The sequence below is a fragment of the Lysinibacillus sp. NPDC086135 genome (assembly GCF_044746345.1).
Lineage (GTDB): Bacteria > Bacillota > Bacilli > Bacillales_A > Planococcaceae > Lysinibacillus.
This window is the reverse complement of sequence record NZ_JBIVCA010000012.1, coordinates 74889-132559: the sequence shown is the minus strand read 5'-3', so window position 1 is coordinate 132559 and position 57671 is coordinate 74889. Positions and strand designations below refer to the sequence as shown.

Genomic DNA, 57671 nt, shown 5'->3' with positions numbered 1-57671 from the left:
CAATTGTTATTTATGAGGCATTACGGCAACAAGGATATCCAGGTTTACATTAAAAAAGAAGTTCTCTCATAGCGGAGAACTTCTTTTGTTTTTTCGATAGAGGTGAAGGGATTCTGCAAAAGAAGGGAAGCACCCGTTAAGCGACGGATACAATCCTCACCCCGACGGATAGTACGTCACATCACTCTTAAAATTTCAATAAAACAACGATACCTGATGGATCCTCTGTTTGGAAACCACCATCTATATCAATAACAGGAGCACCAATGGAACGGAGATTTTCTTTCATTGTAGCTGCTTGCTCTTCATTATCTAGACGCAGTGAAAATGTTTGTAAGCCAACCTGATTTTTACCAAGCTTTGGTGCGTTTTCAGAGTGCCAAGTATTTAAACCGATATGATGGTGATAGCGGCCAGTTGAGATGAATAAAGCTTGTGCTCCATAGCGAGTGACAATCTCAAATCCTAATCCTTTTGTATAAAATTCTTCTGCGGCAGCTAAATTAGATACTGATAAATGAATATGCCCCATAACCGTATCAGCTGGTAGGCCATCCCATCTACCATCGCCTTCCTCTAATATAGAATGGATTTTAAGAGGTTCAGTCACCATATGCACTTGGTCGAAATGCCAAGTCCATTCATTTTCAGGGCGATCTGCGTAAACCTCAATACCATTATTATCAGGATCATTTAAATAAAGTGCCTCACTTACATCATGGTCAGATGCTCCGAAGTACACGCCATTGTTATGGAAATGAGTAATAATATTCGCTAAATCACGACGAGTAGGCAATAAAATTGCAAAGTGATAAAGGCCAGTTGTTAAGCTCGTTTTTTCTTCTACTGTTTCAGGTTGGACGATTGTTAGTAAGGCTGTTTTGCCATCAGCAGTTAGAGTTGCTCTATGAGATTCCTGCTGTAAAACTTTAAAGCCAATGACCTCCTGATAATAAGTTAATGAACGTTGTAAATCGCTCACTTTAATTTCAACATTTGTGACATATGTGTTAGGTTTTTCATGAAAATGCATAGTAAATTACCTCCAAATTTAAGTTATAATTAATCATCAACTTACTTTATGTAAGTAAGTGTATTTTATAAAGTACATATTGTCAAGTAATTATATTGTTCCAAAAAATAAGAGAAGTAACCGAAGTGGCTCATCGGACGCCCTCAGGAAAGCACTCGGTCGTAACAGAAATCAATTCCTCACTTTGCCGAAGAGCCAACTTTATTTAAGAGGGCACCTTATTTCATCACAATAGTTTAGCAACAACAAAAAAATCACTAAGCATATATTCATGCTTAGTGATTTTCTTGAGGTATTATTTGTCTGCTCTGTAGTCGCCTTCATAACCAGCAGTGAAAATTGCAGTTAAGAACGCAACAGTTACACCAATAATTAATAGTAAACTCATGGAAGAACCCTCCTCAGTTTATAAAGACATCTCTTTTTAGTATAGACTATCTACTATAAAAATGAAACGACATAGCGGAATAAAATATGTCAGAAATGGTTCAGAAATAACTATTTCGGGAAAACTATAAGAGAGGTGATAATAATGGAAAAAAAGGTTCCAAATATTGAAAACGGTACAATGGCTAGAAATTTTAAAGATTTAAAGGATTTAGGAAAGCAAATGGAGCATTTGCGTGATGGCCTAGAGCTTGTAGAAGACAATCGAATTCCAGATCCTATTCAAGTAGATGATTATGAAGAGGAAGCGAAGGATCAATAAGATATTACCCCTGAAATTTTCCTTATATTTCTTAAAACCAATTTTTTGTATAATGGAACTAGGAAAAGAAAGGGGTTGTTATTCTTGAATTTACAATCAACAAAAACATTAGCAAACGGTGTGGAGATGCCTCGTTTTGGCTTAGGTGTTTATAAAATGACAGAGCGTGATGAGACTTTGCAGGCTATTGATAAAGCTCTTAAATTTGGCTACCGAGCTATTGATACGGCTTCTCTTTATGGTAACGAGGTCGAGGTGGGCGAAGCTATTCGTCATTCAGGCGTTAAACGTGAGAATATTTTTGTGACGACAAAGGTTTGGAATAATGACCAAGGCTATGATGAAACATTACGAGCTTTTGAAGTTTCATTGAAAAAGTTAAATATGGATTATTTAGATTTATATTTAACGCATTGGGCAGTACCAGAAACATTTGAAGAAACGTATCGAGCAATTGAACGTTTATATGATGAAAAATTAATTCGTGCAACAGGTGTCTCAAATCACCATGAGCATCATCTACAAAAGCTATTAGCTAAAGCAAATATAGCACCAATGGTCAATCAAGTAGAGGTGCATCCATATTTACAGCAAGACGCATTACGAGCATTTTGTAGTGAGCATGGAATTGCTGTTACCGCATGGTCTCCATTAGGCCGTGGCGGAGTACTTGATAATCCAATGATTATGGAAATTGGTCGTGAAATAGGGAAGACGGCTGCTCAAGTAGTGCTGCGTTGGCATTTACAAAATGATACGTTCATTATTCCTAAGTCTGTGACACCTAGTCGTATTGAGGAAAACGCCCAGATTTTTGATTTTGAATTAACACTAGCTCAAATGGATAAAATAGCGACGTTAAATCGTAATGAACGATTTGGGCAAGACCCGGATAACTTTAAATTTAATTTTTAGTGCAATAGAAATCCCGCTCTCTAATTTGAGGAGCGGGATTTTGTAGTGTTGAAAAACAAAATAGTCAGGGAAATCTTTGTGGACATTCTGGCGAGTGATTTCCGTTCCAGGCTACTCGCTTTCCTGCGGGCGAGCGTCGAGCCGCTTCCTTCGCTCCGCTTCGTGCAGGGTCTCGTCTGTCTCGCTTTCCCGCGGGAGTCGAGTAGCCTTCCACTTCAATCAATGGTAGCGTAGACTTTTATAAATTAAATGCATGTCAAAAGTGAACACTATGATTACTCACCATAATTGAGCAAAATAGTCCTAAATAGTGACGCGATTGTATAGATGTTGTTACTATTGCGATGTTTTAGCAATTTATCGCTGGCGCTACGTTAACACTGCGCTTTCGCACTAAAATATCTGGTGCTGCCGCGTTGCTTTTGCACAGAAAATAATTGTTGCTAAAACTTCAGTTTTTATCACTCTAGATTAGAGCTATATGCAGAAGATACACACAAAGTGAAATGGTTGATTGGAGTGGAGGTTGGGCGACTCCTCGGGGATCAGCGTCACAGATGAGACCCTGGAGCGAGCAAAGCGAGTGAAGCGGCTCATCGGACGCCCCCAGGAAAGCGCCCAGCTGGAACGGAAATCAACCTCTCGTTTTGCCGAGGACCATACATTATTTAATTTGGTCTTAATTTCTTTGACACGATAGTTTTTCGATAACAGGAAATCCCGCTCTCTACCTAGAGAAGCGGGATTTTAAAATTATTTAGATTCTTTTACAAATGGAATGTAGTTAGAAAGCATTTTTGCCATATGCGCACGTGTCGCGTTGTTACCAGGCATAAATTTGCCGTTTACGCCGCTAACAATCTTTAAATCTTTCATAAGTGCAATAGCATTTTGAGCTTCAGCGTTATATTGAGAAATATCACTGAAATCAGCTTTTAAACCAGTTTTTGCATCGTGTTGTAGGTTGTATGCACGAGCAAACATTAAGGCAAGTTGAGCACGAGTTACATTTGTATTAGGATTGAATTTGCCATTCACACCTTGTACAATTCCTGCTTCAGCAAGTGCTGTAATTTCTTTTTGTGTTGCAGGATTTACATTCGCAAGATCAGAGAATGTTGCTTGACCTTTTGCTTCAAGCTTTAAGGCACGCGCGATAAATGATGCAGCTTGTGCACGAGTTAAGTTTGCGTTTGGTGAGTATGTTGTTGCAGAAGTACCTTTTGTTAAATCACGGTAATAAAGATCACGAACAAAGCCTTCTGTTTCTGAGCCTTTTGCGATATCTTTAAATGGAATTGTGGCGATAATACGTCCTTCTACTTTTGAATCAACTTTTTTCAGTGTATCTAAGTGTTCGATAAACATTTCATAGTCAATCGTACCAGGTTCACTTACACGGCCGTCCTCATAAACTTTCTTCAGTGTATCGTAGCCGTCGCCACCTTTAGCAGTAAATGTATTTGTTGCCGCTTTATAATAGGCTGCTTTATCTAGCTCTTTACCATTTAATTTAATAGACTTTACACGTTTACCAGCTGGTGCTTTACCGTCAAATTCTACTTGTAAACCAGAGAAGTGTAAGAAGCCACCGAATTCTTGCGGGAATTCTTTCACACTATGTTCAGCAATTTCATAGATTTCAGCACCTTTTAATTTTACGATGCCAAGAGCATTACCGAATGGCATAACTGTCATAACTTCGCCTACAGTGATATCTCCTGCATCAATGCTTGCGCGGATACCCCCACCATTTTGGAATGCAAATTGTACTTCTGGGTCAATTTTCTTTGCGCCAGCAAGCATACCATCAGTAATTAAGTTACCAAGGTTTGTTTCTCCAGCACGTACACCCCAAAGATTACGACCACCATTTAGAGGTGACACAGCTGTATTACCTGTTGATTGATTTAATATTTTAGAAATTTTTTCTTTATATGGAGCTAAAAGTGCTGTAGCTTCAGGATCTGCTGCTACAGGCTTTTCTTTATCATTTAAAGCATGTAACTGACCGAAGTAGTCAACAACAGCACCGTTATCGTCGAATGTTAAATCTAATTCACCTAAATTTTCGCTATATTGGCCTGTTTGAACGATAATTGTAGGGTTCTTAAATGGTGTTTCAGCTTTCACAGGCTTGTCTAATTTTGTATGTGTATGACCACCTACGATTACATCAATGCCTTCTACAGCTTTCGCTAGTAATTGGTCATTATCCCAATCAGCGGAGTCATCGTAGCCTATGTGTGTTAATGCGATAATTTTGTTAACACCTTGCTTTTCAAGTTCTGCTACTGCTTTTTTCGCGGAATCGATATAGTTTGCAAATTGAACGTTAGCAACGCTTGAAATCGTAGGTGTTTCTTCTGTTGTTAAGCTGAAAATACCTACTTGTTGTCCATCGATTTCTTTAATGATGCCATCATAAATTTTACCATTTTTAAAGTCTTTTGTGACTGTTTTAAATTGTAAGCCATTGAATAAAGAATCTTTCGAAAAATCTAGGTTGGATCCTAGTAATGGGAACTCTGCGCCCTTAACGAATTTAGCAAGTGCAGCATGACCTTCTGGGCTTGATCCTAAATCGAACTCATGGTTACCAAAAGTCATGGCATCATAACCCATTAAGTTCATTAACTTCATATCAGTTTCCCCAGCAAATTCGTTAAAGTATAAAGTACCAGAGAAAACATCACCAGCATCTAAAAGAAGTGAGTTTGTATTTGCAGCACGAAGTTCTTTTACTTTTGTTGCACGCTTTGGAGCATCCTCAACGTGTGCATGCGTGTCATTTGAGTGTAGAATTGTTAATTTGAAATCATCTTTCTTAGCTGTTGGTGTTGCTTCCGCTGCATGTGCGGCAAAACCAGGTGTAGCTAGTAAACTAGCAGCTAGAGTTGTTGCTGCAATACTTTTAACCCATTTCATCAATAAATTCCTCCTCATAGTAAGTCAGGTGACTGGACAATTTAATCTAATTCTATCATGAAAGAAATCCACCGTCATTACCAATAATGGAAATGTATAATAAATTTACTGTAAAAAATAGATGAAAGAAATGTTAAATATTATATTTATACTTTTTTAGAATTATAAGAAGTATCACAAAAAATTGGGTATGGGATTTATTGAAACGTATACTATGTATATAAAGTGATTGAAGTGGAGGCTGGGCGACTTCTTGGGGATTAGCGTCACAAATGAGACCCTACAGCGAAGCGGATGTTTTCTGTGGAAAACGAAGTGATAGCAACAACGATACGGCTCATCGGACGCCCCCAGGAAGGCGGGCAGCCGGGACGAAAATCAACACCACGTTATGGCGATACGCTAATTTTAAGTAAAGGAATATTACTTTTCTCAAAGATACAATGTCTTGTAAATTTGAGTATACAAAAACTGCACCTCGAATTGTTAGCTTATGTGCAACAATTCGAAGTGCAGTACGATAATTACTGCTGATCCTTTACAACGATCGCCTTATTTAAAAATGGATGCTCGAATTCTAATTGAATTGCATGGAGCTCATAGTCGCCACTTGCCGTTTCTCTTGCTCCATACATTGTATCTCCAATAATCGGATGACCGATATGTGCTAAATGTACGCGAATTTGATGTGTTCTTCCAGTTTCAAGAATTAGATGGACAACACAAGAGCTTTTATAACGTGCTACAACTTCATAATGTGTAACTGCATGCTGTCCTGTTTTTGAAACGACACGTCTTGTTGCGTGATGTCGGTCTTTTCCGATTCCTTCAGAAATCGTGCCAGATGTAGAGCGTAAATTCCCTTGCACTTCTGCAGCGTATGTTCGAATAATGGTTTTTTCCTCAATCATACGGTCAAAAATTGATTTTGCTAAAGGATGCTTGGCTACAAGTAACAAACCTTGTGTCCCTTTATCTAAACGATGGACATGCTCCGCATAAATGCCACCTTGCTCTTTAATATGAGCCATAACATGATTCATACAAGTGTGGGTATCGCGTGCATCATTTGGATGTGTCGACATACCTTTTGGTTTAGAAACGATCAAACAATGGTCATCCTCATAGACGACATCAATTGCACAAACTGGTGTTGGTTGATAGCTGGATGTCGGAATAGGGAATGTGAATTTTATGATTGTGCCTACCTGTAGTGGGTCATTCCACTGAATAGGCTCTCCGTCCATTGTTGTGATAGCCTTCGCCATTCGTAATTCATGGACTAGCTTTTTACCGAGTCGCCAATGAGTGCGTAATAGATCCTCGACTGTCAAATTATTCGTATTTATTTCATAGTGAAACATAAATCTTCCTCCGTAGAAAGACCGTATTCCAAATGTAGAACACGGTCTCATAATTATTTTGCTGTTTTCGCAGCCTTCATTACATAAAAGCTTGCCCCTGCAATTAAAATAAATGCAGTTAGCGCTAAAAATGGAATTGTGATAAAACCTAACCAGTTAATATATTGACCAGTACATGAAACAAGACCACAAGATGGTGCAGTATCAGCTAAAAAACTAAGCTTTTGAATACCATAATGGTAAAGTGATATACTGCCACCCATAATGGCAAAAACAGCAGTTGTAACAGCAATACGTGCATTTTTTTGAATAAAGGCAATGGTTGTCATAATGACAATTGGATACATGAAAATTCGTTGGTACCAACACATTTTACAAGGTTCATAATGACGAATTTCAGAAAAGTATAAGGAACCTAGTGTTGCAACGACAGAGACAATCCAAATAAATAATAAGCCATTTTCCACTTTTTTTGACATATCAATTCTCTCCTTAGTATAACCATGTACTTGTTCGATTATAGTTGTTCTAGTTTTATATGTAAATCAACTTACCCAAAATAAGGTATAATCACCAAAATATGTGGTTGATTTCCGTTCCGACTGGGTGCTTTGTAGCTGACGCTTCGCTTTCGCTACAGAAAACATTTGTAGCTGACGCTTCGCTTTCGCTACAGAAAACATTTGTAGCTGACGCTTCGCTTTCGTGCAGAGCAAAGCTTCCTAGGGGCGCCCGATGAGCCGCTTGGGGCAACAGATGTTTTTTGTGCGAAAGCGTAGTGTAACGTAGCGGCAGCAACAGGATGTTTTTTGTGCGAAAGCATAGTGTAACGTAGCGGCAGCAATAGGATGTGGTCACAAAGGCGTTATCACAGGACGTGATGGTTTTAGCTTCGTTCCCCTATATGCTCGCTCCATGGTCTCATCTGTGACGCTAATCCCTAAGAAGTCACCCAGTCTCCACTACAATCAACTTATTTACATAGTATACGTTTTAACAAAAGTCATCCACAACTTTTGGTGATGAACCAAAATAAGGTATATTTTATGAAAAATTTCAGTCTAAAGTATGAATGGCTAAGGCAGACGTTCCAGACTTTGAAATGTTATCATTAAAATTAGTAATGCCAAAGAAGAGGTGTTTTTTGTGAGGGACAATGATCATTCCAATATTGGTATTTTAAAAGAGATTGCAGAGTTATTAAACGAAGAAACTGAAATTGTGTCGATGTTAAAGGGAGCACTTGTGAAATTTTTAAATGGCACAAATTTTGAAACGGGCTGGATTTTTTTTATCGATGAAAAAGGGCGCTCAGAGCTTATTGTCCATGTCAATTTACCAGAGGCACTGGAGTATAAAAGTTGCCATTATTTAGAAAAAGGAGGCTGTTGGTGTGTTTCTCGCTATCGTAATGAGGAATTAAAGAAAGCTTCTAATATTATTGAATGTCAACGTATTGAAAGTGCAATTGCTGCAAATGTTGGCGATCACGAAGGCATTACACATCATGCAACTGTGCCGCTTCAATCTGGACAAGAGCGTTTTGGTGTCTTAAATGTTGCATCGAAGGATACCGTGCGTTTCTCAGAGGAAGAGCTAGCATTACTTGAATCGGTTGCATTTCAGATGGGGTCGGCCATCAAGCGTATTTTACTGACAAAGCAGGAGCAGGAAATGGCACTTGTGAAGGAGCGCAATCGTCTAGCTCGAGACTTACATGATTCCGTGAATCAGCTACTTTTTTCGGTTACATTAACGGCGAGAGCTGGTATTGAAATGACAAATGATAGTGATGTGAAGGAAACGTTTAAGGAGATCCAGCATTTAACACAGGATGCCTTAACAGAAATGCGTGCTCTTATTTGGCAGCTTCGTCCAAAAGGATTAGAAAATGGTTTGCTTGAAGCGATAAAAGTGTATGCTGAAATGCTTGGCTTGAAGCTTCATGTAACGGTTTCAGGTGTACTGCAATTCCCATCACGTATCGAAGAAACATTATTTCGGGTAGCTCAAGAAGCACTAAATAATGTTCGTCGTCATGCCGGTGTTCTGGAGGCTGCACTTTATATTACGGTTACTTCTACAGATATTTTACTTGTTATTCGTGATGAGGGACGAGGCTTCGTCATCGATCATAACACGAAGCTACTTTCGATAGGCTTGCAATCCATAAAGGATCGTGCAAAATCAGTAGGTGGCAAAGCTGATTGGGTTAGTGAAATTGGCAAAGGAACAGAGCTGTTAATCCGCTTGCCATATTAGGAGGGAAGAGTATGATACGTGTTTTAATCGCAGATGACCATCATGTAGTGCGTCGTGGATTATTATTTTTCTTAAAAACTCAGAAAGATATTGAAGTTGTAGGAGAAGCGAAAAATGGTCTTGAGGCAGTAGCTTTAGCGGAAAGTATACAGCCAGATATTATACTTATGGACTTGGTCATGCCTGAGATGGATGGGATTCAAGCGACGAAGCGCATTAAAGCTAAGTTTCCACAAATAGAAATTCTAATGCTGACAAGCTTTTCAGACCGTGATCATGTAGTGCCAGCAATGGAGGCAGGAGCTGCAGGCTATCAGTTGAAAGATATTGAACCTGATGAGTTGGTATTGTCCATTCGTCGTATTATGCGAGGCGAAAATACATTACACCCAGAAGCAACAACAACTCTTGAAATGGACCGTCAAGAATCAAAAAATGCACCTCATGTTTTAAACCCTCTAACACCTCGTGAACAGGATGTACTTGCAGAGCTTACAAAAGGGAAAAGTAATCGAGAGATTGCGTCCTCTTTATTCGTTACAGAAAAAACAGTGAAAACTCATATTTCTAATATTTTCACGAAGCTACAGGTGCAGGATCGTACGCAGGCGGCTCTTTATGCTGTGAAGCACGGACTGACAGAGGGTAGTGATGTATAAAAAAATAGGAAAATAAGTAAAACGACGAGCTCCTACAAATTGTAGTAGCTCGCCGTTTTTAATGTATGAATCCTGTATTTATTTTTGAACAAAAAAATTGTTAGAAATATCAATTAATGTAGGGCTTGGCGAAATCGATAGGTCATCTTTTAGCTTCTGTTCATAAGCTAGGAATAATTTGTATGCCTGCTCATGAAACCCTGCATTTATTAAAATGTGTAAATAGTGCTCAAGTTTTTGTTCATTATATGGATCAAACTCTAATAGTCTATTTAAAAAATTTAATGCTTTATCAATATTCGTTAGTAATGTTGCTTGAAAACCTTTTTCTAATAAATCTATGTATGATTTCGTCAGCTTATCTTTATAGGCAGTAGCCCACTCATAATCATCATAAATGAGTAGTCCATTTCTATAAATTGAGAGACATTGATTGATCAATGAAATCGGTGGGAAATCTAACTTCGTGAAATCCTCATAATATCTATGAAAGTCATATAAATCACAAAGGATGTTCGGTTTCTCGAAGATATAGTATTTGTTTGAAAAGATAATACAGTTTGTATAACCTATATTATTTAAGGTTTTTCTTAAATAAGAAAGAGCGGTATGAAGATTCGATTTTGCTCGTACATAGTCTAAATCCGGCCATAGAATTTCAATTAAATAATCCCGATGAATAGGAATGTTTGGATGTAATATGAAATATACAAATAACTCCTTTGTTTTCTCGGTTTTGAAGGCAACTAAGCTGTTGTTGCTATATGCGGCAAATTGATTAAAGCATTGTACGTTTAACATAGTTTTCGAAGCTTTTTTAAGCATTTGCTGAATGGAATATTCATGCTCAATACGAGAAATAGTTTTTTCTAAGCGAGCATGACTAATTGGTTTAAGTACATAGTCAAGACCTCCGATTTCATATGCTTGTAAAGCAAATTCTTTATAGGAAGTTATAAAAATAACACTAACATATGGACGATCAGTTTTGATAATATCAGCCAATTCAAGCCCAGTTAGTTCATTCAGCCTTGCCTCTAAAAAAATGACGTCAAATTCTATTATTGGAAGCTCATTTAAAAATACTTCTACACTTGTAAATGTTTGAATTACCTGTATTTGCTGAAATGCTTGTAGTTTATTTTGAAAATAGTGTAATGCTAAGGGTTCATTGTCTATTAAAACGGCTCGAATCACATCAAAATCTCCTTTTTTACAATTAAATTTAAAACCATTAATCTCTAGTTCGTTGTCTTTGAAAAGGCTTCTCAAAAATAGGGTGGCACTAAAAGGTATAATTCTACATAAAATTAATAATTGGATACCAAGATTTAGCTTCGTATTCTGTTTCTCATAAGTTAGCGTAGGGTCTCCCCAATGCTATATCTTTGTACAGGATTTATCGTTTAGCTTTTTCTCAATGTTGTCTCGTACCTTTTTGCAAAGAAAATTAAACTTCCACAAATTATTACTATAAAGTTTTTCTTTCAGGCCCTTATATAGAGAGGATAGAAGTTTTATATGTTGTGTTAAGAGAAGTGAAATAATTTTATAAGCGTTTGTTAAAAACAACGAAAAGCAACGTAGCTATAGTAGAAAAAACGTAATAGCGCCGATTATAAGTACCTAAGTTGTTTTTTTCTTATATTGTAAAAATAGTATAATGAATGTAATAATTTATCAGGCGTTATTATAGTACATTTGACTTAAATAAAACTCAAAAACTACTTAAAAAATACTTAAAAGGGATAGGTGATTAGTAAGTAAAACGATGTAATTAGCATTAGGAAAACTAAGATTTATCTTAAAGGAGTACAAATATGAAATTAGAGCGTTTATTAACGATGACGATGATTTTAATAAATCGTAAAAAGGTGACTGCCCAGGAGCTTGCCGATTTATTTAATGTGTCCGTTCGTACTATTTATCGAGATATTGAAACGTTGAGCTGTGTTGGGGTTCCTGTTATTAGCCAGCAGGGGGTTCATGGTGGGATTAGTTTGATTGATGGCTATCGTGTTGATAAGCAGGTGTTGACGAAGGAGGAGCTTACGTCACTTTCTATTGCCATTAAAAGTGCATTAACAACATATGAGGATTCACATGCTGAAGCAGTGCTTGAAAAATTAACAGGTGTTGCGGATGAGGAAGTAAAACAATCGATTGATCAGCTGTTTATTGACCTTAGTCCTTGGGGGCCAAATGTTATTTTCAAGGAACAGATTACGTTATTAAAAAAAGCAATTGAACATGAGCATTGTATAAGCTTTACGTACTCTACTACACATGGTCATATAACAAGACGATTATTAGAGCCACATACTTTAGTACAAAAGGGAAAGGTTTGGTATGTTTATGGCTATTGCAAGTTGAGAGAAGATTTTCGCTTATTTAAAATTTCAAGAATGAAGGATATACAAGAAGAGATGACAACTTTTCAGCGCAGGGAAGTCAACTTATCTGAACTCCCATGGGATAAAGAGTGGCATAACCCTCAAAATGTAGTAAACCTTATGTTATCTTTCGATTGTGCAATAACGACATTAGTAGAAGAATCATTTGGCGCTGAGCATGTAGATAATGAGAATTCAACTATTAACATTTCATTACCTGAGGATGAATGGCTATACGGCTTTCTTCTTAGCTTTGGCAATCGCTTAAAAGTTTTAGAACCACCTCATATTTGTGAGATTGTATTAAATCGAGCCCAGGAAATTGTGGAGTTGTATAAAGAAATTTAACTTCTTTCAATTGATGACATACAGTTGTCAGGTTTCCTTTGTTATAGTCGTAACAAATAGGACGAAGGGTGGATTTAATCATGCAAAGTTATTGTCAAAGCTGTGGAATGCCATTAGTGGATGAGGCATTACTTGGTACAGAAAAAGAAGGACACAAAAGTGAGTATTATTGCACATATTGTTATGAAGTAGGAGATTTCAAACAGCCAAATCTAACAGTTGAAGAAATGATCGAAATTTGTGTACCGCATTTAAGGGAAGACGGTATGGCGGAAGAGGAAGCACGCCAAATGTTGACGTCTTTTTTACCAAGCCTAAAGAGATGGAGAAAACATGATATACAAGAACCAATTATGATGAATAAAGAATCATTTAAAATTGTAGGAATTTCAGAGCGAACAAGCAATGCGAATGAAATTACCGCTCAAGCAAAGATCCCGCAATTATGGTCGGATTTTTATCAGCAAAATGTTGTAGGACAAATAGCTAATGCAGTAAATCAAGTAACGTATGGCTTGTATTCTGATTATGAAACGGATGTTGACGGAGAATATGCCATTACACTTGGAGTGGAAGTATTAGCTACCGACGAAATTCCTGAAGGTATGGTTGTAAAAACAGTGCCAGCTGCTAAATACTTAGTTTTTACTTCTGACAAAGGTCCATTTGAAGAAGTTGTTGTAAAAGCTTGGCAGGATGTCTGGGCTTGGCTTGCAAGTTCAGGTGTAGAGCGAACATACACAGGTGACTTTGAAATGTACGATGAACGATGTGCCAACCCACAAGAAGCTCAGGTCGATATTTATATTGCAATTAAATAATTTAACTTCTTTCAGCAAGTGTTTTATGTAACGTAAGTGAAACGGCAGTTACAAGTGTTTTATGTAACGTAAGTGAAACGTCAGTAGAAGTCTCCCGCCTCTATAGGTGGTGAGATGATTGCAGTTTTAAGCCACTTTTCAGCGGGTGTCAAACATCCGTACCTGTCGCTACGCTTTCGGTACAAAAGACATCCGCTGAAGGAACTTAAAGCCTCAGCGGATGTCACCGAATCGGAAAGGAACATCTGTTGCTGACGCTGCGCTTTCGCACAAAAAACATCTGCTGGCCTAAGCACAAAGCCGATTCCGGACGCAATTATGCCGAGTCATAATTGATACAAATTAAGCCCCTTATCTATGATAGATAGGGGGCTTGTTTGGGTCAACACTACACGTTATGGTGATAATCCCTTATTTGTTTAAATTGGTGGATTCTAGAAATGCGTTTTGTATAATAAAGGAAGAATATTCTGATACCCGTTAAGTTTGTTGTCGTAAAGGAAATTAAGCCGAATGATGGTAATGAGTCGTTTATTACTGTAAGGAGGGGAGAGTTGTATGGCTAAGAAAAAAGTAGGAGACATTTTAAGTGTTTCATCGTTAGTACCCGTGATAATAAGTGTTATTTTTTTCTATATAAAAAGAGGGCCCGATTTTGATATTTATTTTGGTATCGCCCTGTTTAGCATTTTATCAATCATCGGTATTATATTTGCTGTAGTCTCTTTGGTATTGTCTAAAAAACATATTTTCGGTTGGATCGGTCTAATCACAAATGTATTAGTTTTGGTTTATGCTTATCTATTACAGTTAGCAATGGGAATTGGTGAACCATAAACCTTTTTAGTGTTGAAGCTCAAATTTAAACATTAAAAAACAAGTCTCTTACCAATAATTGGTAAGAGACTTGTAGACATTTGCTGGAGCAATTACTGATATTTCTATCTTCTTTCAGCGCTTGTCCAAATTCAATTATGCCGAGGCATAATAGATTTTTTTTTCAGTTACTCATCGTTGTCATTTGATAAATCACGTTCAGGTAATTTCAGAACCTCTAAGTATAAAATATGGTGACCATCTAATTCTTTTGCGATAAATTCATAGCCTTGTTCTTCAATACTGTCTCCTTCGACTGCGTCAAAGCGCATTGTCATGAACCAACCACCGATTGTATCAATATCATCATCTTCTATGTCAGTACCTAGCATATCATTAACGTTTTCTACTAGCATCTTCGCATCTAAAATAAAGTGATCTTCTGCAATTTCTTGTACCTCTGGAATCTCATCTTCATCGAATTCATCTTGAATGTCACCGACAATTTCCTCAATAATATCTTCAATCGTAACTAGACCAGATGTTCCGCCATATTCATCCATTAAAATGGCCATATGAATGCGTTCTCGCTGTATTTTTAGCAACAGATCGTTAATTTGCGTTGTTTCCATTACGCGAATAATTGGCTGCATATAGTCAATCACTGGCTTATCACCATTTGCAGGATCTTTAATGTAAGCGGTTAATAAGTGCTTCATATTGACTAAGCCGATAATATGGTCTTTGTCACCATCGATAATTGGGTAACGGGTATATTGCTCAACGCCCATTAAATCGAAAACCTCTTTAATCGTTAGTTCTTTTTCAATACCGACGATTTCAGTACGTGGGACCATGATTTCTTTTGCAAGACGATCAGAGAACTCAAAAATACTGTTCACATATTCATATTCTGAAGTATTAATTTCTCCACCTTTTAAACTCTCTGACAAAATCATTCGTAACTCTTCTTCAGTATGGGCTACTTCTGATTCTGACATCATTTTCAAGCCGAAAAGGCCTGTTAAGCCACGTGCAGATCCGTTTAACAGCTTAATGATTGGATACGTAATGTTGTGGAAAAAAATTAATGGGCCAGAAAGGTTTAATGTTACAAATTCTGCTTTTTGGATGGCAAGTGTTTTTGGCGCCAATTCCCCCATAACTACATGCATAAACGTTACAATTGAGAATGCAAGTATAAATGAAAGGACAGTAGTAAAGTTTTCACTCAAATTTAGAAATTCAAACACTGGATTCAAGATAATCTTAAATGTAGGTTCACCGAGCCAACCTAGACCTAAAGCAGTGATCGTAATACCTAATTGACATGCAGATAAGTATTCATCTAAATCTGAAATTACACGTTTTGCATTTTTTGCTTTTTTATTCCCTTCGGCAAGCAATTGATCAATACGTGTAGATCTTACTTTAACGATTGCAAATTCGGTTGCAACGAAAAATCCTGTCATTATTATTAGTAGGGCAAATGCCGCCAACCTTATGGTTATTTCCATTATGTCTCCGTCCAAATAATTCCTTTGTCCCCGCCCGAATGAGGGAGGTAAACAAAGTGTACACCTCCTATGATATTAAAAAATTGTTGAATGATTTAATCATAAAATATTTATAGGCAAAACACAAATATTGACAACAATTTTTTTAACTTCTTTCAGCGGGTGTTTAAACATCTGATTGCTGCCGCTACGTTAGCACTGCGCTTTCGCATAAAAACTATTTGTAGGCAAAAGCTCAAAGACGATTTCGGCTGCATTGATTATCTGCACGATAGTGTCAAATGTTTTTTGTAGCGAAAGCAATGCGACAGCGGCAAATGATTTCTGCGCGAAAGCAAAGCGACAGCGGCAATTATGCCGAGACATAATTGATTTGATTTTTACACCCGTAAATCGTAAAAATTAAATAATTTCAAACACCAAAAGATTGAAAATAGAAATTTGTTATGCTAACTTTAAATATAGCAAAGAAGATAGTTTGTTTAGAGAATGAAGCATTTAATCTCATATAAAACGACACGTCAAAAATCTCAAGAATACTTGCGGATTTTTTTAAATGAATTATTTTTAATAGCAACAAAAAGGAGCCATCTCATTCATATGGGGTGGCTCTTTTGTTATGTTGAAAAATAAAATGAATGGTGTCATAGTATCGCTCTTCAGCAAAATAAGGGGGGATTTCCGTTCCGGCTGGGCGCTTACATCGGGGCAACAGATGTTTTTTGTGCGAAAGCGAAGCGACAGCATATTTGATTTTGGTAATGAAAGCTAATTTCAATATATTTTTTCAACAAAAAAGGAACCAATCTCATTCAATGAGACGGCTCCTTCTGCTTTAATTATTTATTGTTGTTGAAACGTAATTTTAAGCACGCTTTTTCCACATCGTGAAGCGTTTCTTTAAATGGTATTTCACCTGAGTAAAGTGCAATTGTAACAGGTGCTTTTTCTGTTATACCTTGCTGTGTAAAAATATAATTTTTGTCCTTATACGTTAAATATATATTTTTTACAGGCCTTTTTCCGAAAGTATTAGTAGATGAATTGAAAAATCCTTTTAGTTGACTGCAGTATTCATTGTAAAAATCACTTTTAAAGCCAGAAAGAGCCTCAAATTTTTTACTATCAATAGCTTTAGCCTCATTCGCTAACTCGAAAATTCTAGCGGAAAATTCGGAAAAAACTTCTTTTACTTTTGCACGAATTAATGCTTTTGAATTATAACTGTTTAAGTCATCAGAAAGAGTGACTTTACTCATTGAAATAGCCCCCTGCATAAAAAACCTTTAATTCTTAATACCATAAATGTATAAGAAAAATAAGGGAATTTCAATATACTTAACCATTTTTAAGATAATAGCAGTGTATAAATTAGTAAAAAATAGGTGTTTTTATGCAATTTAGGACAGGAAAATACTACTTGTATCTTCATACAGCAATTTTCTATAGCCAAAGCAAAGCGACAGCTACAATTACGCCAAGGCGAAATTGATCAGTCGTAAACATGGTACAACATAAGTTCATGAATCATTTTTTTTACATCTTCTTCGTTTGGAGGGATAGTTCCATTCCATTGTATAGCGCCATCTTTTAAGTACTCCGCTGTGTAACGTTCACGTTGATAGAAGAACGAAATAGACCACCCTGGAAGCTGTGAATTTTCAAATAAAGGCTTAAAGCTAAAATGCTGAATCATAACCAAACCCCATTTCTTATTTATGTAGTTAATATTATTCAAGGATAGTGGTTATTTTGCAACTGTAATGAGCCAGAAAAATTATTTTGCTTACGTACGCACGTTTTTCACTGATTCCCGCTACGGGCTACTAGACTCCAGCGGGAAAGCAAGTGCTCGTTGCGGGAATCAGAAATAAAGGTGGATAAAAATAGTTAATCTAATAGAGGGTATTTCTTTCGTAGAAAATCATTGCTCTGCTATAATTAGTGCAGCAGGCGACAAAATACGCCAATAGTGAATACAATTGAAATGAGAGGATACGAATGGATAATTTTATAGTGACATTACTATTTATGGCAATTATAGGTGCTGCAATCGGTGGTGTAACGAATCACCTAGCTATTAAAATGCTCTTCCGACCGCATAAAGCTATATATATTAAAAATTGGCGAGTGCCCTTTACACCAGGTCTTATTCCAAAGCGACGTGACGAATTAGCAAAGCAACTTGGGTTAACGGTTGTGAATTATTTGTTAACACCTGAAACTTTTAGAAAGAAATTTTTCTCAAAGGATATTCAAAATAAGGTAGAACAGTTTGTACAAGCAAAGGTAGAAGAAACGATTTTTACTAATGATAAAACAATTCAGGATTGGCTATCATTAGCTGGGCTTTCCAATATGTCAGCAACAATTGAACAAAAGGTAGAAGCAATTGTTGAGGGACAATTTGAATCGGTTAAGAATACACTATCAACGAAATCAATTCGTACACTATTATCAGCAGATATTCAAAAAACTATTGATGCAAAGATACCAGTAGCGGTTGATCATATTTTAGAAAAGGGTGAGGATTATTTTTTATCACCTGAGGGCGAACTGACAATTAAGGCGATGATTGATGACTTCTTATCGTCAAAAGGATCACTTGGTGGAATGATTAATATGTTTTTAGGTGATTCTTCGTCGCTCGTAGCAAAGGTTCAACGTGAACTTGTGAAACTTTTACAGGCACCAGGAACATCAACATTACTAACGAAAATTTTCACGCAGGAATTGGAAAAATTAAAAGATCGCCCAGCAATGGATTTCTTAAAGGATATTCGTTTTGAACAAATATTAACGAAATTACAAACTTACGTAAAAGAGCAATTAGCAGTTGAAGAGCGCTTGAATTATCCTATTGCGCATTACTGGCCAGAAGGTAATTCATGGATGAAGGAAACAGTAATCCCACAAGCAATTGAAAAAGCTTTTGTCAAAGCTGAAGATAAATTAGAAGATGTGTTGAAACGCTTAAATTTACAAGAAGTAGTACGTGAGCAGGTTGATTCTTTCCCTGTATCAAAATTAGAGGAACTTGTACTAGGTATTTCAAAGCGTGAGTTTAAAATGATTACAGTACTTGGTGCAGTTCTGGGTGGATTGATTGGGATTGTGCAAGGGTTAATTGTTTACTTTATTTGAAAAGGAGAATTATGTTTATGTTTAATATTTACAATGAAATTAATGCGTTAGAGGCAACTTTACGTAAAACACCTGAATTTGAAGCGTTAAAAGAAGCAGTGGCAGCTGTTAAGGAAGATGAAGAGGCATTAAATTTATTCAAAAATTTCCGTAAGGTTCAAATTGACCTACAGCAAAAGCAGTTAACTGGCCAAGATATTTTGGAAGATGAACTTGTATACGCGCAAAAAGCAGCACAGCTTGCACAGCAAAATGCAAAAATTTCTACAATGCTTGAGGCAGAAATGAAGCTAAGTAAGATCATTGAAGAAGTAAACCGCATTTTAATAAAACCTATTCAAGCATTGTATGAAGAATTATAACAGCGAAGAAAAACAACTAAGCGGCGGAAAAGCATGAATTAGCGGCGATGTTCAACATCAAAGCGGCGGAACAACATGAATTAGCGGCGAAGTTGAGCATCAAAGCGGCGGAACAACATGAATTAGCGGCGATGTTGAGTATCAAAGCGGCGGAACAACATGAATTAGCGGCGATGTTCAACATCCAAGCAGCAGAGCAACAGGTTTTAGCGTCACAAACGAGAGTCCTGACAAAACAGATGCTATCATCAAGCTGATCAAATAGCTTTCTTAGGCATAAAAATACTAATAGTTGCACATATAACAAGTAAGAAGAAAAACGTGTTTCCGCAAGCCGGAGCACGTTTTCAATTTATGGCTCAATATCTATTGGAGGTTATATTATGCATGTAATCATTGAATGGACCTATAAAGCGAAAAAGGGTGCTGAAACTGTTTTACGTTCAGAAGAAATGCCAGCAGCTCAAGCATTACTACTTGCAGAGGACATGGAGCGAACTGGGAGAGTAAAATCACTGCATTGTGTCGATCGACAGGATACAAATTGGTCTTTAAAGGAACTCAAGGCATATTTAAAGGAAATTGACACTGAGCCACACAATATTACAGTCTATTTTGATGGGGGCTTTGATCGTGCAACGAATCAATCGGGGCTAGGCTGTGTGATTTATTATGAGCAAAATGGCAAGCCATATCGATTACGACAAAATTCTTTTTCGTCAGAGCTTAAATCCAATAATGAGGCAGAATATGCAGCGCTTTATTTGGGGGTAGTCGAGCTTGAGCTATTGAATGTTCACCATTTGCCCGTTTGTTTCACTGGTGATTCCCAAGTTGTTATCAATCAATTGAGCGGAGAATGGCCGGCACTTGAAAAGAATTTATCTAGCTGGGCAGATAAAATTGATGCAAAGCTAGAGGAGCTAAGTATCCAGCCAGAGTACAAGCTTATAGCACGTAAAGAAAATTCTGAAGCCGATCGCCTTGCAACTCAAGCATTAAACGGTATCGATATTACAGGATTAAGGGAAATGGTAAAGGAGTAGGTATTAGATACTAAGAAAGAGGTTAGGACAAAACTAGTCAAAACTTTAAAAGTGCGAGAAATCAATTTTCTCGCACTTTTCTATGTGAAATTTCATGACCAAGGATCTTACCGCTTCACTTCGCACAAAAACATCTGTGTTGCTGCCGCTACGTACCATTCGTTATTGGCCAACCATAATTGATTTTTACCTGTAAATGGTTTTTGTCGCAAATTTTCATGCTTTTAATGAAACTTTTACCATTCTAAAACTACTACTACTATGAAACTAATAATAAGGAGAGATTTTATGAACATGAAAAAATTTGCACCTGCAGCAATGACAGCATTATTATTTGGAAGTGTAGTAATACCGGTCGCTTCAGCAAAAGAAAATCCGACAGAGACAGAACAACAACTACCACAAATTCAAATTGATCCTGTTCACATTTTCACTACTACTTACGGAACAGTTGAAAAAGTTAATGCTAGTGGAAAAATTACATATTTCACAGTAAATGATGCCGATCAAACAAACATTTTAGAGATAACAAAAGATACACTTGTTTTCGATAATACAGGTAAAAAAGTGGAGCTTAAAGAAGGGGATAAAATAGTAGCTTATACATTTGCGAACAAGCCACAAAAATTAATTTATCCACCACAATTCGATCCCGATGTTGTCATTGTTGAAACTAAGGAAGCTGGATTTGTTGAAGTTGATTACTTCTTTGAAAACCTAACAAATACTTATAATATGTTAAAATTAAACATTGGTGAAAACACGGAGCTTTTAAATACGAAGGGAGAGAAAGTTACAGCTAAAGATTTAGTAGAGAAGAACTTAGTTGTTTTTTATACAGCTTCAACAAAAAGTATCCCCGCTCAAACTACCCCTTCGAAAGTAATTGTTCTTGATGACGAATCAGAAAATACTGTAGATGCAGAAATAGCAGAAATAATCGCGACAGATTATTATGAAGTTGATGGAACAAAGATGGTTCCGTTGCGTTTGATTGCCGAAAAGCTTGGTTATACAGTGGAGTCAACAGGTAAAGGTGCAATTGTATCTAAAGGTAATTTATCTTACACAATTACTCGTGGTGAAAAAATGTTTGGTTATAACAAAGCATTACGCTCACTTAATGTAGCCCCTGCTTTGTTAGGAAGTAATAAAACATATGTACCAGTTGAATTTGTAGAGGAATACTTAAAATAATTTTAAAATCTCTGTAAAGGTAGAATACCTTTATAGGGATTTTTTTTGAATTTTTTGGATCATCACCAAAACGTATGGTTGATTTCCGTTCCGACTGGGCGCTTTGTTGCTGACGCTTCGCTTTCGCACAGTCAAAACATTTGCTGCCGCTACATTAACACTACGCTTTCGCACAGAAAACATCCGCTGCGCTGCGGGGTCTCGGGCCAACACGATGTTGGTCACGAAGGCGTTATCACAGGATGTGATGCTTTTAGCCTTCGTTCCTCTATTGCTGATCCCCGAGGAGTCGCCCAGTCTCCACTCCAATCAACTATTTACATAGTAGACGTTTTACCAAAAGTCATCCATAACTTTTGGTAATGAACCAATTTTTCCTAAATATATTCATATAAGGAAACTCTAAAGAACAAACAGCGTCTTTATTAACGGAGAGAATGACTTTACTTCAGGAATTCGAATAGAAGAGAGGATTTAATTTGGAAAGAAAAACAAGAAGCTCTAAAAAAGCGAAACCTAAAAATAAAGTTATAAAAATTACCCTACTAGTAATTGTAATTTTACTATTAACTGTCACTAGTTATGGAGCTTATGCCTTTGTTAAATTTAAAAATGCTTATGATAGTTCAAAGGTCGATTTAAATAGAGCAGGAAATAAATCAGAGCTTAGGGAAGAGGATGTATCATTTGAAAAAGATCCAATCGCAATTTTATTATTAGGTGTTGAAAATTATTCTAGTAAGGAGAAGGATGGTCGAGCAGATACTCAAATGGTCATTACTTTGGATCCGGATACATCAGAAATAAACTTAATTACAGTACCTCGGGATGCAAGAGTTAAAATAGAAAATGCCGGGGAATATACAGGGATACATAAAATCAATGCCGCTTATAATTATGGATCAATTACAGGCTATGGGGCAATTAAGTTACAATTAGAGACAGTTGAAAAATTCCTGAATATACCGATCGAGAACTTTATAGCAGTAAACTTTGATGGCTTTAGAGATATTGTCGATGCTTTAGGTGGAGTAACAATAGATGTAAAAGAGGATTTCTGGGAAGATAATATTTACGATAGAAAACAAAGGATAGAATTTCATAAAGGAGAGGCACATTTAAATGGGGAAGAGGCACTTGCATTTGTAAGAATGAGATACAGACCTGTTAATGCTTCATACTCACGTGAAGAGAGACAAAGACAATTTTTGACGGCAACAATTAATCAAGCAAAATCGACGAATACCATATTTAAAATTGGTAAAATTGCCGATATTTTAGGGAAAAACGTAGAAACAGATTTAAACCTTAATGAAATCTATGCACTCCAAAAGCAATATTTGAATTCCAAAAACATATCTACGAAAACGTTAGAAATAAAAGGAGAAGATCAGTATATCGGTAAAACTTCTTATTTTATACCGGATATGGAACGCTTGGAGAAAGTAAGCGTGGAATTAAGAAAAATTCTTAAACTAAAAGAAAAAAAATTCAAAACAAATGCGGCTATAGATAATTAAAAGATAAAAATCCATTTTGATAAATTTTGTCAAAATGGATTTTTTGATCATTAGACGGAATGTTCTGTTATTAATTGTGGCTTTGCTTATCGTGATGAAAATTTGTTAAACTATTGGTGCTGTAATTTTTGAGAGAAAAGAGCGAAGAAAATGAAATTTATTCACATAGATCAAAAATATCCTGAGGATTGGATTCGCGTATTAAATCATATTGCGAATTTATTTTTTGAGGATTCCAAGTTGACAGTAGAGACTGAAGGAACAGATATGGCAGTATCATTCGAACATAATGTTGGGGATGATTTCTCAATTTCTACAAAAGCTGTTCTAGAAGTAGACGGTAAGCGTTATATGAATGATTACCGTATTCAATATGAAACTGAGGCTGAAGGACGTGAGCTAAATATTCGTATGAAGCGTGCTTTGTCTCACGTATTTTTAGATGTGTTAGAGCAACATACGGGAATGCATCAGCAATGGGGAATTTTAACGGGTGTGCGTCCAACTAAGCTTTATCATAAATTCCGTAAGGAGGGTAAGAGCGAGGAAGAAATTACTGATATTCTTATTCGTGATTTCCGTCTGTCAGAAGAAAAGGTAGCACTACTAAAAGAAATAGTGGCTCGTCAGTTAGTGACGATTCCTGATATAGATGAAATCGGTAAAGAAATAAGTATTTATATCGGTATTCCTTTCTGCCCGACTAAATGTGCCTATTGCACGTTCCCAGCCTATGCGATTGGCAGCAATCGAAAACAAGGGCGTGTTGCTACATTTTTAGATGGGCTGCATATTGAATTACGTGAAATGGGGAAATGGCTGAAGGAAAATAATATGAAAATCACGTCCATTTATTGGGGTGGTGGTACACCGACATCTATCGAGGCGCATGAAATGGATGCACTCTATCAGACAATGCATGAATCCTTCCCACACCCTGAGACAATCCGTGAAGTAACTGTCGAAGCGGGTAGACCTGATACGATTACGCCTGAAAAACTAGATGTGTTAAAAAAATGGGGCATTGACCGAATAAGTGTTAATCCACAATCATATACAGATGAAACACTTAAAGCAATTGGGCGTCATCATACGGTACAGGAAACAATTGATAAGTTTTGGTTAGCACGTGAATCAGGCATGAATAACATTAATATGGATTTAATTATTGGTTTACCGAATGAAGGAATTGAAGAGTTCCAGCATTCATTAGATGAATCTGCAAAAATGCAGCCAGAATCGCTAACGGTACACACATTATCATTTAAACGTGCATCGGAAATGACGCGTAATAAGGATAAGTACAAGGTAGCAGACCGTGATACTGTTGCAAAAATGATGCATATGGCACAAGTATGGACGAAGGAAAATGATTATGTACCATACTATTTATATCGTCAAAAAAACATTTTAGGTAATTTAGAAAATGTCGGCTACAGTAAAGCTGGTGAAGAAAGTATCTATAATATTGTCATAATGGAAGAAGTACAGACAATTTTAGGGATTGGCTGTGGAGCATCCTCTAAATTTGTACATCCTGAAACAGGGAAGATTACGCAGTTCCATAATCCGAAAGATCCTGCTGCTTACATCATGACATTTGAAGAGGCAATCGGTAAAAAAATTGAGTTTTTAGATGAGTTATATAAGGCATAAAAAATGATGGCAATCTGACGTAGTGTTCAGATTGCCTCTTTTATTCCGATAAATCTCAGGGAAATTTCTGATCTGAATTTTATAATTATTGTAAAAGGAGGTATAACATGAAAGTCGTTATTAGTCCAGATTCCTATAAGGGGACATTGTCAGCCTTTAAGGTGGCTAAAGCAATGCAGGCGGGGATTTTAGCTGTTGATCCAGCAATTGACACAATCATTTTACCAGTAGCAGACGGTGGAGAAGGAACATTAGAATCACTTGTTACCTCAACAAATGGTCGATATATTTCACATCATGTGCTTGACCCATTAGGGAGAGTAATTGAAGCGAAGTATGGCGTTCTTGGTGATAATGAAACATGTGTAATTGAAATGGCTCAAGCATCCGGTATTATGCTGTTACAGGAGAAAGAAAAAAATCCTGAGCTTGCATCAACGTACGGAACGGGGCAGCTAATAAAGGCTGCTCTTGATAAAGGATTTAGGAAATTTATTATCGGAATTGGCGGTAGTGCTACAAATGATGCTGGTATTGGCATGCTAAAGGCACTTGGACTGCAATTGAAAAAAGAAGACGGCACTTTAATTGCTGATGGGGTTTCGGCACTATTAGATTTAGCTTCAATTGATGTTAGTCAGTTAGATCCCCGATTGGCTGAAGCAACATTTATTATTGCATGTGATGTTGATAATCCATTGATTGGAGAGCGTGGGGCAACAGCTATTTTTGGACCTCAAAAAGGTGTGAAAGAGCATCAAATTGCGTATTTTGATAGCTGCTTAAAACAGTTTGCAGACATTGTTGAAAAGCAAATTGGCATTCGACTGCACGACTACAAAGGGGCCGGCGCTGCAGGTGGAATGGGAGGCGCATTTATAGCATTTTTAAACGGCAGTTTTAATGCAGGTATTGACATTGTGATGAATGCAGTACAGTTAAAAAGGCATTTAGAAGGTGCCGAGTTTGTTATGACAGGTGAAGGACAATCGGATCGTCAAACATTACACGGGAAAGCACCATTAGGGGTGGCGAAGGCTGCAGCATCAGCGAATGTACAAGCTATCTTATTGTCAGGGGCAATAGAAGAAAATGATAAACCTGCATTACTTAAATACTTTACTGTTGTTGAATCACTAGTAGATGAAAATATTAGTGTCCAACAGGCAATGCAAGAACCTTATTATTTTATTCGCATAAAAGCACAAAGGATCTTTGAGTCTTATGGCTGGTACAATGACAGGTAACGATAGAGAGCAGCCCATGGTTAGCTCTCTTTTTAGTATAATAGAAAAATAGAAAGGAAGTAAGTAGATGAAAAGATTAATAGTAGTGCTCTTTTGTATTTTTTTAATAGCAGGCTGTACGGAAACATTAAATACGGAAAAAGTATCCGTCACTGCAGGACATGAAATGCGCGTACATTTTATTGATGTAGGACAAGGAGATTCGATTTTTATTGAATCCCCAAACGGCAAGACTATGCTTGTTGATGGGGGTGTTAAAGGCGCTGGTCAAAAGGTTGTCTCGTATTTGAAGGAGCTTGGTGTGAACAAGCTTGATATAGTGGTCGCAACCCATCCTGATGCAGACCATATTGGTGGTTTAATTCCTGTGTTGAACTCGATAGATATTGGACAATTTTATGATTCAGGGAAGGTACATACATCTCAAACTTTTGAAGAGATGCTGACACTAATTGATACAAAGAATATTCCTTATAATGTTCCAAAAACAGGCGACAGTATAGCGTTTGATGCTGATATTAATGTGAAGGTGTTAAATGCCAATGAGCATGCAACAGATAATAATGATGCTTCCATTGTCTTAAAAGTTACTTATGGCAATGTATCATTTTTATTAACAGCCGACGCGGGAATTGCGTTAGAAAAAGAGATGATGCAGAATGATGTGAAAGCAACGATCTTAAAGGCAGGTCATCATGGTTCTAACACGAGTAGCTCTGCGGAGTTCATTCAGAAAGTACATCCTGAGGTGACAATTTTAAGCTATGGCGAGGGCAATAAGTATGGTCATCCGCATGCTGAAGTAGTTGAGCGTTTACAAGCACTTGGCAGTAAAATTTATGCAACTGCAGAAGCAGGGACTGTTATCGTATCAACAGATGGGGTAAACTATGACGTGAATTCAAAAGAATGGTCTGGAACAATTGCCTTAGCACCACAAAAAACTAGTTCAAGTGTCTCAGCACCAAAAACGACTAGTGCAAGTGTTGAGATTGCTAGTAAGGACTTAATAGAAGAAGTTGTAGGCATTAAAAATAATGGTAATGAAGCAGTTTCTTTAAAAGATTGGCAGCTTATATCGATTGAAGGGAATCAAGTTTTTAACTTCCCAAATGTGACATTGCAGCCAGGGAAGACGATTTATGTCACAAGTGGCTCGAATGCACGGGACGGTCAAAATTATTTGAAATGGACAAAGAAACAGATTTGGCTGAATGATGGGGATGCTGCACAATTACGTAATGCGAAAGGGGAACTTGTTAGTGAGCTCGACTAAATACACCTTAGACCGTATTGAAGATGGATATGCAGTTTTTTTGAAGTACCCAGAGGAAGAGGAACAGCTAATCATTTTACAGTCTGCCATGAATAAAACAGTACAGGTTGGCGATCGCGTGCTTATTGAAGAAATTGATGGCATCTATCAAATTGAAATTTTAAAAGAAGAAACTGAGCAGAAAAAGGCAGAAATACAAAGCTTAATGGATAGATTGCGTAAGAAAAATCAATAGTTTTAGAATGAAGAAGATGCTCATCACTAGAAGATGGAGATTGAATTTGTTACAGTGTATGCCATATATAGGTTGATTAGAGTGGAGGCTAGGTGACTCCTCGGGGATCAGCAATAGAGGAACGAAGGCTAAAAGCATCACATCCTGTGATAACGCCTTCGTGACCAACATCGTGTTGGCCCGAGACCCTGGAGCGAGCAACGCGAGTGAAGCGGCTCATCGGACGCCCCCAGGAAGCTCTGCTCTGTGCGAAAGCGAAGCGGCAGCAACAAAGCACCCAGCCGCAACGGAAATCAACAATACGTTATGGTGATGAGCCTATATTTTACTGGCCAACTCGAGCACGAAAATGCCTAAAACGCTATGCTAAATATTTTGAATATATGCTAAAATAATTATACTAATAGGAAGCTAGGAGCTGACACAATGTCAATTAACACAATTATTTTTGATTTAGATGATACGCTATTATGGGATAAAAAGTCCGTCAAAACAGCATTTGAGAAAACGTGTGAATATGCAGCAACAATACATAATGTAAATCCGGCTGAGCTAGAGGAAGCTGTACGTAAAGAAGCACGTGCACTTTACGAAGGCTATGAAACATATGATTATACTGTGTTAATCGGTATTAACCCATTCGAAGGACTTTGGGGCACATTCGATGATCCAACAGATTCTTTCCAAAATATGAAAAATATCGTACCAGGCTATCGTACAGAAGCATGGACAAAAGGCTTAGCAGTTCTTGGCATTGATGATGCACAGCTAGGAGCGGAACTAGGAGAGCGCTTTGTGGCAGAGCGTAAAGTGTCTCCATTCTTATATGAAGATACTTTTGATGTATTAGATAAACTAAAAGGAAAATATCAACTTGTATTACTGACAAATGGAGCACCAAGTTTACAAAATTTAAAACTGGAAATTACACCAGAAATCGCGCCATATTTTGACCATATTATTATTTCTGGAGATTTTGGTAAAGGGAAACCAGATGCCTCTATTTTCGAGTATGTAATGGAGCAAGCAGGTATTATAGCAGACGATGCGGTAATGGTTGGAGATAACTTAAATACTGATATTTTAGGCTCATCTCGTGTTGGTATGCGCAATGTTTGGATCAATCGTGAAAACAATGCACCAAATGGCGTTGTTACTCCAACATATGAGGTTGATTCTTTAACTGCATTATTAGAACTTGTCAATAAGCTATAAGGTAAAAAATGTACTGATTCATCAAATGATCAGTACATTTTTTGCTTGTCGGACAAAAGTTACTACGTTCCTGCGGACCTTTTTAGTGCAAGCTCATCTCGTAGAAGTCGCCAATCTCCAGCGTAGGACATGAGTGCTTGTATTGGTCTAATTCGGAGATGGTATCTCAGAAATGTTTCTGGGATACTTTTTTTGTGTAAAAAGAGCTGTCCAATAACTTATTGAACAGCTAGTAGTATATATAATATGCAAGATATAGAAATGAAAAAGCTAATGCAATGCATAGTTGAACAACAGCACTTGCTACTAGGTAACCTCGGGGCTCACCTGCTTTTTTACGATAATAAATTTGCATAATAGAGTAGAGCGTAAATAAGCCATATATAATCGTAGCGTGTATGGAATGCATCAGTAAATAGATAGCAAATAAAATACCTGCAAACAAAACTAGCATGATGGCATTGGCGATGGCATGTTCGACTGTAGCTGCAACAAAACGTCGTTTAATATGAGGCATTCTTTTTTTTGCAAGCCATAGTGTGAAATGCGTAAGCAATATAAAAATATTGCCAATAAGAAACTTGATGGAACGTTTATCATCATAGTAGTACTCCAGTGAATCAGATGCATTGTCGAATTGAATTGCTTGTTCTGTTACGACATTAAAGAAAGTATCGTTATTAAGCACCTTCCATTTCTCTTGAGTTCCATCAGAATAGATAATCAACACGTCATGAGGTGTAAAGTAACCATTAGCTACCCACTGCGGTTCTGTTACTGAAACTGAAGATGCATGTTCCATTTTTTCTTGTAGCTGCGTTAAAAATTGCTTATTTGTATAGCATTGCTGAGGTACATAAAGGCATGAAGCTTTCGCGATAAATGTTTCTTTGTTTTCATTGCTGTGTTCATAGACTTCAGCAATTGTTTTGTTTGTATCTGTTGTCAGTGGAGAGATGGCTGGCCCTTGGATAAAGGACAACATTAAAATACCAAGAACTGTGATAAACAACAAAGATACTGCCGGTATTTTCCAAGGCTTTTTAATAGGTCGTTTTTCTATTGTAGTAGGTGTAGTAATATTGTGCAGTATTTTTTCCTGCTGCTGCTTAGTTAATTTTAGGTCGCGTAAATGTTGCCAGGATTCCTCATTGTTCTTCATCAAATTCACCTCCAAGCTGCTTTTTTAATGCAACAAGTGCACGTTTTAATGTGTTTTTTACCTTTCCTTCATTCCAGCCAAGTACATCACAAGTTTCCTGAATGGATAAACCCTCGATTTTACGTAAAATAATGACATCTCGATAGGTGAGCTTAAGTCTACTAATTGCAAGATACAACGTCTTTGCATCTTCTTGCTGGATGAGCCATTGGTGTGGTGAAGTTGGCTCAAGCTCTTCATGATCGTTTAAAAACGGTACAAATTGAATAAGTTTTTTCCGGCGGTAATGATCGTAGGCAAGATTACGTGCAGTACTCCTAAGCCAAGCGAGCTCTGCACCTTCTTTGATTGTCTGCTGATATTTTAAATAGCGGGCAAATGTCTCCTGTGTAAAATCCTCCGCTAATTTCTCATCATTGATTAAGTAATATAAATATTTAAAAATAGTTTGATTATGTAAGTAAAATAGCTCTTCAATTGTCAAAATGTGCACCTCCTTTCTCTTAAAGACGAGTGACTTTCAGAAAAGTATCATTTTCAAAAAAAAGCTTCTCATTAAAAATTAGGTATGACATTGTTGAAACGTATACTATGTATATAAGTTGATTGGAGTGGAGGCTGGGCGACTCCTTGGGGATCAGCAATAGAGGAACGAAGGCTAAAAGCATCACATCCTGTGATAACGCCTTCGTGACCAACATCGTGTTGGCCCGAGACCCTGGAGCGAGCAACGCGAGTGAAGCGGCTCATCGGACGCCCCTAGGAAGCTTTGCTCTGTGCGAAAGCGTAGTGCTAACGTAGCGGCAGCAACAAATGTTTTCTGTGGCGAAAGCGAAGCGTCAGCTACAAAGCGCCCAGTCGGAACGGAAATCAACCCTACGTTAAGATGATAATCTTCAAAAATAAAAAGCAGAGAGTATTTGTACTCCCTGCTTATAAATCAATATATTATAAGTTAATCGCTTTTACTTCATCAATATTTTCAAGCTTTGCAACGAATGTTAAATCTTCTTCTGTTACAGCATTGTCGATTGTTAGCATCATGACAGCTGTACCACCAACTTGTGCACGACCAACTTGCATTGTTGCGATGTTGATATCTTTTTCTGCTAGCTTTGTTGCTACGCGTCCTATTGCACCTGGTTTGTCAGTATTTTTAATGTAAAGAAGGTGACCTTGTGGAATAACGTCAACAACATAGTCTTCTACTTTAACGATACGTGCACCTAAACCATTTAATAATGTACCAGCAACTGTGTGTGTTTCGTTTACTGTTTTGATTTCAATCGTAATTAAGCTAGTGAAGCCTTTAGCAGTTGTAGTTTTATGCTCATTAATTTTCATGCCGATACGTTCAGATAAGTAGCGAGCATTTACGTCATTCACATGATTACCGTGGTTTTTAGCTAATAAGCCTTTTAACGCGTTTGACGTTAATGGACGAACATCATAATTTGCTACTTCACCAGCATAAGATAAGTTGATTTCTTTTACAGGCTCAGTTGTAAGTTGAGATAAGAATGAACCTAGTTTTTCAGCTAATTCAAAGAAAGGCTCGACTTGTGCTAGTAATTCTTTTGGAATAGATGGCATGTTTACAGGGTTAGTTACAGTACCTGTTTTATAAAATTTAATGATGTCGTTTGAAACGTCTACAGCTACAGACTCTTGTGCTTCAATTGTAGATGCACCTAAGTGAGGTGTTGCGATTACTTGTGGTAAAGTAAGTAGTTTGTGATCTGTTGCTGGCTCAGATATGAATACGTCTAGAGCAGCACCCGCTACTTTACCTTCTACGATTGCATCATATAAATCATCCTCATTGATAATACCGCCACGTGCACAGTTAATGATACGCACGCCATCTTTCATCATAGCGAATTTTTCTTTGTTAATAAGGTTGCGTGTTTCAGGAAGAAGTGGTGTGTGTACTGTAATGAAATCTGCAGTTGCACAAATTTCTTCAACTGTTGATTTTGTTACCCCTAACTCTTTAGCGCGTTCATCTGTTAGGAATGGATCGTATGCCATAACGTTCATGCGTTGACCTTTTGCACGATAAGCAACTTCAACACCGATACGACCGAAGCCTACAACACCTAGCGTTTTGTTTTTAAGCTCAACTCCAACATAAGATTTACGATCCCATTTACCATTTTTAAGTGTATTGAATGCTTGTGGGATGTGACGAGCAAGTGAAGTCATCATGGCAATAGTGTGCTCAGCAGCAGAGTTAGTGTTACCGTCTGGTGCATTCACGACGATAATGCCATGTTCAGTTGCAGCAGTTAGATCGATGTTGTCTACACCCACTCCAGCACGTCCGATAAGTTTTAAGTTTTTAGCCGCTTCAATTACTTCACGTGTTACCGTTGTTTGAGAACGTACTAGTAAAACATCTACATCCGCGATTTTTGCGATTAATTCTTCTGGTGCAAGACCAGTATCAACAATGATATTTAAGTCTAAATCTTGTTCTTGTCGTAGTGGGAAAATACCATCTTCACTTAGTGGGTCAGCGATAAATACGTTAATTGTTTTTGTTGCAGTAGTCATTTGTAATTAGCTCCTTTTAATTAAAAATTTTTTAGTGTTCTTTATATACGAAACAGTCTGAATTTTGTAAAACTAAATATTTTACAGCATGCAAACAATCTCCTTTCTAAAATAAAAAACAATAAAAAAGCCTTCCGCGCCTTACAAACACAAAGATTGTGTTGTAAGGGGCGAAAGGCTGAATAAACATTGGTTCGCGGTACCACCCTTAATCACTGCTTGAAAGATTTCTAGCAGTCTTAGCAATATGCGTAACGTGCATGTGACGGATAAGCTTACTTTGGAGATGTTCGGCTTATCTATTCAGGAGTGGAACTATTATCGTAGAAATCGCTGATTTACACCAACCATCAGCTCTCTTTGGATTTTCTTGCGACTAGCATGTCTCCGTCGTTATATTTTCGTGTGATTAAATTTGTTAACATCATAATCCTTATTGTTCACCTTTGTCAACGATATTTCTAAAAAAGATTAAAAATATTAACTTTGAAAGTCTAGAAAGGAACTAAAGACGAATATTATATTATTTTTATTCAATTAACGTTCGTCTTTTCAGAAAGGACAATGAAAGCGCTGCCGATAGATGCTAAGTCTGATTACATGGGCGTTTAACAAATATTTGAGGTCGAAAATTATACGGAAATATATTGGTGTTAAATGGATTATGTGAATAGAAACTTTCTTTGTTTAGTAGAAGAAAGCGAACGTTTTTTCTTGTCACATTTTCGTCAAATTTATAATGTGTAGAAGGTAAACGGTCCTTTAGAGAAGAATGTAAGTAATGAAAGATTGATTTTTAGGGGGTATTGAATGATGTATGATGTAGCAATTGTCGGTGCAGGACTGGCAGGATTAGTAGCTGCCTGTGAGTTAGCAGATGCAAAGAAAAAAATTGTTTTAGTAGATCAAGAACCTGAAAATTCAATGGGAGGACAGGCGTTCTGGTCCTTTGGCGGTATATTTTTAGTAAATTCACCCGAGCAGAGAAGGCTTGGTATTAAGGATAGTAAAGAGCTTGCGTGGCAAGATTGGCAAGGAACCGCTGGCTTTGATCGCTTGGAGGATGAAGATTCGTGGGCGTATAAATGGGCCAAAGCTTATGTTGAATTTGCAGCTGGTGAAAAATATAGTTGGTTAAAGTCTATAGGTATTAAGTTTTTCCCTGTCGTCGGTTGGGCAGAACGTGGTGGATCATTAGCAGGCGGCCACGGAAATTCGGTTCCTAGATTTCATGTTGTTTGGGGAACTGGGCCAGGCATTGTAAAGCCTTTTGCTGAAAAAGTGAAAAAGGCCATAAAGGATGGATATATAGATTTTAAACCAAGACATCGAGTAGATGAGTTTATTCAACAAGATGGAAGAATTACAGGGATTAGTGGAACAGTGTTGGCTGAAAGCTATGCAATTCGCGGTGAAAAAAGCTCTAGGCTAGGTATTGGCGAATTTTCTTATGAAGCGGGAGCGGTTATTGTGGCGAGCGGTGGGATAGGGGCAAATTTTGATTTAATCAGAAAAAATTGGCCTGCTCGACTAGGTACACCACCTAAAAATATGGTCAGTGGTGTACCTGCTTATGTAGATGGCAGAATGTTAGAAATTACTGAGCATGCGGGAGGACGTATCGTTAATCGAGACCGCATGTGGCATTATACAGAAGGCTTGAAAAATTGGGACCCTATTTGGCCAAATCACGGCATTCGAATTTTGCCTGGCCCTTCTTCATTATGGTTTGATGCAGAAGGCAATCGATTTGGAGCACCAAATTTTCCGGGTTTTGATACGTTAAGCACATTAGAGGCAATTCAAAAAACAGGTTATGATTACTCCTGGTTTATTTTAACTGAAAAAATTATTGAAAAAGAATTTGCATTATCAGGCTCTGAACAAAATCCTGATTTAACAAATAAAAGTATTCGTGATGTTCTGAAACGTGTTTTGCCAGGAGCGCCAGGTCCAATTCAGGCATTTAAAAATCATGGTGAGGATTTTGTGATTGCTAATGATTTAAAGGATTTAGTTGCAGGGATGAACAAGCTGGCTGGCAATGATCTTCTTGATTTTATCAAAATTAAAGAGCAAATTTTAGCAAGGGATCGTGAAATGGACAATAAATTTACAAAAGACTTACAGGTTAATGCTATTCATGGCGCAAGAAACTATGTTGGTGATAAATTTGTGCGCGTTGCGAAGCCTCATAAAATATTAGATCCCCAAAATTGGCCCCTTATTGCGGTACGTTTAAATATTTTAACGCGTAAAACATTAGGAGGCTTACAGACAAATTTGAATGGTGCAGTGTTAGGAATAAATAATCAGCCTGTACCGGGTTTATTTGCAGCTGGGGAAGTTAGTGGTTTTGGCGGTGGCGGTGTACATGGTTACCGTGCTTTAGAAGGGACATTTGTTGGTGGTTGTTTATTTAGTGGCCGACAGGTAGGGCGTTACTTAGCTAAAGGGGTGCTCGGGTAAGACGAGAAAGTGATCAGGTACCGTGTGAAATCGCTCGGGTACTAAAAATACCTGGCTTAGGGTAAATGCGCAATTACTACCCTTTACAGACAAGGTAGATGAACAAAAAATATGAAAGAGCATCACCACAAATGGATGATGCTCTTTTTTTCTTATAAAGAGGAATTTTGAACTTCAGCGATTTTAACTATTTGTTCCTCAATCTGCTCTTTTGTCCAACCATTCTCTTCAACGAAGAAGTTGCGTTTTGCGCGGCGACATTCGTCTGAACAGCTACGCATATAGAAGGCCTCATGCTTTTCCTCGCAAAGCATTAATTTATGGCATTCAGGATTTGCGCAGTTTGTAAAACGTTCTGTCGGTTCACCAGTGAAGAAATCCTTGCCGACAATAACATGCTCAACCTGATTAATCGGTACACTACGACGTCGATCAAAGACAAACATTTGTCCATCCCATAGTTGACCTTTTACCTCAGGGTCTTTAGCATACGTGGCAATTCCACCATGTAACTGACCTACACTTTCCCCATAGCCTTCACGTTTTAACCAACCAGAGAATTTTTCACAGCGAATACCACCCGTGCAGTAAGTTAAAATTTTCTTATCAGCAAAATCTTCTTTATGAGCCTCCATCCAAGCTGGTAGATCACGGAAGTTTTCAATATCTGGACGCACCGCACCACGGAAATGTCCGAGGTCATATTCATAATCATTACGCGCATCAATAACTACTGTATTATCCTCCTGCATACGCTCCATAAATTCCTTTGGTGATAAATAATCCCCTGTTATTTCTAAAGGATTGATATCATCTTTTAAACCTAGGTGTACAATCTCTCGACGAGGGCGTACATGCATCTTTTTAAAGGTATGCCCTTCAGCTTCATCAATTTTCCACATAATATCGCTAAAACGAGGGTCTGCCTTCATATGATTCATATATGCATCAGTTTGCTCGACTGTACCTGAAACCGTTCCGTTAATGCCCTCATATCCAACTAAAATACGGCCAAGAAGCCCGATTTCTTGACAAACTGCTAAATGTTCCTCTGCGAATGCTACAGGGTCTTCAATAGCTATATATTTATAATAAAGTAATACACGATAGTCTTTCTGTGTCACAATTATTAACCACCTTTAAATCAATATTCGTCCGTGAACTACCCACCACTTAAAACCTAACAGTTTTTGAAGTGGGGGCTTCTCGACTCATCGTTGCTTTTAGTAGCCAACGAAAACTGACCGAGCTATCCCTCTTGTTCCAAAAGTTCTTTTGTTATACTAACGCTAATAGGCGCAATCCTTCTTGTTTGATGTTGATGGCGGCATTCCAGTCTCTGTCTGCTACAAACCCACAATCACAGTAGAACGTACGCTCAGAAAGAGAAAGGGACTCCTTTACTTGACCACAACAGGACCCGTTTTAGTGCGAGATACCGTCCGTTCAAGACTTAATGAGATGATGGGACGGTATTTTCCCGATGTTGCTCTATTTTTACAAGTTTCAGTTTTGGTAATTTGATAGCGCCATCCAACAGCATAATGTTTCCGTTGACCACATTGGTTGTATAGGATTGCTTTGACTTCCGATTTTTGAACTTCGGAAATTCCGCACGACCAGAGAAGAAATTGTTGTATGCTTGCTGCAAATTTAGTTGAGCGTTTGCTAAGGCAAGGCTGTCCACTTCTTTAAGCCATGCAAACTCCTCTTTATATTTAGCAGGAGTCGGGTGTTTTTGCCTCTTTAATGCTTCCTTGTCGTCCTTGAACTGCTCAACCATTTCTTTTCGCTCCGAAAGCATTTTGTTGTAGACAAATCGAACACAACCGAACGTTTTCGCAAGAAGTTCCTCTTGTTCTTGCGTTGGATATAGACGAAACTTATAGGCTTTGGCCATATCAAATCACCTCACTTCATACCTTATTTTCTAATAAAAGTATTCATGGATTTTGATATCTCGGGGATATAACAACCTTTCATCTATCTAAAGCTGATTATATCATGTCATGACAAAAATAAGAGACTTCTTTAGTCTACACCTAACCGAAATTCATCTCACTGGTGCTGTCACCCCTCCACATTTAGAAGTGGAAGACTTCTTTCAGAGGGAAATTAAAGATAGCCTATCAAGTGCTATTTTGCGTAGGAGAGAAGGAGTTTTCTAAAAAAACACGAATAATAGATAGTGAATGACTATTCATATTTGGGGGTGTTAGGATGGAATTTTCAACAATTACATTAGAAAAATTAGATCGCCGTGCAACATTAACATTAAATCGACCACATGCCATGAACGCCATGGACGATGTGATGATGCGTGAACTAGCAGAATGCTTCGAAGCACTACAGCAAGAACAAGAAATACAAATTCTTGTTATTCGTGGGGAAGGAAAGGTCTTTTCCGCAGGTGGCGATATTAAAGCGATGCTAGATTCAAATAAGCCACTTGATATTAATAATGCAATGGTTTATTTAACGCGTATTGTCAAGGCATATTATCAGCTACCGATGATCGTCATTGCAGCAGTTCATGGGGCGTCAGCTGGATTAGGCTTTAGTCTAGCGTTAGGAGCTGACATAGTTGTGGCATGTGAAAATAGTAAGCTCGCTATGAATTTCATAGGTATAGGGCTCATCCCAGATGGTGGCGGTCATTTCTTTATGAAGGAACGTGTTGGTACTGTTAAAGCTAAACAAATGATTTGGGAAGGCAAGGTATTAACTGCATCAGAAGCGCATGATGAAGGGTTAATTGACTATGTTGCACCAGATGGGACTGTTTTTGCGATTACTGACCAACTAGTCGGAAAAATGCTTGCTTCTCCAATTGCATCGATGATTACGACTAAAAAAATTCTTCATGCTCAAAATTTACCGCAATTAGAGAGTATTTTATCAATGGAAGCAGCGGGGCAAGCAGCGATGCGTAAAACGGCTGATCATTTAGAGGGAATCCATGCGTTTGTAGAGAAAAGAGCACCTGCCTTTGTAGGAAAATAAATTTAACTACTTCTTTCAGTGGGCGTCCAAACACCCGCTAAAAGAAGTAAAAAGGCGCGTAGTAAGCTTTTCTACGCGCCTTTTAATAGCTATTTTTAGACATGAAATAAAATTAATTTACCTGAGGAGTTCACAAGGCGATGAGTTTTGTTGGCAACACCTTTTTCTTCGATTTGTTGTAGACCGCTGATTTTTGCAGCCTCATCGTTTTCGAATGTCCATGTTTCATCAAATAATGTTTCCCCAGTTTTTTCAAAAGCTGTAAAACGATAATTCTCCATACAAACCCCACCCTTTATTTAATATATATTCTATTATACATAGAAGATTTATAAACTTCACGGTAAAACTAGCGAAAATTTCGATAAATTATGAAAGTTGTGGAAAATTTGAGGCAATACTATTAATGAACATTCTTTGAATACATTTCTCAACTAGTGTGAAGTATGATAAAATAGAACAAATATTCGGTTTCGACGTGATTCACGAATATCTCATTATAAAAATGAGATAAATAGCAGTTGGTAAATTATTGAAGTAATGATTCTAATGTGGTTCATCACCAAAAGTTGTGAATGACTTTTGTTAAAACGTCTACTATGAAATAAGTTGATTGGAGTGAACTCCTTGGGGATTAGCGATAGGGGAACGAAGGAGCTTTGCTCTGTGCGAAAGCGAAGCGTCAGCAACAAATGTTTTCTGTAGCGAAAGCGAAGCGTCAGCTACAAAGCGCCTAGTCGGAACGGAAATCAACCACACGTTTTTGGTGATGATCCTCTAATGTACTGAATTATTTACTGCATTGCGAGTGATGAAAGAATGACGACAAGATATAGATTATTTATTACTTGAGGTGATTGGATGTCAGCTATTCGTTTTTTTCATATGGCGGATTTACATTTAGATAGTCCATTTAAGGGCTTATTTGGTTTACCAGAGCAAAACTTCAAAAAGATTCGAACAAGTACATTTGAAGCTTTTGATAAAATTATTCAAAAAGCTATTCAGGAGAAACCTGATTTTTTACTGATCGTCGGTGATATATATGATGGGGAAAATCGTAGCTTGCAGGCACAAAGAAGATTTCAAGAGGCAATGGAAAAGCTCTTTCAGCATAATATCCCGGTCATTTTAAGCTATGGTAATCACGATCACTTAAATGGTGCTTGGACCCGCTTTGCGTTACCGAGCAACGTTTATGAATTACCAGCTGAAACAAGTGTTGTGCAATTAAAAATACGTGGTCAGCAAGTTAATATTTATGGCTTCAGCTATAGTGACCGTCATATAACGAAATCAATGATTGATAGTTATCCTATTGCACAGGACGAGCATGCGATTCATATTGGTATGCTTCACGGTAGTGAAGCTAGTGATACTTCACATGCTGTTTATGCACCGTTCACAAAGGATCAACTTCTTGAAAAAAACTATCATTATTGGGCTTTAGGGCATATTCATAAACGACAACTTTTACATCAAAATCCACCGATTGTTTATCCAGGCAATATTCAAAGCCGACATCGGAAAGAGCAGGGGATAAAGGGTTTCTATGACGTAACCTTGTCACAAACCTCTACTGATTTGGAATTTGTACCTACATCTGCTGTTGTTTATAATACGGTAGAGATGGATTGTACGAATGTGTTTCATGCAAATGAACTCCTAAAAAAATGTGAAGAAGCATTGATGTTTAATCGTCAAGAGTATGGGGCATCTGTTGTTGAACTGCATTTGAAAAATATAGATGAACAATCACAATCTTTATTTGAACATGCTACAGTTGATGCATGGCTAGAAACAATTCGAGAAGCTGAGGATGGGATTGAACCGATGTGCTGGGTACAAAAGCTTGTGTTACATCAATCATCCGTATTGTATGAGCATACTGCTGCGACTGAATCGGTGATGAATCTTATGGAGCAATGGGTCATTTCTGAATGGAAGGATATTTTAAAGGAATTATACCAACATGCTGGTGGTGCAAGACTGATCGAGCCTTTAACAGAACAGGACATTAAAAATTTAATGCACAACGCGCAAGAATTATTAGCAGAAGAAATTCAAAGGGTGTGAATAACATGCTAACGATACAAAAAATCCAAATATATGGCTTTGGTAAGCATGAAAACATCACCATTACTTTACACGAAGGAGTTACCGTTTTTTATGGTATGAATGAGGCGGGTAAAACCACCATTCAACAGTTTATTTTACAAATGCTTTTCGGATTTCCGACGAGACAGCAGACACAACGCAAATATGAGCCGAAAGTATCGACTAAATTCGGTGGTCAGCTTACAATTGGGCATCCAACGTATGGGCAATGCACGATAGAACGCATTAAAGGAAAGGCGGCTGGGGACGTCACAGTTTATCTAGAAGACGGAACAATTGGGCATGACGAACTTTTAGCAAAACTATTATATGGTTATTCAAAGGCCTCCTTTGAGTCTATATTCTCCTTTTCATTACATGAACTACAGGGCATTGAAAAAATGTCAGAAGAAGAGCTCACGCATTTGTTGCTTGCCTCTGGGACAACAGGGATTCAACAGTTATCGTCTCTAGAAAAGAAGATGGACAAAGATGCTGGTGAGCTTTTTAAAAAAACAGGCAAAGTGCCACTCATTAATCAAAAATTGGAGCATGTGAAAAAGCTAGAACGCACAATTAAACAAGAACAAGGTAATATTCAGACCTTTGAGGATAAATTATTACAATTACAACAGCTCGATCAAAGGCTAGAAGAGTTATATAGTCAGCAAAAAACACAGCAGCAAAATTGGCAGCAGCTCACAATTCTTCAGCAGGCTATGCCGCTTTTAAAACAGCAAAAAGCTTTCGAACAGACGCGAAAAAGCTATGAACATGTGCAGTTTCCGCCAGAAGGGATCCGACGTTATGAGCAATTAAAGGATCGGCTTTTGCATGAAACACTACAATTGCAGCAGCTGAACGAGCAGTATCAGGAACTACAAAAAAAGCTTCAATTAACGGTGAACGAGCAAGCTATTACTGAAATGTCTAGACTTTTAAATAGGGAAGCAACATGGAATCAGTTAGTTGTTAAGGAACAGAACTTAATGGATGAGCTGTATTTAATTGAGCAAGAAATAGAAGCGCAGTTTCGTTTGCTAGGTGTTCAGGAAAAAACGGCGCAGGATATTTTGCTCGAGGAAACAGTGTCATTACAGCAAGAAGAACAGTTTCAACAACAGTTAAGCCTATTAGAAGAAGCAGAAGAAGAACTGAAATTTCATTTGCGTTCGTTGGAGCAACTACATGCAGAATTAGATACAATTGCTCAACTAAAACAACAGCTTCAACAGGAGTCATTATCTACAGAGGAAGAACATATTTTAGCACAGTGGCCTCAATGTAAGGGAAAGCTTGAACAATTGCGCTATGGAAGGTCGCAACGCTCGAAACAACAACAACCAAGTGTTGTTATATTTATTGTGTTAGCTATAAGTATGCTTTCATTTATTTATGGTGTTATGGAAAAAAATATGGCTGTCGTTGTTGTAGGAGCGGTTATGTCGCTGATCATTATTTTTTATTTGAAATTTGCTAGACAAGCACATGAAGCGCCGAGTAAACAACAAAATCAGCAAATACATGAGTTAGAGCAGGAGGAAAATGTTGCTCAAGCCATCCTGCAGAAAAAACAAAAACTTGAAGATCGCTTGTTACATGTAAATGAGCAACAGCAAGAAAAAGAACGTCAATATGTGAAACTTGAATATAAAATTCAGCGAGCTGAGCAGGTGAGTGAAGAGGCCACTCAGTCGCTTCAACATTTTTTAAGGCGCTATCGGATAGAGGGGAATATACCGAAAACATTATTACCAGAGCTGTTTATGCGCATTCGCGGTGCTCAAGAGTTAGCAGCAAAAAAGAAGAGTACATTTACTCTTCTACAAACGGTACAAGCGGAGAAAATCGAGTTCCTAGAACAAGCGCAGCGAGTCTTACAAGTAGAGTATAGTGAGCAAGAAATCTTTATGCATTTACGTAATACATTCCTTACTTTACAGCAGGAGCAACAGATATCTCAACAAGCAAAAGAGCAGCTGACTAGCCTTCAGACCAAAATTCAAGGAGTTCAATCACATATAGACAGCTATGAGTCTGAAATTACTCAGTTATATAATGCTGCGAATGTTCAAACAGAGAAGGCTTATTATGAAACGCATGAACAATTTGAGCAACAACAAAAAATAACAACAGAACTTCAAGCCATTCAGAGTCAGCTAGCCTCGCTGAATGTAGACAACGAACAATCATTAATAGACGATAAACAGCTTAAAGAAAAACTACTTGCTTTAGAAGAAGAGCGTGGCGCAATGCAGGTAGCCATAGATCATTGCCTAGAACAACGCGCGACACTACAAATCCAAAAAGAGAATCTTCTAAATGACGAGAAATATGGTCAATTGCTGCAACAGTTTGAAGAGGAGAAATCAATGCTGCAACAGCTAATAGGGCAATGGGCTACAAAAAAGGCATTGGCTACTGCGATTCATGAAACATTGTTCCGCCTAAGAGAAGAAAAACTACCCTATGTTTTGACAGAGGTTAATACAATATTTAATTTGTTAACAGGTGGACGTTACGATAAGCTTTTAATTAATGATGAAGGCTATTTTGTTACACAGGATGTTTCTGGATTACGTTATCAAATGGCAGAATTATCACAGGCTACGAAGGAGCAAGCTTATATTTCGTTGCGCATGGCACTAGCAAAAACACTGACAACTTCTGCTCCATTTCCATTTATTATGGACGATCCTTTTGTCCATTTTGATCGAAACCGTACAGACAAAATGGTACAATTAATGAAAGAAGTAGGATATGAACGTCAAATTTTATATTTTACTTGCCATGACGGGATGCTCGAGCATTGGCAGAAAGACCAAATAGTCAATGTTGGAGCACTAGCAAATGAAAGGGGAGTGGCGTCAACATGAAGGGTATTACGACGCTCCAGGTTGGAGAATCAGTTGATCAATTTTTATTAATTAAACAGGCGACAAAAGGAGTTACCACAGTTGGAAAGCCATTTATGTCACTGTTATTACAAGATAAAAGTGGAGATATTGAGGCAAAGCTATGGGATACAAATGATGATCATGAAAAACTGTATCACGCTGAGGCAATTGTCCGTGTAGGTGGGGAAATTCATGACTACCGTGGCAAAAACCAATTGCGTATAAAATCAATCCGTGTAGCAAAACCGGAGGAGGGAATTGCTATTAATGATTTAGTTCCTTCCTCAGCAACTCCAAAAGAAGAATTATATGAAGAATTGACGCAATTTTTCTTTGATATTAAAAATCCAAATATTTCTCGAATTACACGTGCAGCTATTAAAAAACATCAGGATGCTATTTTAGTATATCCAGCTGCAACGAAAAATCATCATGATTATGCATCTGGTCTTTTGGATCATATGGTGTCAATGTTAAGACTAGGAAGAGCAATTGCTGATTTATATCCTACATTAAATCGAGATCTGTTATATGCAGGGATAATTCTGCATGATATCGGTAAGGTTGTTGAACTATCAGGGCCAGTTGCAACTATGTATACTGTTGAAGGGAATTTACTTGGTCATATTACGATTATGGTCAATGAAATTGCCAAGATTGCTAGTGAACTAGAGATCGAGGGCGAGGAAGTTATGCTATTGCAACATATGGTGCTATCTCACCACGGTAAAGAAGAATGGGGCAGTCCGAAAAAACCGATGATTCAAGAAGCGGAAATCTTACATTATATTGATAATATTGATGCAAAGATGAACATGCTAGCACGAGCATTAGGCAAAACAGCACCGGGAGAATTTACTGAACGATTATTTCCGCTTGATAATCGATCGTTTTATAAGCCGTCTATTAAATAAATGTAGATTTGAGGTTTCGTAGTTGAGTGGATTCGAGGCTGGGGATAGGTCATAGATGAGCTCCTTAGTAAAGGGACGAAGGCTAAACCTCTAATACCTTTGTAAAAAAGGAAAGAGGATTCATTTTGAGTAAACTTTATTCAAAATGAGTATGTGTTTTCAAGATACTTTTTGTATATAAAAAGGGTTACGCCTGTATAAGCGTAACCCTTTTTCATATAGTAAGATAACAGATTACTTTTTGTCAGTATCTTTTTTACTTTCTTTTTCAGCGTTTTCTTGCGCTTTTTTAACAGCTTCTTCTTGCGCTTTAGCTTGCTCTTCACTTGTTGTTGTAAGATCCTTGATAGCAGGTTCTAATTCTTTATCAGAAGTTTTTACATCTGCATCTTTTGCCATTTTTGCAAGGATATCTTTAAGAACTTGTTTATCTTGACCTGTGTTCACTAATTTAGCTAGCATTTGTGAACGGATATTTGCTTCTTCGTCTTTGAATGAGCCAACACCTTTAACATCACGCTTTTCCGTAATTTCAATTACGTGGTAACCGAAACTTGTTTTAACTGGTTCACTTAAAGTTTTTACAGGAAGGGCATAAGCAGCATCATTAAATTCATCTACCATTGCACCAACAGAGAACCAACCAAGCTCTCCACCTTTGTCAGCAGAGCCAGTATCAGTTGAGTATTCTTTTGCTACATCTGCAAATTTTGCGCCGCCTTTAATTTTGGCAATCACTTCTTTAGCTGTTTTCTCATCTGCAACTAAAATATGACGACCATTTAACTCCGTTTTCATTTGTTCATAATGTTTTTTTACATCTTTTTCTGTAAAAGCTTTATCTTTTAAAGCCTTTTCTGAAAGAAGCTGAACACGTAAAGTCTCTTTAAAGCCTTCTTTCGTTAAGCCATATTGAACAAGAGCTTGGTCAAATTCATCACCTAATTGTGAAGCAGTAGTGTCGTATGCCTCTTTAAGTTCTTTGTCTGATACTTTATATTTATCAGATAGTAATTTTTCAGTCACCATTTGTTGAACTACATGAGCACCTGCTAAATTTTTTGCTGATTCATTAAAGTCAGCGCCTGAAATGTCACCTAATTTAGAAGTAACAACTGTTTTACTGTCCCCTCCGCTACAAGCTCCAAGCGCTAATACCGAGGCAGCTAATGTTAAAGATAAAACTGTCTTTTTCATAGTGGATATTCTCTCCTTACAATGGTTTCGTCCATTTTTTACTATAACATAAACGTTTTAAAAACAAAATGGTTCCCCCCTTGAGTATAGCCTATATTTCAAATTTTCAAGCGCATAGGATATAGAAAAGAAAGGGGGTGAAGTTATGAGCAGCGGAGGATATGGTGGCGGTGGCTACGGCTCAGGCTTTGCTTTATTAGTTGTGTTGTTTATTTTATTAATTATCGTTGGTGCAGCGTTCCTATACTAATTAATAAAAATGACGAAAAGCTAAGGATTTAACGTCCTTAGCTTTTTTTACAATGTAAGGCATCCGCACCGCATTTTAGGTGACGTTACAAAATATGATTGGTCAGACCGAGTTATCACATTAGGTGTCCAAAAGGAAGTGGATGCCTTTTTCTTTCCGGCGGAATCGGTTTTGTGCTTGCAAAAAGCCGATTCCTGACGCAATTTTGCCGAGGCATAATTGATCTACTAAACAGCATATAAAACTTCAATATAAAATGAGACAAGTAATATTGTAATAAGTATATTTATAGTTCGGAATACTTTTGGTTGTTTTTCTTCGGGAATTTCACGTCGCATGCACAGCGCATAAGTCATGCGGTTTATTTGAAATAAATAGAATACCGAGAATAGAACTACAATCATTAACAGCAAGTCTATTCCTCCCCTCTTTCAGTATTAATAGCATAACAAAAAACGTCAATAAAACACAAGTACAAGCAATTTAGTGAATAGTAGGTGGCACTAAAATTTCATAGCCCTTAGGCGTCTCCTCAATTTGGGAGTCTTTAGGCGAATCCAATAAATATTTCACATATAGAATATCAATTACACATAGACTACAATGGTAAGCTAAAAGTAATGTGCCGTAATGTGTATACGCAGGGAATAACAGTGTACCTAATATAATGCTTGTATTTAAAACAATAAATGGTGTGAGTAAAGCTAAAATATAACGATTTTTCAATAAAGGTTCACGGATACGCATGTGTAGAACAGGAATAACATAAAATTGGGTACGCACACGCAATTTTAAATGTTGACGTAAATCATACAATGCTAGAAAGTGTAAGCATTTGTGGATTGGATAGATTGCAAATACAGCAATTACAAAGAGCCAAAACAAACGATCTGTATAGTGCTCATCATTAAATAGATTAAACGTTACATAGGAAAGAGAGAATACAGTTAAAAAAGCAAAGACAGCCATGATCATAATACGCGTTGTTCCGTAATGATGTTCAAGATTTAAAATTTTCCAACAATGCATGATTATCAACTCCGTAGTATGAATGGTCCTATCTAATGTAAATTGAATTATGCTAGAATGCAAGAAAAAGGAGGTATCTCAGAAAAATTTCTGAAGTACCTCTTTTAGCATGATTTATAGCTTTTAAGGCCATTAAGCTCAGATTACGAACAGCCGAGCCTTAAAGCCTACTATTATCACTTTCATCCTTTTACAGTTGGACGTTCTTCTACCTTATCAAAGGACTCACGGAAGTGCTGGAAGGAACGCTCGAAAATGTCGATGAAGTCCTCGCCGTATATATTGCGAATAACAGCCATAACATCTAAAAATTCTGGGAAGCGACCGTATAGATCCTTTAAAGCTAATGAGCCTTCTAGCACAGAATGATACGTATTATGATAATTACTATTCATTTCAACAATAAGTTCTGTACCTGCTTCTGTTAACTCAACGTACGTATTACGCTTATCGTCATCTCGCTTTGAAAACTTAAGGAATCCACGTTCTTCTAATTTTTTAGAAAAATTAAATGCTGTGGAAACGTGCATAACCCCGAATTTTGCCACATCAGAAATTGAAGCCCCTTTTAAATGATACGAAATCCATAAAATATGATGTTCGTTAATATTTAAATCGTAGGGTTTAATCCATTGCTGCCAATCTTTCTCCACTGCTTTCCATAAGGCTTTTGATAATTGCGCAATTCTTTGACTATAAAGCATCGCTTCTTTTTGAGTGTATAATTCCTCTGACAAAGCCATCACCTACTGCTTTCTTTAACATTTTAAAAATATTATAGCAATAAAGGAAAAAAGTTTAAAGTTAGAAAAATTAAAAAATTGAAAAGTGGTTAAAAAATAATATTGTGTAGATTGAATTTGATAAAAATGCAGTTTGTTTATCAGGATATAAGGACTTTAGTCGCTAACTTTTTTCTTGCGTTCTTTCCTTTTTTTCTGTAAATTGTGCAACGTTTTTCTCGATTTCGCTTATTGAATTCTGTAATGCTTCTATTTCTTGTTGTAAGTTATTTTTTGATGGCTCGATTTCTTCAGTAAATGTAGTAATAGTTTGTTTTAAATCATTTATTATTAGTGGTATATTATTTTTCATTTCATTTGTGAGTGAATTAACGGATTGTTTAACTGTGCCTGCTTGCTGTTTTACATCTAAAAGCTTGTCCTTTGTGCTTGCAGCGTTTGCTCGCAAATTAGCACGTAGCTGTTGTCCTGATTGAGGAGCTGAAAAAAGTACAGCGATTGTACCGCCGACAATCCCGGCTGCCAGTCCAAATAAAAATGGTTTTGCTTTCATTTTAAATACCTCATTTCTGTAATGATCATGTGTTATCTACTATTAAACCATGAAATGCATGAATACAAAAAGAAAAAAGAAACTAAACGAGTGATTTTCAATCACAGTTTAGTTTCCTTGAAGATGAACTGCATTTTTATTAAATTGAAATAGCTGTTTGGAATTTAGAACGCTTCACTAATTTTGCAACTATAGGATATATAATTGCAAAAGCAATAACATTAAATACTACAGCAGGTAATACAACGCCTACAAACAGAACAGCGAATGTTGCACCAACATTTGCATTGAATACAAAAAGTGCGACTGTTAAAAAGACAGTTCCAGATAAAATTGTTCCTAAACCAACTAAGCCAGCAGATACTGCAAAATTGCTTGCCAATTTTTTCAGCACCATTAAGACAGCTAAAAAGACAAAGCCTGTTACTGCTTTATCGATAATATTTGGAACAAGGCCAGCTGGAAATGTTGTAAACAATCCTGAAAGTACCCCTGTTGCTAAAGAAAGTAAGAACGTTTCTTTAATGGTAGGGAACAATAAAATGCCGATAAACATCATTGTTAGCATGAAATCAGGCTTCATGCCATTTACCATACCTGGTGTGACCACGTAAAGGGTAGCACCAACACCAACTAAAAGGGCCATTAATACTAAATTTTTTGTATTCATTTCTAATCTCTCCTCGACTATGCTAATCTTTTTTTGTCTCCTAACGTGTCCTCATGACCGTTAGCGAAACTTATTTGTGATTGTACGCTATAAATTTCAAAAATGCAATAGACAATTCTGACAATTAGGCTCAATTACTGAAGGTTAGCTTTAATGCTTTCAGCAACTTCAGTTAATTGCTCAGGTGTATATTTTTGTGTTTGCCAAATTAAGCCCAAGCCTTCTTTTTCATCGTAACGCGGAATAAAATGTAAGTGATAGTGGAAAACAGTTTGTCCAGCTGCAGCACCATTATTATTAATTGTATTAAGTCCGATTGGATGAAAAGCCGCCTTAATAGCATTTGCAATTTTCGGTGCTACTGCATATAAATTACGAGCTACATCCTCAGGCATTTCGAATAGATCCTTACAGTGATGTTTTGGAATTAATAGTGTATGACCTTTTGCTACAGGCGAAATGTCAGTAAATGCATAGACATGCTCGTCTTCATAAATTTTTGTACTTGGAATAGATCCTTCAATGATTTTGCAAAATAGGCAATCGCTCATTTGAAAATTCCTCCTTATTTTATATGTAAGTACATTCTATCATACTCATAACTGTATCATTTGCTAATTTTTGATAAAATATAAACTAGAAGAGGAGTGAGGGCATGACGGTATTAGATGTACAACATGTGACAGGTGGTTATACAAGAAAGCCTGTTATTAAAGATTTATCATTTACGATTGAAAAAGGAGAGCTTGTTGGCTTAATAGGTTTGAACGGCGCTGGTAAAAGTACAACGATTAAGCATATCATCGGAACAATGCTTCCAAAAGAAGGAGACATTCGTTTAAATGGTGTGACGTTAAAGGAAAATACGGACAAGTATCGTACAGCATTTTCTTATATTCCTGAAACACCTGTATTGTACGATGAGCTAACATTACGTGAGCATCTAGAATTAACCGCAATGGCTTACGGTCTAGATGAAGCAACACTTGCAGCTCGTTCACAAATATTATTAAAAGAATTTCGAATGGAAAAGCGACTTAATTGGTTCCCTTCGCATTTCTCAAAGGGAATGCGTCAAAAGGTTATGATTATGTGTGCCTTTTTAGTCAATCCAAGTCTTTACATTATTGATGAGCCTTTTGTAGGGCTCGATCCACTTGGTATTCAATCATTGCTTGATCAGATGGATGAAAAGAAAAAAGAGGGCGCTTCTATATTAATGTCCACGCACATTTTATCGACCGCTGAAAAGCATTGTGACCGTATCATTTTATTGCATGAAGGACGTGTGCGAGCACAAGGAACAATGGAGGATTTACGCAAGGCATTTGCGATGCCACATGCGACATTGGATGATTTATATATTGCAATGACAAAGGAGCGCGACCATGAAGAACTTGCGTGATGTTTGGTCCTCTCGCTTCATGCACTATATAGGTGAAGTGCAAAAATATATGCGGTTTATTTTTACAGGGCATTTAGCGATAGTACTAGTATTTCTTATCGGAGCAGGGGGCTATCAATATAGTGAATGGCTGAAAGTCGTACAGTCTGATTTTCCAGCAGAGGTATTAATCGCAGGATTTGTAGGGATTTTATTGGCATTTAGTCGTCCGACTTCACTTTTGAGAGAGCCAGACCAAGTGTATTTATTACCTTTAGAATCAAAAATGTCGCAGTATTTCAAAAAGGCTTTAGCGTGGACGTTTTGGTCACAGGTGTGGATTGTGGCAATTGTTTATATTGTTAGTATTCCTTTACTAAAGACTGTTACTGAATTAACTACATTTGAAATTTGGTCAGTGTTCCTACTTATTATTATATTGAAGTATTTGAGCGTTCAGGGTGAATTTAGCTTTCGGTATAGTGAACGCGGTCAAATGATCTGGGTGGACAGGCTGATTCGAGCTGTTATCTTTAGTGTGGCTGTGTACATGGGGCTTCATATGCAGCTTATTTTAGCGATTGTTGCTGTAGCAATTGGGAGCGTGTATATTGTAATATTTAGAAAAAAATGCACAGGTGAACCTGTCCCATACGAGCATTTTGTGAAGCTTGAACAAAATCGCATGATGAGCTTCTATCGCTTTGCTAATTATTTCACAGACGTTCCACATCTACGTGGTAGCATCCGTCGTCGAGGTTGGCTTGACTGGCTTTACAAATTTGTGCCATACAACAAGGATAATACTCAAAAGTACTTGGTGTTCCGTACATTCATCCGAACAGATGATCATTTTTATTTATGGTTCCGTTTAACCGTGATTTCAGCTGTTATTGCAGCCTTTGTAGATATCCCTGTCGTTTCATGGATTGTTGCAGGTGTATTGAGCTTTGCTACAACTATTCAATTAAAGCAGGCTTTATTATCAAGCGGTGAATTCCGCATGGACATGCTTTATCCGTTACCTGATGAAGCACGCAAGGTAGCGGTCAATCAAATTGTACGTCTTGCGATGATCTCTCAAGCAATTATAGTTGGTCTATGTAGTATCACACAGCCAATGTTTTATGTAACTTTTATTATTATACTGGTTGTCAGTGAATTAACTGCTAAGGTCTCAAAACCTTGATAATGGTTAATTTCAAATCAAAAGCTCATTTCTCCAATAACAGACTTGGAGAAATGAGCTTTATTTTCTATTCTACTAATTGATAGTCTAGTGCTACTGTTAATAATACCTTTGCAGCAATGAGCATACCTTTTTCATCTATATCGAATTTTGGATGATGATGTGGTGCATATTCAGTTGGTTTGGCTCCTGTAAAGAAGAAAGTACCTGGTTTTTCCTCTAAGTAGTAAGAGAAATCTTCAGCCCCCATACTTGCTTTTACTTCAGTAACATCGCAAATATCCTGAGCGATAGTACGCACAAATAATGTTTCTTTCTCATGATTTACAACAGCAGGGTAGCCACGACGATAATCCAGTTCAATTGTACAATCATGCGCAATTTCAGTACCTTGGATAACCCGTTTAAACTCACGCTCCATCGTTTCACGAACATCTTTATCAAATGTTCGAATTGTACCATTTAAATAGGCTGTATCGGCAATAATATTGTCAGCATTAGATGCTACGAATGAACCAACTGATAAAACAGCCGATTCGATTGGATCAACTCGACGTGCCACAAGTTGTTGTAAATTCATAACAAGCTGAGAGCCAATAACAATCGCATCCTTTGTTTGGTCCGGATGAGCACCGTGCCCGCCTTGACCTCGAATTTTCATTTCAAAACTATCAACAGCAGCCATCGTTGGACCGACGCGGTAGCCAATCATGCCTGTTGGATGATTAGAAGATAGATGTGTACCAAAAATAGCATCAACGCCATTCAAAGCTCCAGCCTGGATCAGCCCGATCGCTCCGCCTGGATCAGCCTCTTCAGCATGCTGATGAATTAGTACATATTCTCCTGCTAATTCATCGCGCATTTCCCACAATAGCTTACCGACGATTAGCAAAGTAGCTGTATGTCCATCATGTCCGCAAGCATGCATAACACCAGCCACAGTTGATTTGTATGGTACGTTTTTTTCATCTTGTATAGGCAGTGCGTCAAAGTCTGCTCGTAAAGCAATTGTTTTGCCAGGCTTGCTTCCTTTAATCCGTGCAATTAAACCGTAGCCACTGACATTAGCTTCAACCGGTACGCCTAGATTTTTATAAAAACGAATAATATAATTAGCGGTTTCTTGCTCCTGGAAGCTCAGCTCTGGATGCATATGTAGATGACGACGAATCGCCACCATTTCATCAAAATGGTTATCAATCTTTTCGAGTAGACGTTGGTTCACAGTAAAACCTCCTTAAACAGATTATCCTAGATTTTTATTAATAACATAATAGTTTCACAAACTGGAAAACAGTGGTTCAGTACTTCTTGTAAAAGATATTCTAAGCAAGAGTAATGAATTCTCCACGTTCTGGACAATGCCCTCCGGAAGTGCAGCGAATACCTGCGCACACCCGGGGGATATCCGCAGAAGTGCAGAAAATACTCGTGAATCGAAGTGGGATACTCGAAGAGCAGCGGGGGTACCCGGGCACCCGGTGAATACTCCGGGAGAGCAGTGAATACCCGCGCACTCGGGATACCCGCGGAAAGCAGTGAATTCCTGCACGCTTCAACTAATACTCGTTTTCTTCTTTTGGAGCTGCGTTATAGGTTGTGACATATGAGGCTGCTGAGAAAATATTTTGCTGATTCACACCTGTTGGTTCTTTACGTTCAGCGTGTGCGGATGCAAAGGCTTTTGAGCTTTTCCATGCTTCAAACGAATGAGGGCCGTTCCATTGTGTCATGACAATGTATGTTTCACTATTTAATGGACGAAGTAGTCGAAATGCTACAAAACCTGGCTCATCTTCTATAGCGCCCGCTCGATTTAAAAAGCGATGTTCAAAAACTGGTCGACCCTCATCTGTAACGGGAATATTGTTGAATACAAAAAAGCCGCGTTCTTCTAAATCATTTACTGAATCTAATACTTCGAATTTACGAGGTGTGGCAAAGACAGATTTTCCTTCAGTTTCGTGTATAAGCACAGAGTTCCCTTCTCCGTGTATTAAAATCATTGCCTCGTTTGGATATTTATTCTTTAACTGTTCTAAAAAATCACCTGTACCAGAAGTTAAATAAATATACATAAAATTGACCTCCTTATGAATTTTCTTAATATAGCGTGATTATCTCCATTTAAGTGGAAGTCTAAAGCTTTGTCAAAAAAGAAATCCCTTAGAAAGAACAATTTTATGACATTTCACTATGAAAACTATACAATAACAGAGGAAGCGTTTACTATTGAAAACGGATATCAATAATAATGAAATAAACAAGAGAATTTTACGATATGAATTTTATTGAGGGGAAGGAACTATTCATGACAACTTTTAATGATACTCTTCTACGTGCTGCACGAGGAGAAAGAACTGAACATACACCAGTATGGTATATGCGACAAGCAGGACGCTCTCAACCAGAATATCGTGCGATTAAAGAAAAGTATTCTTTAGAGGAAATTACACTTCAACCTGAGCTTTGTGCATATGTAACGCGATTACCAGTAGAAAATTACAATGTTGATGCGGCAATTTTATACAAAGATATAGTAACTCCACTCCCTGGTATTGGGGTAGATGTGAAAATCAAAGCAGGCGTAGGTCCTGTTATTTCAAATCCTATTCGCTCAATCGCTGATATAGAAAAACTAGGCGAATTCAATGGGAAAGAACATACACCATACGTTTTAGAAACAATAAAAATGTTAACAGCGGAACAATTGAATGTACCTCTAATCGGCTTTGCAGGTGCGCCATTTACTCTCGCAAGCTATATGATTGAAGGTGGTCCTTCAAGAAACTATAATAAAACAAAGTCATTTATGGTATCAGAGCCTCAAGCTTGGTTTGCTTTAATGGACAAGTTGGCTGACATGATTATTTCTGATATTTCTGCTCAAGTAGAAGCGGGAGCAAAAGCTATCCAAATATTTGACTCTTGGGTTGGTGCTTTAAATGTTGAAGACTATCGTGTCTTCATTAAACCGATTATGACACGTATTTTTGCAGAATTGAAAAAAGAAAATGTGCCACTTATTCAGTTTGGTGTCGGTGCAAGTCATTTAGCGAAAGAGTGGAATGATTTACCGGTTGATGTTGTTGGCTTAGATTGGCGTTTACCAATTAAAGAAGCACGTGCAAACGGAATTACTAAACCAGTACAAGGCAATTTAGATCCATCGCTATTACTTGCTGATTGGTCAATTATTGAAAAACGCACGAAAGATATTATCGATCAAGGCTTAGAAATGCCAGGGCATATCTTTAACCTAGGTCATGGTGTATTCCCAGAGGTAGACCCAGAAGTGTTAAAACGTTTAACAGCTCTTATTCATGAGTATAGTGCTCAACAAATCCAAGCACGCTCTTAATATAGATGTGAACAGGATATTAACGCTCATATTTCTTTTTTATGAATGATATCTTGATTTCATCGTAGAAAGGGTGCTGTCCAACCTAATGAATTGGACAGCTTCTTTTTGTCACATTACGCACGATTAAAGATAACTATTATTTAGAGGTGAAAAGGTTAATGAAAGAAGTTAAAGGCTTATTAGTTATGGCATACGGAACACCCTATAAAGAAGAAGACATCGAACCTTACTATACGCATATTCGCCACGGTCGCAAACCTTCAGAAGAGCATTTAGAAGATTTACGCAGTCGTTATGAAGCAATCGGTGGTTTATCGCCACTTGCTGCTGCTACTCAAGCGCAGGCTGAGGCTTTATGTGCACGTTTAAATGAAGTGCAAGATAATGTGGAATACAAATTATTTATCGGATTAAAGCATATCCACCCATTCATTGAAGATGCTGTAGAAGGGATGGTAGCGGAAGGTATTAAAGAAGCGGTTTCTATCGTGTTAGCTCCTCACTTCTCAACGTTCTCTATTAAATCATATAATGGTCGTGCAACAGAAGCGGCTGGAGATCGATTAACAATTACTTCTGTAGAATCTTGGTATGATGAACCAAAGTTCATTGAGTATTGGAAAATGAAAGTAAATGAAACGTTTAATGCAATGTCAGAAGAAGAACGTGAAAAAGCATGTTTAATCGTGTCTGCACACTCACTTCCAGAGAAAATTAAGGAGCTAGGCGATCCATATGAAGATCAATTAATTGAGACGGCTCGATTAATTAGAGAAGCGACAGGTGTAAACAATGTAGAAGTTGGCTGGCAGTCAGCAGGGCAAACACCTGAGCCATGGATCGGTCCAGATGTTCAGGACTTAACGCGTGAACTTTATGAGCAAAAGGGCTTCCATTCGTTCGTTTATACGCCAGTTGGCTTTGTAACAGAACATTTAGAAGTTTTATATGACAATGATTATGAATGTAAAGTTGTTTGTGATGAACTTGGCGCGAAATATTATCGTCCAGCAATGCCAAATACACACCCGTTATTTATTGATGCAATGGTTGATGCCATTCATAAAAAATTAAGCTAAGCGAAAAGAAAGTGATGATGTTGGTGACTCAAAAAAGACGAAAGGTAGTTGTTGTAGGCGGTGGCATTACTGGCCTCACAGCTGCGTTCTATTTGCAAAAAGAAGCAAGCGCAAAAGAATTGCCGTTAGATATCGTACTTGTCGAGTCGTCATTACGTCTTGGCGGAAAAATACAAACACTGAGAAAAGATGGCTTTATTATCGAACGCGGTCCAGAATCTTTTTTTGATCGTGAGAATTATGTATATGCTTTGGCAAAGGATTTAGGCATTGAACAGGAAATGATTACAAGCAATACAGGTCCGACTTACGTTGCCGTCGGTAGTCAATTGTATCCAATCCCTAGCAATCTTTTGTCTGGAGCAACACCACATGTCACGTCATTTATTACATCAGGTTTGTTTTCACTTAGCGGGAAAGTTCGTGCGGCGGGGGATTTTTTCATCCCTCGTTCTGCACAGAACGATGACCAACCATTAGGGCAATTTTTTAGAAGAAGATTCGGTGCTGAAATTGTAGAAAATTTAGTAGAACCATTACTTGCTGGAACATTTGCTGGTGATATTGAGCAGTTAAGCATGCGCTCAACATTCCCACAGCTCTATGGATTAGAGCAAAAATATCGTAGCCTACTGATTGGTATGAAAAAGTCTGGTTCGAATTTTTTAAGTAACAAACTCAATACGAAAGATAAGGGGATTTTTCAAACATTTAATAATGGTCTCGAGACACTTATCGAAAAACTTGAAGAATCACTACTTCCTGGGATAGTTATGAAGGGTGTTAAAGTTGAGGAAATTGAACATGGTAAGGATGGTACAGTCCAAGTTTTGTTCAACAATTTTACACAATTAAAAGCAGATGCTGTTATTATTGCTACACCATTTAATGTGGCAAGAAAAATGTTCAGTAAACACCAGTTATTAAATGAATTGAGTACGATGAAGGCAGCAACTATTGCTACTGTGACAATGGCATTTAAAAAAGATCAGTTAGGTGATCTAGATGCGTTATCATTTTTTGTCTCCCGAAATAGTGATTTTTCAATAACTTCTTGTACGTGGATTAACCGCAAGTGGCCTGGTACAACACCAGATGATTATGTACTGTTACGCAGTTATATTGGCCGAGTGGGCGATGAGGCAATTGTTGCGTTATCTGATACAGAAATTGAAAAGACTGTATTGCAGGATTTAATGAAAACAATTGGTGTAGATGGAGAACCGTTAATGACTGTAGTTTCCCGCTGGAAAAATGCCATGCCACAATATACGGTAGGACATGAGGCGAAGGTCGAGCGTTCAAAACAAGAGTTACGTGAACATTTTCCCGCTGTAAAGCTCGCAGGGAGCTCCTTCGAAGGAATATCAATACCTGAGTGCGTTGAGCAAGGTAAAAATGTTGCTGAAGAAATGTTGAAGGAAATGTTTGCGGATTTGTAAGAAATAAATAGTTATCAGTAAGTAGTACAAACTTGAAGATCAATGTTTGTACTACTTTTTTTATTTTTGAAGTTTGATGTGGCAAAGTACAAATGATTGCACAAGTTAGATATCTCAAATTAAAAGCTGGGAAAGTAAGTTTCTACTTTCCCAGTAAAGATCTTAATGCTATGAAATTCGGTGACATGACCATACAATACCGCCAGAGTTAGCTCCCCCAAGAGTAAGCCCTATTGTTAAACCGTTAGCATTGTAGAATAAATCAATGGTATCACCTGCATTTAAATCGACTTCTCCAGCCAATGTTACCGTCCCATTACCAAGGACAGCACGTAAAGTCAATACGGCAATAATATTTACATTTAATAAAGGGAATAGCCCGCTTATTAAATTTGTTGTAGCGTTTTGTCGAATAGCAAATGATGGATTGATGCCAGCCCCTAAGCTTATGGTAATTGCTGCAGCAGTAGAGTAGTTGATTGTAGCTTCAAAAGCATATCTTCCAGTTGTTGGAACAGTGAAAATTCCGGTCGTTGGATTGAATGCTGGTGTTGTGAAATATGGAGCAGCAACACTCCAGTTAGTGATTGTAGTAGAGGCGCTTACTGTTATAGCATTATTAAATGCTGAGAAACCTTCTGTAAATGCTGGTCCGGTAGTCCCAGTCGAGCCAGTAGAGCCAGTAGCGCCAGTCGAGCCAGTAGCGCCAGTAATGCCAGTAGCTCCGGTAACGCCAGTAGCGCCAGTAATGCCAGTAGCCCCGGTAACGCCAGTAGCGCCAGTAATGCCAGTAGCCCCGGTAACGCCAGTAGCCCCGGTAACGCCAGTAGCGCCAGTAATGCCAGTAGCTCCGGTAACGCCAGTAGCGCCAGTAGCGCCAGTAGCGCCAGTAGCCCCGGTAACGCCAGTAGCGCCAGTAGAGCCAGTAGCTCCGGTAACGCCAGTAGCGCCAGTAGCGCCAGTAATGCCAGTAGCTCCAGTCACCCCAGTAGCTCCAGTAGCTCCGT

At 37.7% G+C, this 57671-nt stretch carries 53 protein-coding genes, 3 pseudogenes and 1 other annotated feature (1 of these 57 only partly in view); of the genes and pseudogenes, 31 read left to right on the top strand and 25 right to left on the bottom strand.

Going from position 1 to position 57671, the window contains the following annotated elements:
- Positions 1 to 53 carry the 3' portion of a tRNA (uridine(34)/cytosine(34)/5-carboxymethylaminomethyluridine(34)-2'-O)-methyltransferase TrmL gene (gene trmL / locus ACIPKN_RS16550; RefSeq protein ID WP_400937942.1) on the top strand. 421 nt of this gene lie to the left of the window's left edge, so the window shows 53 of its 474 coding nt (coding positions 422-474); its start codon lies beyond the left edge, outside the window; its stop codon occupies positions 51 to 53.
- A 134-nt stretch (positions 54 to 187) separates the two neighbouring features.
- Here trmL and ACIPKN_RS16545 read toward each other — a convergent pair whose 3' ends face one another.
- Positions 188 to 1033 carry a VOC family protein gene (locus tag ACIPKN_RS16545; protein WP_400937940.1) on the bottom strand — a complete coding sequence of 282 codons (846 nt, stop codon included), beginning with the start codon at positions 1031 to 1033 and terminating at the stop codon, positions 188 to 190.
- Between the two features lie 532 nt (positions 1034 to 1565).
- Between ACIPKN_RS16545 and ACIPKN_RS16540 the strand changes: the two genes are divergently transcribed.
- Positions 1566 to 1742, top strand: coding sequence for a hypothetical protein (locus ACIPKN_RS16540; protein ID WP_185903579.1), 177 nt, complete (start codon positions 1566 to 1568; stop codon positions 1740 to 1742).
- Positions 1743 to 1826: 84 nt separating this feature from the next.
- Positions 1827 to 2657, top strand: a complete 831-nt coding sequence (locus ACIPKN_RS16535; RefSeq protein WP_400937937.1) for an aldo/keto reductase — start codon at positions 1827 to 1829, stop codon at positions 2655 to 2657.
- Positions 2658 to 3410: 753 nt separating this feature from the next.
- Here the strand turns inward: ACIPKN_RS16535 and ACIPKN_RS16530 are convergent.
- The 3 genes from ACIPKN_RS16530 to ACIPKN_RS16520 form a co-directional block, all read right to left on the bottom strand.
- The gene (locus ACIPKN_RS16530) at positions 3411 to 5585 is read right to left on the bottom strand and encodes a 5'-nucleotidase C-terminal domain-containing protein (protein ID WP_400937935.1); all 2175 of its coding nucleotides are present in this window, start codon (positions 5583 to 5585) and stop codon (positions 3411 to 3413) included.
- Between the two features lie 524 nt (positions 5586 to 6109).
- Positions 6110 to 6949, bottom strand: a complete 840-nt coding sequence (locus ACIPKN_RS16525; RefSeq protein WP_142510873.1) for an RluA family pseudouridine synthase — start codon at positions 6947 to 6949, stop codon at positions 6110 to 6112.
- A 53-nt stretch (positions 6950 to 7002) separates the two neighbouring features.
- Positions 7003 to 7428, bottom strand: a complete 426-nt coding sequence (locus tag ACIPKN_RS16520) for a disulfide oxidoreductase (protein WP_370080976.1) — start codon at positions 7426 to 7428, stop codon at positions 7003 to 7005.
- 667 nt (positions 7429 to 8095) lie between these two features.
- On the opposite strand from ACIPKN_RS16520, the gene ACIPKN_RS16515 reads away from it, so the two are divergent.
- Together ACIPKN_RS16515 and ACIPKN_RS16510 are read left to right on the top strand one after the other, a co-directional pair.
- Positions 8096 to 9211, top strand: coding sequence for a GAF domain-containing sensor histidine kinase (locus ACIPKN_RS16515; RefSeq protein ID WP_142510875.1), 1116 nt, complete (start codon positions 8096 to 8098; stop codon positions 9209 to 9211).
- Between the two features lie 11 nt (positions 9212 to 9222).
- Positions 9223 to 9870: a response regulator gene (locus ACIPKN_RS16510; protein WP_142510876.1), complete on the top strand. Its 648-nt coding sequence runs from the start codon at positions 9223 to 9225 to the stop codon at positions 9868 to 9870.
- A gap of 78 nt (positions 9871 to 9948) precedes the next feature.
- On the opposite strand, the gene ACIPKN_RS16505 is transcribed toward ACIPKN_RS16510, so the two are convergent.
- Positions 9949 to 11067: a response regulator gene (locus tag ACIPKN_RS16505; RefSeq protein WP_400937930.1), complete on the bottom strand. Its 1119-nt coding sequence runs from the start codon at positions 11065 to 11067 to the stop codon at positions 9949 to 9951.
- Between the two features lie 623 nt (positions 11068 to 11690).
- On the opposite strand from ACIPKN_RS16505, the gene ACIPKN_RS16500 reads away from it, so the two are divergent.
- The 3 genes from ACIPKN_RS16500 (at position 11691) to ACIPKN_RS16490 (ending at position 14269) form a co-directional block, all read left to right on the top strand.
- A complete protein-coding gene (locus ACIPKN_RS16500) occupies positions 11691 to 12611 on the top strand; it encodes a helix-turn-helix transcriptional regulator (RefSeq protein WP_400937927.1) in 921 nt (306 codons plus the stop codon).
- Positions 12612 to 12691: 80 nt separating this feature from the next.
- The gene (locus ACIPKN_RS16495) at positions 12692 to 13432 is read left to right on the top strand and encodes an effector binding domain-containing protein (RefSeq protein ID WP_400937924.1); all 741 of its coding nucleotides are present in this window, start codon (positions 12692 to 12694) and stop codon (positions 13430 to 13432) included.
- 558 nt (positions 13433 to 13990) lie between these two features.
- Positions 13991 to 14269 carry a hypothetical protein gene (locus ACIPKN_RS16490; protein WP_400937921.1) on the top strand — a complete coding sequence of 93 codons (279 nt, stop codon included), beginning with the start codon at positions 13991 to 13993 and terminating at the stop codon, positions 14267 to 14269.
- Between the two features lie 167 nt (positions 14270 to 14436).
- Here ACIPKN_RS16490 and ACIPKN_RS16485 read toward each other — a convergent pair whose 3' ends face one another.
- Complete coding sequence (locus ACIPKN_RS16485; RefSeq protein WP_400937918.1) at positions 14437 to 15765, bottom strand: hemolysin family protein; 1329 nt, start codon at positions 15763 to 15765, stop codon at positions 14437 to 14439.
- A 619-nt stretch (positions 15766 to 16384) separates the two neighbouring features.
- Between ACIPKN_RS16485 and ACIPKN_RS16480 the strand changes: the two genes are divergently transcribed.
- Positions 16385 to 16537 carry a hypothetical protein gene (locus ACIPKN_RS16480; protein ID WP_400937916.1) on the top strand — a complete coding sequence of 51 codons (153 nt, stop codon included), beginning with the start codon at positions 16385 to 16387 and terminating at the stop codon, positions 16535 to 16537.
- A 67-nt stretch (positions 16538 to 16604) separates the two neighbouring features.
- On the opposite strand, the gene ACIPKN_RS16475 is transcribed toward ACIPKN_RS16480, so the two are convergent.
- Together ACIPKN_RS16475 and ACIPKN_RS16470 are read right to left on the bottom strand one after the other, a co-directional pair.
- On the bottom strand, positions 16605 to 17024 hold the full coding sequence (locus ACIPKN_RS16475) for a hypothetical protein (RefSeq protein WP_400937913.1): 420 nt from the start codon (positions 17022 to 17024) through the stop codon (positions 16605 to 16607).
- 233 nt (positions 17025 to 17257) lie between these two features.
- Positions 17258 to 17461, bottom strand: coding sequence for a YheE family protein (locus ACIPKN_RS16470; protein WP_142511084.1), 204 nt, complete (start codon positions 17459 to 17461; stop codon positions 17258 to 17260).
- A gap of 305 nt (positions 17462 to 17766) precedes the next feature.
- Here ACIPKN_RS16470 and ACIPKN_RS16465 point away from each other — a divergent pair, with 305 nt between their 5' ends.
- The 11 genes from ACIPKN_RS16465 to ACIPKN_RS16415 all read left to right on the top strand — a co-directional run bounded on the left by ACIPKN_RS16465 (position 17767) and on the right by ACIPKN_RS16415 (position 28663).
- Positions 17767 to 18909: a DUF445 domain-containing protein gene (locus ACIPKN_RS16465; RefSeq protein ID WP_400937911.1), complete on the top strand. Its 1143-nt coding sequence runs from the start codon at positions 17767 to 17769 to the stop codon at positions 18907 to 18909.
- Between the two features lie 17 nt (positions 18910 to 18926).
- The gene (locus ACIPKN_RS16460; protein WP_400937908.1) at positions 18927 to 19271 is read left to right on the top strand and encodes a YlbF family regulator; all 345 of its coding nucleotides are present in this window, start codon (positions 18927 to 18929) and stop codon (positions 19269 to 19271) included.
- 47 nt (positions 19272 to 19318) lie between these two features.
- Complete coding sequence (locus tag ACIPKN_RS16455; protein ID WP_400937906.1) at positions 19319 to 19528, top strand: hypothetical protein; 210 nt, start codon at positions 19319 to 19321, stop codon at positions 19526 to 19528.
- Positions 19529 to 19654: 126 nt separating this feature from the next.
- Positions 19655 to 20317, top strand: coding sequence for a ribonuclease H family protein (locus tag ACIPKN_RS16450; protein WP_400937903.1), 663 nt, complete (start codon positions 19655 to 19657; stop codon positions 20315 to 20317).
- A gap of 288 nt (positions 20318 to 20605) precedes the next feature.
- Positions 20606 to 21514 carry a stalk domain-containing protein gene (locus ACIPKN_RS16445; protein ID WP_400937901.1) on the top strand — a complete coding sequence of 303 codons (909 nt, stop codon included), beginning with the start codon at positions 20606 to 20608 and terminating at the stop codon, positions 21512 to 21514.
- 479 nt (positions 21515 to 21993) lie between these two features.
- Positions 21994 to 23034 carry an LCP family protein gene (locus ACIPKN_RS16440; RefSeq protein WP_400937899.1) on the top strand — a complete coding sequence of 347 codons (1041 nt, stop codon included), beginning with the start codon at positions 21994 to 21996 and terminating at the stop codon, positions 23032 to 23034.
- 150 nt (positions 23035 to 23184) lie between these two features.
- Positions 23185 to 24690 (top strand): coproporphyrinogen III oxidase, encoded by a 1506-nt coding sequence (locus ACIPKN_RS16435; RefSeq protein WP_400937896.1) that lies wholly within the window; start codon positions 23185 to 23187, stop codon positions 24688 to 24690.
- Between the two features lie 107 nt (positions 24691 to 24797).
- Positions 24798 to 25937, top strand: coding sequence for a glycerate kinase (locus tag ACIPKN_RS16430; RefSeq protein WP_400937893.1), 1140 nt, complete (start codon positions 24798 to 24800; stop codon positions 25935 to 25937).
- Positions 25938 to 26004: 67 nt separating this feature from the next.
- On the top strand, positions 26005 to 27213 hold the full coding sequence (locus tag ACIPKN_RS16425) for an MBL fold metallo-hydrolase (RefSeq protein WP_400937891.1): 1209 nt from the start codon (positions 26005 to 26007) through the stop codon (positions 27211 to 27213).
- Complete coding sequence (locus ACIPKN_RS16420) at positions 27200 to 27448, top strand: DUF3006 domain-containing protein (protein ID WP_400937889.1); 249 nt, start codon at positions 27200 to 27202, stop codon at positions 27446 to 27448. Before ACIPKN_RS16425 ends, ACIPKN_RS16420 begins: the two co-directional genes overlap by 14 nt.
- Before the next feature lie 426 nt (positions 27449 to 27874).
- Positions 27875 to 28663: an HAD family hydrolase gene (locus tag ACIPKN_RS16415; protein WP_400937886.1), complete on the top strand. Its 789-nt coding sequence runs from the start codon at positions 27875 to 27877 to the stop codon at positions 28661 to 28663.
- 229 nt (positions 28664 to 28892) lie between these two features.
- On the opposite strand, the gene ACIPKN_RS16410 is transcribed toward ACIPKN_RS16415, so the two are convergent.
- The 3 genes from ACIPKN_RS16410 to serA form a co-directional block, all read right to left on the bottom strand.
- Positions 28893 to 29825 carry a hypothetical protein gene (locus tag ACIPKN_RS16410; RefSeq protein ID WP_400937884.1) on the bottom strand — a complete coding sequence of 311 codons (933 nt, stop codon included), beginning with the start codon at positions 29823 to 29825 and terminating at the stop codon, positions 28893 to 28895.
- Entirely contained in the window at positions 29812 to 30309 is a 498-nt protein-coding gene (locus ACIPKN_RS16405) for an RNA polymerase sigma factor (RefSeq protein WP_400937882.1), read from the bottom strand. Before ACIPKN_RS16405 ends, ACIPKN_RS16410 begins: the two co-directional genes overlap by 14 nt.
- A 464-nt stretch (positions 30310 to 30773) precedes the next feature.
- A complete protein-coding gene (serA, locus tag ACIPKN_RS16400; RefSeq protein WP_400937879.1) occupies positions 30774 to 32381 on the bottom strand; it encodes a phosphoglycerate dehydrogenase in 1608 nt (535 codons plus the stop codon).
- Between the two features lie 163 nt (positions 32382 to 32544).
- Positions 32545 to 32784: a binding site (T-box leader), on the bottom strand.
- Between the two features lie 407 nt (positions 32785 to 33191).
- Here serA and ACIPKN_RS16395 point away from each other — a divergent pair.
- Positions 33192 to 34850 (top strand): FAD-binding dehydrogenase, encoded by a 1659-nt coding sequence (locus ACIPKN_RS16395; protein WP_142509237.1) that lies wholly within the window; start codon positions 33192 to 33194, stop codon positions 34848 to 34850.
- Positions 34851 to 35002: 152 nt separating this feature from the next.
- On the opposite strand, the gene trhO is transcribed toward ACIPKN_RS16395, so the two are convergent.
- From trhO to ACIPKN_RS16380, 3 genes and pseudogenes are all read right to left on the bottom strand, one after another.
- Complete coding sequence (trhO, locus tag ACIPKN_RS16390; RefSeq protein WP_400937877.1) at positions 35003 to 35974, bottom strand: oxygen-dependent tRNA uridine(34) hydroxylase TrhO; 972 nt, start codon at positions 35972 to 35974, stop codon at positions 35003 to 35005.
- Between the two features lie 154 nt (positions 35975 to 36128).
- Positions 36129 to 36230, bottom strand: a pseudogene (locus ACIPKN_RS16385) (zinc ribbon domain-containing protein); the annotation flags it as partial.
- Positions 36231 to 36299: 69 nt separating this feature from the next.
- A pseudogene (locus ACIPKN_RS16380) lies at positions 36300 to 36750 on the bottom strand (RNA-guided endonuclease TnpB family protein); the annotation flags it as partial.
- Between the two features lie 320 nt (positions 36751 to 37070).
- On the opposite strand from ACIPKN_RS16380, the gene ACIPKN_RS16375 reads away from it, so the two are divergent.
- Complete coding sequence (locus tag ACIPKN_RS16375) at positions 37071 to 37853, top strand: enoyl-CoA hydratase (RefSeq protein WP_142509239.1); 783 nt, start codon at positions 37071 to 37073, stop codon at positions 37851 to 37853.
- A gap of 95 nt (positions 37854 to 37948) precedes the next feature.
- Here ACIPKN_RS16375 and ACIPKN_RS16370 read toward each other — a convergent pair whose 3' ends face one another.
- On the bottom strand, positions 37949 to 38134 hold the full coding sequence (locus ACIPKN_RS16370) for a YhzD family protein (RefSeq protein WP_079563325.1): 186 nt from the start codon (positions 38132 to 38134) through the stop codon (positions 37949 to 37951).
- Between the two features lie 580 nt (positions 38135 to 38714).
- On the opposite strand from ACIPKN_RS16370, the gene ACIPKN_RS16365 reads away from it, so the two are divergent.
- From ACIPKN_RS16365 to yhaM, 3 genes are read left to right on the top strand one after another with little or no spacing between them, the layout of a single operon-like run.
- A complete protein-coding gene (locus ACIPKN_RS16365) occupies positions 38715 to 39929 on the top strand; it encodes a metallophosphoesterase family protein (protein WP_400937874.1) in 1215 nt (404 codons plus the stop codon).
- A gap of 5 nt (positions 39930 to 39934) precedes the next feature.
- Positions 39935 to 42826, top strand: a complete 2892-nt coding sequence (locus tag ACIPKN_RS16360; protein WP_400937872.1) for an ATP-binding protein — start codon at positions 39935 to 39937, stop codon at positions 42824 to 42826.
- The gene (gene yhaM / locus ACIPKN_RS16355) at positions 42823 to 43761 is read left to right on the top strand and encodes a 3'-5' exoribonuclease YhaM (RefSeq protein ID WP_142509242.1); all 939 of its coding nucleotides are present in this window, start codon (positions 42823 to 42825) and stop codon (positions 43759 to 43761) included. The genes ACIPKN_RS16360 and yhaM overlap by 4 nt, the downstream gene beginning before the upstream one ends.
- A gap of 234 nt (positions 43762 to 43995) precedes the next feature.
- Here yhaM and ACIPKN_RS16350 read toward each other — a convergent pair whose 3' ends face one another.
- The gene (locus ACIPKN_RS16350; RefSeq protein WP_400937870.1) at positions 43996 to 44958 is read right to left on the bottom strand and encodes a peptidylprolyl isomerase; all 963 of its coding nucleotides are present in this window, start codon (positions 44956 to 44958) and stop codon (positions 43996 to 43998) included.
- A gap of 145 nt (positions 44959 to 45103) precedes the next feature.
- Between ACIPKN_RS16350 and ACIPKN_RS16345 the strand changes: the two genes are divergently transcribed.
- Positions 45104 to 45208, top strand: coding sequence for a YjcZ family sporulation protein (locus ACIPKN_RS16345; protein WP_082337661.1), 105 nt, complete (start codon positions 45104 to 45106; stop codon positions 45206 to 45208).
- Between the two features lie 227 nt (positions 45209 to 45435).
- Here ACIPKN_RS16345 and ACIPKN_RS16340 read toward each other — a convergent pair whose 3' ends face one another.
- The 6 genes from ACIPKN_RS16340 to ACIPKN_RS16315 all read right to left on the bottom strand — a co-directional run bounded on the left by ACIPKN_RS16340 (position 45436) and on the right by ACIPKN_RS16315 (position 48754).
- Positions 45436 to 45621, bottom strand: coding sequence for a hypothetical protein (locus tag ACIPKN_RS16340; protein WP_049668928.1), 186 nt, complete (start codon positions 45619 to 45621; stop codon positions 45436 to 45438).
- 70 nt (positions 45622 to 45691) lie between these two features.
- Positions 45692 to 46237, bottom strand: coding sequence for a DUF3267 domain-containing protein (locus ACIPKN_RS16335; RefSeq protein WP_400937867.1), 546 nt, complete (start codon positions 46235 to 46237; stop codon positions 45692 to 45694).
- A gap of 182 nt (positions 46238 to 46419) precedes the next feature.
- Positions 46420 to 46980 (bottom strand): HTH-type transcriptional regulator Hpr, encoded by a 561-nt coding sequence (locus ACIPKN_RS16330; protein WP_132364123.1) that lies wholly within the window; start codon positions 46978 to 46980, stop codon positions 46420 to 46422.
- 163 nt (positions 46981 to 47143) lie between these two features.
- Positions 47144 to 47533 (bottom strand): YtxH domain-containing protein, encoded by a 390-nt coding sequence (locus ACIPKN_RS16325; RefSeq protein ID WP_400937865.1) that lies wholly within the window; start codon positions 47531 to 47533, stop codon positions 47144 to 47146.
- A 139-nt stretch (positions 47534 to 47672) separates the two neighbouring features.
- Complete coding sequence (locus tag ACIPKN_RS16320) at positions 47673 to 48203, bottom strand: tryptophan transporter (protein ID WP_400937862.1); 531 nt, start codon at positions 48201 to 48203, stop codon at positions 47673 to 47675.
- Positions 48204 to 48337: 134 nt separating this feature from the next.
- Positions 48338 to 48754: an HIT family protein gene (locus tag ACIPKN_RS16315; protein WP_132364016.1), complete on the bottom strand. Its 417-nt coding sequence runs from the start codon at positions 48752 to 48754 to the stop codon at positions 48338 to 48340.
- A 104-nt stretch (positions 48755 to 48858) separates the two neighbouring features.
- Here ACIPKN_RS16315 and ACIPKN_RS16310 point away from each other — a divergent pair, with 104 nt between their 5' ends.
- The gene (locus ACIPKN_RS16310) at positions 48859 to 49608 is read left to right on the top strand and encodes an ABC transporter ATP-binding protein (protein ID WP_100545040.1); all 750 of its coding nucleotides are present in this window, start codon (positions 48859 to 48861) and stop codon (positions 49606 to 49608) included.
- On the top strand, positions 49592 to 50776 hold the full coding sequence (locus ACIPKN_RS16305; protein ID WP_400937858.1) for an ABC transporter permease: 1185 nt from the start codon (positions 49592 to 49594) through the stop codon (positions 50774 to 50776). The genes ACIPKN_RS16310 and ACIPKN_RS16305 overlap by 17 nt, the downstream gene beginning before the upstream one ends.
- A gap of 67 nt (positions 50777 to 50843) precedes the next feature.
- Here the strand turns inward: ACIPKN_RS16305 and ACIPKN_RS16300 are convergent, their stop codons facing one another.
- Positions 50844 to 52004 (bottom strand): amidohydrolase, encoded by a 1161-nt coding sequence (locus ACIPKN_RS16300; RefSeq protein WP_400937856.1) that lies wholly within the window; start codon positions 52002 to 52004, stop codon positions 50844 to 50846.
- Between the two features lie 334 nt (positions 52005 to 52338).
- Entirely contained in the window at positions 52339 to 52857 is a 519-nt protein-coding gene (locus tag ACIPKN_RS16295; protein WP_400937854.1) for an antibiotic biosynthesis monooxygenase family protein, read from the bottom strand.
- Positions 52858 to 53090: 233 nt separating this feature from the next.
- Here ACIPKN_RS16295 and hemE point away from each other — a divergent pair, with 233 nt between their 5' ends.
- From hemE to hemY, 3 genes are all read left to right on the top strand, one after another.
- Positions 53091 to 54140 carry a uroporphyrinogen decarboxylase gene (hemE, locus tag ACIPKN_RS16290; protein WP_400937852.1) on the top strand — a complete coding sequence of 350 codons (1050 nt, stop codon included), beginning with the start codon at positions 53091 to 53093 and terminating at the stop codon, positions 54138 to 54140.
- A gap of 161 nt (positions 54141 to 54301) precedes the next feature.
- Positions 54302 to 55222 (top strand): ferrochelatase, encoded by a 921-nt coding sequence (hemH, locus tag ACIPKN_RS16285; protein WP_142509251.1) that lies wholly within the window; start codon positions 54302 to 54304, stop codon positions 55220 to 55222.
- Positions 55223 to 55236: 14 nt separating this feature from the next.
- The gene (hemY, locus tag ACIPKN_RS16280; RefSeq protein ID WP_400937985.1) at positions 55237 to 56664 is read left to right on the top strand and encodes a protoporphyrinogen oxidase; all 1428 of its coding nucleotides are present in this window, start codon (positions 55237 to 55239) and stop codon (positions 56662 to 56664) included.
- A 168-nt stretch (positions 56665 to 56832) separates the two neighbouring features.
- Here hemY and ACIPKN_RS16275 read toward each other — a convergent pair.
- Positions 56833 to 57671 (bottom strand): annotated as a pseudogene (locus ACIPKN_RS16275) (collagen-like protein); the annotation flags it as partial.

What these genes read in the sequence shown, in the direction of transcription:
- ACIPKN_RS16530 (WP_400937935.1), bottom strand. Translation starts at nt 5,585, where the DNA reads ATGAAATGGGTTAAAAGTATTGCAGCAACAACTCTAGCTGCTAGTTTA.
- ACIPKN_RS16335 (WP_400937867.1), bottom strand. Translation starts at nt 46,237, where the DNA reads ATGCATTGTTGGAAAATTTTAAATCTTGAACATCATTACGGAACAACG.
- ACIPKN_RS16545 (WP_400937940.1), bottom strand. Translation starts at nt 1,033, where the DNA reads ATGCATTTTCATGAAAAACCTAACACATATGTCACAAATGTTGAAATT.
- ACIPKN_RS16485 (WP_400937918.1), bottom strand. Translation starts at nt 15,765, where the DNA reads ATGGAAATAACCATAAGGTTGGCGGCATTTGCCCTACTAATAATAATG.
- ACIPKN_RS16495 (WP_400937924.1), top strand. Translation starts at nt 12,692, where the DNA reads ATGCAAAGTTATTGTCAAAGCTGTGGAATGCCATTAGTGGATGAGGCA.
- ACIPKN_RS16435 (WP_400937896.1), top strand. Translation starts at nt 23,185, where the DNA reads ATGAAATTTATTCACATAGATCAAAAATATCCTGAGGATTGGATTCGC.
- hemY (WP_400937985.1), top strand. Translation starts at nt 55,237, where the DNA reads ATGATGTTGGTGACTCAAAAAAGACGAAAGGTAGTTGTTGTAGGCGGT.
- ACIPKN_RS16345 (WP_082337661.1), top strand. Translation starts at nt 45,104, where the DNA reads ATGAGCAGCGGAGGATATGGTGGCGGTGGCTACGGCTCAGGCTTTGCT.
- ACIPKN_RS16450 (WP_400937903.1), top strand. Translation starts at nt 19,655, where the DNA reads ATGCATGTAATCATTGAATGGACCTATAAAGCGAAAAAGGGTGCTGAA.
- ACIPKN_RS16480 (WP_400937916.1), top strand. Translation starts at nt 16,385, where the DNA reads ATGTTGAAAAATAAAATGAATGGTGTCATAGTATCGCTCTTCAGCAAA.
- ACIPKN_RS16520 (WP_370080976.1), bottom strand. Translation starts at nt 7,428, where the DNA reads ATGTCAAAAAAAGTGGAAAATGGCTTATTATTTATTTGGATTGTCTCT.
- hemH (WP_142509251.1), top strand. Translation starts at nt 54,302, where the DNA reads ATGAAAGAAGTTAAAGGCTTATTAGTTATGGCATACGGAACACCCTAT.
- ACIPKN_RS16350 (WP_400937870.1), bottom strand. Translation starts at nt 44,958, where the DNA reads ATGAAAAAGACAGTTTTATCTTTAACATTAGCTGCCTCGGTATTAGCG.
- ACIPKN_RS16325 (WP_400937865.1), bottom strand. Translation starts at nt 47,533, where the DNA reads ATGAAAGCAAAACCATTTTTATTTGGACTGGCAGCCGGGATTGTCGGC.
- ACIPKN_RS16395 (WP_142509237.1), top strand. Translation starts at nt 33,192, where the DNA reads ATGATGTATGATGTAGCAATTGTCGGTGCAGGACTGGCAGGATTAGTA.
- ACIPKN_RS16460 (WP_400937908.1), top strand. Translation starts at nt 18,927, where the DNA reads ATGTTTAATATTTACAATGAAATTAATGCGTTAGAGGCAACTTTACGT.
- ACIPKN_RS16445 (WP_400937901.1), top strand. Translation starts at nt 20,606, where the DNA reads ATGAACATGAAAAAATTTGCACCTGCAGCAATGACAGCATTATTATTT.
- ACIPKN_RS16370 (WP_079563325.1), bottom strand. Translation starts at nt 38,134, where the DNA reads ATGGAGAATTATCGTTTTACAGCTTTTGAAAAAACTGGGGAAACATTA.
- ACIPKN_RS16375 (WP_142509239.1), top strand. Translation starts at nt 37,071, where the DNA reads ATGGAATTTTCAACAATTACATTAGAAAAATTAGATCGCCGTGCAACA.
- ACIPKN_RS16410 (WP_400937884.1), bottom strand. Translation starts at nt 29,825, where the DNA reads ATGAAGAACAATGAGGAATCCTGGCAACATTTACGCGACCTAAAATTA.
- ACIPKN_RS16465 (WP_400937911.1), top strand. Translation starts at nt 17,767, where the DNA reads ATGGATAATTTTATAGTGACATTACTATTTATGGCAATTATAGGTGCT.
- yhaM (WP_142509242.1), top strand. Translation starts at nt 42,823, where the DNA reads ATGAAGGGTATTACGACGCTCCAGGTTGGAGAATCAGTTGATCAATTT.
- hemE (WP_400937852.1), top strand. Translation starts at nt 53,091, where the DNA reads ATGACAACTTTTAATGATACTCTTCTACGTGCTGCACGAGGAGAAAGA.
- ACIPKN_RS16430 (WP_400937893.1), top strand. Translation starts at nt 24,798, where the DNA reads ATGAAAGTCGTTATTAGTCCAGATTCCTATAAGGGGACATTGTCAGCC.
- ACIPKN_RS16360 (WP_400937872.1), top strand. Translation starts at nt 39,935, where the DNA reads ATGCTAACGATACAAAAAATCCAAATATATGGCTTTGGTAAGCATGAA.
- ACIPKN_RS16310 (WP_100545040.1), top strand. Translation starts at nt 48,859, where the DNA reads ATGACGGTATTAGATGTACAACATGTGACAGGTGGTTATACAAGAAAG.
- ACIPKN_RS16330 (WP_132364123.1), bottom strand. Translation starts at nt 46,980, where the DNA reads ATGGCTTTGTCAGAGGAATTATACACTCAAAAAGAAGCGATGCTTTAT.
- ACIPKN_RS16525 (WP_142510873.1), bottom strand. Translation starts at nt 6,949, where the DNA reads ATGTTTCACTATGAAATAAATACGAATAATTTGACAGTCGAGGATCTA.
- ACIPKN_RS16540 (WP_185903579.1), top strand. Translation starts at nt 1,566, where the DNA reads ATGGAAAAAAAGGTTCCAAATATTGAAAACGGTACAATGGCTAGAAAT.
- ACIPKN_RS16415 (WP_400937886.1), top strand. Translation starts at nt 27,875, where the DNA reads ATGTCAATTAACACAATTATTTTTGATTTAGATGATACGCTATTATGG.
- ACIPKN_RS16500 (WP_400937927.1), top strand. Translation starts at nt 11,691, where the DNA reads ATGAAATTAGAGCGTTTATTAACGATGACGATGATTTTAATAAATCGT.
- ACIPKN_RS16470 (WP_142511084.1), bottom strand. Translation starts at nt 17,461, where the DNA reads ATGATTCAGCATTTTAGCTTTAAGCCTTTATTTGAAAATTCACAGCTT.
- ACIPKN_RS16305 (WP_400937858.1), top strand. Translation starts at nt 49,592, where the DNA reads ATGAAGAACTTGCGTGATGTTTGGTCCTCTCGCTTCATGCACTATATA.
- ACIPKN_RS16320 (WP_400937862.1), bottom strand. Translation starts at nt 48,203, where the DNA reads ATGAATACAAAAAATTTAGTATTAATGGCCCTTTTAGTTGGTGTTGGT.
- ACIPKN_RS16475 (WP_400937913.1), bottom strand. Translation starts at nt 17,024, where the DNA reads ATGAGTAAAGTCACTCTTTCTGATGACTTAAACAGTTATAATTCAAAA.
- ACIPKN_RS16490 (WP_400937921.1), top strand. Translation starts at nt 13,991, where the DNA reads ATGGCTAAGAAAAAAGTAGGAGACATTTTAAGTGTTTCATCGTTAGTA.
- ACIPKN_RS16455 (WP_400937906.1), top strand. Translation starts at nt 19,319, where the DNA reads ATGTTCAACATCAAAGCGGCGGAACAACATGAATTAGCGGCGAAGTTG.
- serA (WP_400937879.1), bottom strand. Translation starts at nt 32,381, where the DNA reads ATGACTACTGCAACAAAAACAATTAACGTATTTATCGCTGACCCACTA.
- ACIPKN_RS16295 (WP_400937854.1), bottom strand. Translation starts at nt 52,857, where the DNA reads ATGTATATTTATTTAACTTCTGGTACAGGTGATTTTTTAGAACAGTTA.
- ACIPKN_RS16365 (WP_400937874.1), top strand. Translation starts at nt 38,715, where the DNA reads ATGTCAGCTATTCGTTTTTTTCATATGGCGGATTTACATTTAGATAGT.
- ACIPKN_RS16315 (WP_132364016.1), bottom strand. Translation starts at nt 48,754, where the DNA reads ATGAGCGATTGCCTATTTTGCAAAATCATTGAAGGATCTATTCCAAGT.
- ACIPKN_RS16510 (WP_142510876.1), top strand. Translation starts at nt 9,223, where the DNA reads ATGATACGTGTTTTAATCGCAGATGACCATCATGTAGTGCGTCGTGGA.
- ACIPKN_RS16425 (WP_400937891.1), top strand. Translation starts at nt 26,005, where the DNA reads ATGAAAAGATTAATAGTAGTGCTCTTTTGTATTTTTTTAATAGCAGGC.